Origin of the sequence: Agromyces sp. NDB4Y10, assembly GCF_001620055.1 — a bacterium.
Lineage (GTDB): Bacteria > Actinomycetota > Actinomycetes > Actinomycetales > Microbacteriaceae > Agromyces > Agromyces indicus.
Genome location: NZ_LQGY01000001.1, coordinates 1 through 54,236, shown reverse-complemented (window position 1 = coordinate 54,236; position 54,236 = coordinate 1). Strand labels below are relative to the sequence as shown.

The following is a 54,236-nucleotide window of genomic DNA, read 5'->3' as shown; positions in this document are numbered from 1 at the left end:
CGACCCGCCGCAGGCGGCCCTCGTCGTCGCCGTCGCACGCGTGCGGCCCGACGCGGTCGTCGTCAACGTCGGCGCCGCCGACGGCGCGCCCGACATCGCGGCCGGCACCGACGCGCCCGCCCTGCCCGTCGTCCACGCGCGCGCCGCGAGCCGGCTCGCCGCCATCGCCGTCCGCGAGCGACTCGAAGCCGGCACGACGCCGGCGAAGCCTGCGGCCGGCGTCCCGCTCGCGTCCGGAGCGGGCCGATGAGGATCCTCGCGCTCCAGTCCGGCACGTCGGCCGACGGCATCGACGTCGCCCTGGTCGACGTCGAGCACCGCGCCGACGCGGATGCCGGCGTGCACCTCGGCCTCGCGCCCGTCCGCACCCGGACCGTGGCCTGGCCCGACGGGCTGCGCGACCGGGTGCTCGACGTGGTGCACGGTGCCGCCCTCACGGGCGCGGAGTGGTGCCGCCTCGACACCGAGCTCGGTCGCGCGTTCGCCGACGCCGCGGCATCCGTCGCCCCGGCCGGCGAGGCCGACCTCGTCGTCTCGCACGGGCAGACCGTGCACCACTGGGTCGACGGCGGTCGCGCGCAGGGCACGCTGCAGCTCGGCTCGCCCGCGTGGATCGCCGAGCGCATGGACGCGCCCGTGGTCGCCGACCTGCGGACGGCCGACATCGCCGCGGGCGGCGAGGGCGCACCCCTCATGGCCGTGTTCGACCGGGCCTGGCTCGGCGCCGAGGCACGCGAGTCGGGCCGGCCCATCGCCACCGCGAACCTCGGCGGCATCGCGAACGTGCAGGTCGTGCACCCCGACGGCGAGGTCGAGGCGTTCGACACCGGCCCGGCCAACGGGCTGCTCGACGCGGCCGTCGTCCGCGCCACCGACGGCGCGAGCGGCTACGACCGCGACGGTGCGCTCGCCGCGGGCGGCACGGTGCACGACGCGCTCCTGCGCGAGCTCCTCGCGCACCCGTACTTCGCAGCGCCGGCGCCCAAGACCACCGGGCGCGAGACGTTCACGCTCGACGTCGTCGACGCCGCGGCGAGGCGAGCGGATGCCGCGGACCTGCCGCTCGCCGACCTGCTCGCCACGCTCGCCGAGCTCACCGCGCGCACCGTCGTCGCGGCCGTGCCGGACGGCACCGCCGACCTCGTCCTCTCGGGCGGCGGCGTGCACAACGCCGACCTCGTGCGCCGGATCGGCGCGCACGCAGGGGCCCGCGGCATCCGCCCCGCCTCGAGCGCCGAACGCGGCGTCGACCCCGACGCCAAGGAGGTGCTGCTGTTCGGCCTGCTCGGCTGGATGCGCTGCCACGGCATCGCCGCCGAACTGACCCGGCACGGACGCGGCACGCCGCGCGTGCTCGGCACCCTCACCGCCGCCCGCGGCCCCGGCGCACCGCCCGGCCGCCACCGCACCGACGCACCACCGCACCGGCTCGCCGCCCTCACCGTGCAGCCGAGTCCCGCCCCGAACATGGAAGACCAGGCATGACCTCCCTCACCAGCTCCACGCCGCCCGCCGACCTGCGCGACCTGCTCGAGCAGCTCGCCACCGAGGCGGTCCGCGGCGACTCCGGCGAGCTCGACCTGCTCGACACGGCCGCGCAGCTCGCCGTGCTCGACGCGGCGAACGCCGAGGCGGTCGCCGTTGTCCGCGCGGCCGCGCCGCAGATCGCCGCCGCCGTCGACGCCATCGTGCCGAGGCTCCGCGACGGCGGCCGCCTCGTCTACGTCGGCGCCGGGACCGCCGGCCGCATGGGCGTGCTCGACGCGAGCGAGATCCCGCCGACGTTCGGCACCGACCCCGCGCTCGTCGTCGGGCTCATCGCGGGCGGCGACCGCGCGCTCCGGCACTCCGTGGAGGACGCCGAGGACGACCCCGGCGCCGGTGCCGCCGACCTCGCCGCGATCGGCCTCTCCTCGCGCGACGCGGTGGTCGGCATCTCCGCCTCCGGCCGCACGCCCTACGTCGTCGGCGCGCTCCGGCACGCCCGCGAGGCCGGCGCGCTCACGATCGGCTTCGCGTGCAACGCCGACTCGGAGATCGCCCGCGTCGCGGAGCTCGCGATCGAGACGGTGGTCGGCCCCGAAGTCGTCACCGGGTCGACCCGGCTCAAGGGCGGCACCGCCCAGAAGCTCGTGCTGAACGCCGTCTCGACCCTCGCGATGGTGCGCCTCGGCAAGGTGCACGGCAACCTCATGGTCGACGTCCGCGCGACCAACGCGAAGCTCCGCGCGCGCGCCGAGCGCATCGTCCGGTTGGCGACCGGGGTCGAGGCGGATGCCGCGGCCGCCGCGCTCGCCGCGTGCGACGGTCGCGTGAAGCCCGCCATCCTGGTGACCCTGACGGGGGTGTCGCCGGAGGTCGCGACCGAGCGACTCGCCCGCGAGGATGGAGTGCTGCGCGCAGCGTTGCGCGGCATCATCGACGAGACCCGGTGAGGAGTCCGATGACCAACGTGCTGACCGAGGTGCGGCAGGCGCTGCCGCGGCTGAGCTCCGCCGAGGCGAAGGTGGCCGAGGCGGTCGTCGACGACCCGACGCTCGTGGTCGACCTCACCATCACCGAACTCGCCGACGTGTGCGGCACGTCGCTGTCGACCGTGGCGCGCTTCTGCCAGACGCTGGGGTTCTCGGGCTACCGCGAGTTCCGCATGGAGGTCGCGAGCGCCCTCAGCCGCGAGCAGGCCGAACGCGATCGCTTCGGGCTCGCCGACTCCGACATCAGCCCCGACGACCCGGTCGGCGACGTCATCTCGAAGATCGCGTTCCAGGAGGTGCTCGCGATCGAGCAGACCGCGCACGCGCTCGACACGACGGTGCTCGACGCGGTCGTCGACGCGCTCGCCGGCGCGCGGCACGTCGACGTGTACGGCTTCGGCGCCTCCGGCCTCACCGCGCAGGACCTGCAGCAGAAGCTCGCCCGCATCGGCATCTCCGCGGCGTGCTCGGTCGACGTGCACGTGGCGCTCGTCTCCGCGGCGCTGCGGCGGCCCGGCGATGTCGCGATCGCCGTGTCGCACACGGGCCTCACCGCCGAGACCCTCCAGGCCCTCGAGGTCGCGGGCGCGGCGGGGGCGACGACGGTCGCGATCACGAACTCGCCGCACTCGCCCGTGGGCCGCGCCGCGCAGTACGTGCTCGCCACGCAGGCCCGCGAGAGCGCGTACCGCATGGGCGCGATGTCGAGCCGCATCGCGCAGCTCGCGATGGTCGACTTCGTGTTCGTCCGCCTCGCGCAGCGACTGCACGACGAGGTCGCCGCGCCGCTGCGTCGCACCTGGGAGGTGACCGCGACCCACCGCCGGTCCGCCCGGGGGAGCGCCGCGCACGACGTCGGAACCGCCCCCGAGCACTGAGCCCCGCCCGCGCCCTGCGCGCATCCGCTTCGCGCTTTGCCTACCCTTGAGGGGATGACGTCCCCCGTGAGCGCCCCCGCGCGACCCGCCAGCACGACCCGACGCACCGTCGGGTTCGGCGTGGGCGTCGCCGCCGTGCTGCTGCTGCTCTCGGTGCGCCTGTTCGCCCCCGCCGAGACCGGCGAGGCGCTCTCCGACGGCGTGCGCGACGGCATCACGCTCGCGATCAGCGTCGTCATCGAGTCGCTGCCGTTCGTCTTCCTCGGCACCGTGCTCTCGATCGCGGTGCAGCTGTTCCTGCCGGCCGACTTCCTGATGCGGCGACTGCCGCGCACGCCGTGGCTGCGGCGCGCGGTCGTCTCGCTGTTCGGCGTGCTGCTTCCCGTGTGCGAGTGCGGCAACGTGCCGCTCGCGCGCGGCCTGATGCTCCGCGGCCTGTCGGTCGGCGAGTCGATGACCTTCCTGCTCGCCGCGCCCATCCTGAACCCGGTGACGATCGTGGTGACGTACCAGGCGTTCGGCTGGGAGGACGGCATCCTCGCGTGGCGCATCATCGGCGGGTTCCTCGTCGCGAACCTGATCGGCTGGATCTTCAGCCGGCACCCCGATCCGATGCGCCTGCTCACGCCCGGCTTCCAGGCCACGTGCGCGCACGCCGCCGACGAGCAGGCCGCCCACGGCGGTGCGCACGGGCGCGCTGCGGCGCCGGCGAAGGCGCGGCAGGCGGTCCGCATGTTCGCCGACGAGACCTCGGCGATGCTGCCGGCGCTCATGGTCGGCTCGGCGATCGCGGGCGCCATCCAGATCGCGGTGTCGCGCGACGTGCTCGTCGCGGTCGGGCAGGACGCGGTGTGGTCGGTCGTCGCCCTCATGCTGCTGGCGTTCGTCATCTCGATCTGCTCGAACGTCGACGCGTTCTTCGCGCTCGCGTTCGGCTCGACGTTCCTGCCGGGCGCGATCATCGCGTTCCTCGTGTTCGGTCCGATGATCGACATCAAGATGCTCGCGCTCATGCGCACGACGTTCACGGCCCGCACGCTCGTGCAGGTCACGGCGGTGGTGGCGCTCGCGTCGGCCGCGATCGGGTTGGGGGTGAACGCGTTTGCGTGAGTTCCTGCGCCGCTGGCAGGGCGTGCTGCTCGCCGCGATCGGCGTCGTCGCGACGCTGTGGCTCGCCGCGACGAACCGCCTGGGCTTCTACATCCACCCGCGCTACTTCCTCTTCACGGTGATCATGGCCGTGATCGCGGTGGTCTTCGTGGTGGCCGCGTTCGCCGTGATCCCGGTGCTGCGACGGCGGGCGACGGATGCCGCGGGCGACGGCTCCGACGGCCACGACCACGGCGACCACGACCACGACCACGACGACCATCACGGCCACGACCACGACCACCACGGCCACGACGCCGCCGCGGCCGGCCCCGCGGCATCCGCTCGCCGTCGCCTCGGCACGGTCGCCGGCATCGCGATCGTGGCCGGCACGGCCGTGGCCCTGCTCGTGCTGCCGCCCGCGACGCTCACCACGGCGACCGCCGAGAACCGCGAGCTGAACGCCGCGGCCGTCGGCCCAGATTCGGCCGCGCCCGACCTCGTCGGCGGCGACACCTCGTCGTTCACGGTCAAGGACTGGGCCCTCATCCTGCGGCAGAACCCCGACCCGGCCGACTTCGCCGACCCGATCTCCGTCACCGGGTTCGTGCTGCCGTCGCCCGACGACGAGGACGTCTTCTACGTCGCCCGGTTCACGGTCACCTGCTGCGCGGTGGACGCGCAGCCCGTCGGCGTGCCCGTGCACCTGCCCGGCTGGCAGGACCGCTTCGCGGCCGACGACTGGGTCACCGCGGAGGGCCGGCTCGACGTCGACCCCGCCGGCGGGCCGTCGCCCGTGCTGGTCCCCGAGACGGTCGAACCGACCGGGCAGCCGGAGCAGCCGTATGTCTTCTGAGTCGCCCGTCGCCGGCGCTGCCGAGTCGCCGCCCGCGTCGGCGCGCTTCACGCGGCTCGTGCTCGCCATCGTCGCGGTGCTCGCGGTGCTCGTCGTCGGCCTGGGCGCGGCGAACGCCCTCCGCGGGCCGCGCGTGCTCGACACGGTCGCCGGCCTCGGCGACGCGACGCGCCTCGCGGGGACGACGATCGAGTTCCGCCTGAACCAGCCGGTCGCCGACCTCGACGCGAGCGCGGTGCGGGTCGACCCGGCGACGGATGCCACGGTCTCGGTCGACGATCGGACGGTGCGCGTCGCGTTCGCCGCGCCGCTGCGCCCCTCGCAGGACTACGTCGTCGAGGTGGCCGGGGTGCGCGCCGTCGGCGGCGGACCGGAGTCGGCGCTGCGGCACGAGTTCCGCACCGCGGACGAGGTGCTCCACGTGCTGCAGCGCCGCGCCGACGGCGACGACACGGTGGTCCGCGTCGCGACCGGCGGCGGTGAGCCCGAGGTCGTGCTCGCCGCACCGCGGATCGAGTCCTTCGCCCACGCCGGCGACGTCATCGCGGCGATCGAGCTCCTCGACGACGGCGCGAACGCGCTCCGGATCGCCGCCGCCGGCCAGGAGGGCCCGCCGGCGAGCCTGGCGCTTCCGCAGTCCGGCGACGTGCGCAACCTGCAGGCCTCGACCACCCGCCCGCTGCTCGGGTTCGTCCAGGACGGCGCCGGCGGATTCGCGACGCTGCACGTGCTCGACGTCGCCGACGGGGTGACGGCGACGCCGCAACCCGTGCTCGGACTCGACGGGTCGCCCATGTCGGTGGACGACTACGCGTTCGTTCCCGGGACCTCGTCGCTCGTCGTGCGCGACCGCGACGGCGCGATGTTCCTGGTCGACGCGGCCGGCGTGCGCCCGTCGACACCGCTCGGCTCGCACACCGAGTTGCGCGGCATCCTCCCGGGCACCAGCACGGTGGTCGTCGCGGATCCCGATCGCGGCGCCACGATCGACCTCGCGACCGGGGAGACCTCGACCCTCGAGCTGCCCCCGGCGGACCTGCCCGACGGGGCGTACCCGGGCCGGGTGACGTCGCTCGACCTCGCGGGTGCGCACCTGCTCAACGTGCTCATCTTCGACGGCTCCGACGGGGGCCAGGCCTCCCTCGTCGCCCGGGCGGACGCCGACGGCACCTCGGTCGTGTTCGCGCCGGCGGAGGGCTCCGCCGTGCTCGACCACTGCCTCGCCCCCGGTGGCACCCTCGTCGCCGTCGAGACGGGCGCGGTGGGCGCGCCGAACGACGGCTACGAGGACGAGCCGTGGGTGGCCGACACGATCACGACCCTCGTGGAGGTCGACACCGGCCGCATCGTGCTGAGCCTCGCGGGCGGTCGCAGCGACTGGTGCGGCTGACGCCGCCGAGCCGGTCAGCCGATCAGGGCGATCGCGAGGGCGGCGCAGGCGATGACGAGCGCCGCCGCCGCGGTGACGGTGCCCGCCGGACTCGCGACGCGCACCGTGCCGCGACCGTCGTCGACCGGGCGCGCGGCGGGCGGCGTCGGGATCGTGGTGTGGTCGGCCACGGCCTCCGCGAGGCGGATCGTGCGGTGCAGCGCCGGCTCCGGCCGGCTCGGGGCAGCGGATGCCGCGGCGACGTCGCCGGGGACAGCGACCCGCACGGCGCCCGCGCGCGCGGTGTGCGGCGTCCACCCGGAGCCGTCCCAGTAGCGCAGGAGCGCGGCATCCGTCTCATCGGGGTGCCAGCCGGCGGCCCGGTCGCCCGGAGTCACGAGCGTTCCGAACGCCCCGCACGGATGGCGCGGACGGCGAGCTGCACGGATGCCGCGACGAGCAGCGCGGCGAACAGCCACGCCGCGACCGTCGGCGGCAGGAGGAACGCGAGGGCGACCCCGGGGATCGCGGCGAGCGTCGCGGCGGCGCCGACGATGAGGCCGTCGCGCGCGACGAGCATCCGGCCGCGGATGTTGGCGATGCTGCCCGAGATCGACGTGGGGATCATGGCCGCGAGCGAGGTGCCCTTCGCCAGGAGGTCGCCCATGCCGAACAGCGTGATGAACGCGGGCACCATGATGAGCCCGCCGCCGATGCCGAACAGGCCGGCCGCGATGCCCATCACGAACCCGAGCCCCACGTAGGCGATGCCGATGCCGAGGTCGAGTTCGGCCGGGTCCGCGGTCCGGTCCGGCGGCACGATCACGAGGCGCACCGCCACGACGAGCAGCAGGACGATGAAGCCCCATCGCAGCCACCCGATCGGCAGCCGCCGGAGCAGGTGGGCGCCGATCCAGGATCCGCCGATGCCGCCCACGGCCACGAGGCCCGCCGCGGCGAGATCGACCTCGCCGTTGGCGAAGTAGGCGATCGAGCCGACGATCGCGGTCGGCACGATGGCCGCGAGCGAGGTCGCGGCGGCCCGGCGCTGGTCGAATCCCGCGAGGACGATGAGCAGGGGGACCATGATGATCCCGCCGCCCACGCCGAACGCGCCGGAGAGCAGGCCGCCCACCACCCCGACCGCGATGAGCCGCAGCGGCGACGCCGGTCGCGGCGCGGATACGACGGGATCGGCTGGCTGGTCGGGCATCCGTCCACTGTATCCACGCGCCCGCGCGCGGCCATGGGGAGCGGTCCCCGCGAGACGTTACGCAAACGTATTGCGGACGCACAGGAAGGATGGGATAGCCTGAAGGTTCCTCCAACTTGCGGGCGCCCGCCCGTGTCACGACTGATTGCCCGGAGGCGGCACGATCCGCAGGCATGACCCGAGACCGAGGGATCGCCGCCGTAACGGCGCAGCACCCTCGGACATCGTCCACCGACATCCGTCGGGGGACTGCGGACGGCCGTCTGGCCGAACGTGACGGGCCGAACCGTTCGGCCCGGTTCGAAGCAAGGGAATACACAGCATGGCAACCGGAACCGTCAAGTGGTTCAACGCCGAGAAGGGCTTCGGCTTCATCGCCCCCTCCGACGGCAGCGCCGACGTCTTCGCGCACTTCAGCGCCATCACGGGCAGCGGCTACCGCTCGCTCGACGAGGGCCAGAACGTGGAGTTCGAGGTCGTCCAGGGTCAGAAGGGCCCGCAGGCCGAGAACATCCGCGCGATCTGAGCGCACGACGCGCATCGCGCGTCGCACCCGAACGCCGGGCCGGACTCATCGTCCGCCCGGCGTTCGCCGTTTCCGGGATCCGTGGCCGTAGCATGCGGCACGCGCCCGGGCAACGGGATGGGGCGCCGGGGGTGCGGGTCGTAGCCTCGCCCGCATGACCCCCGCCGAGGAGCGCCCGGACGCCGGAGCCGAGGACGATCGTCCCGGCGCCGAGGCGTGGGTGCCCGCCGCGGCCGATCTCGACGCGCTCCGGTCGGCCGCTCCCGGATGCCGCGGCTGCGAGCTCTACCGCGACGCCACGCAGGTGGTGTTCTCGTCCGGTGGGGCGGGTGCCCGCCTGATGCTCGTGGGGGAGCAGCCCGGCGACCGGGAGGACCTCGAGGGCGAGCCCTTCGTCGGGCCCGCGGGTCGCCTGCTCGACCGGGCGCTCGACGCGGCGGGCATCCCGCGCGGCGACGCGTACCTCACCAACGCCGTCAAGCACTTCCGATTCGAGCTGCGCGGCAAGCGGCGCATCCACGCCAAGCCGGCGGTCGCGCACGTCGTCGCATGCCGTCCCTGGCTCGAGGCGGAGTTCGACGTGGTACGGCCCCGCGTCGTCGTCTGCCTCGGGGCGACGGCGGCGCGCGCGGTCGTCGGCTCGGCGGTGCGCATCGGCGAGGTGCGGGGTCGGGTGCTGGAGGAGGATCGTTCGGGGCGGCCGCTCCCGGCGCCCACGGTGGTCACGGAACATCCGTCGGCCGTCCTCCGGCTGCGGGAGCGCCCGGCGCGCGAGGCGGCGTTCGCCCGGCTCGTCGACGACCTCGCCGCCGCGGCGGAGGTCGCGGAGGGGAGCTCCGCACGGTGAACGCGGCCCGTGTCGGAGCCGACCGGTCCCGCCGATCTCGCAGCTTGCCCCGATAGGCTCGCGGCCCCACCCGTGATGAAGGAGTCAGCATGCAGTGCCCCACCGACGGCGCCGTCCTCGTGATGAGCGAGCGCAGCGGGATCGAGATCGACTACTGCCCGACGTGCCGTGGCGTGTGGCTCGACCGCGGCGAGCTCGACAAGATCATCGAGCGCGCCGGGCAGGAGTTCGCCCGTGGCGCGAGCGCTCCGGTGCCCCCGCCGCCCGCGCCGCAGATGGCGCCGCAGCAGCCCGCTCCGCCGCAGCAGGGCTCTCCGGCGAACCCGATGGACCTGCTGCGGCAGGCGACCGGTGGGTACGGCGACCGCCGGTACGACGACCGCCGCTACGACGACCGTCGCTACGACCAGGGCGCGCCGCGGAAGAAGCGCAAGGACAACTGGCTGTCGGAGCTGTTCGACTGAGCGTCCGATCCGAGGGCGCGCACGTGAACGGGCCCCCGACCGCCGAGGCGGTGCGGGGGCCCGTTCCGCGCGCGGAGCGCGGTCGGCCTCAGCCGACGAGGGCGAGCGGCGGTTCGCTCGCCTCGGTCTCGATGCTCATGCCGGCGGCGGAGTTGGCTGCAGCGACGAGGCGCTCCAGCCAGGCGCGGTCGAGCGGTCCCGACTCCTCGGCGTCGAAGACGAACCGGAGCGGGATGGCCGGCTCGATCCAGAGCGTCTCGGCCGCGGCGCCCGCGGTGGCGTCGCCGCGCAGGGTGAGCGCGAACGGCTCACGGCGGCGGAGCTTGGCGAAGACGGCGGCGCGCAGGTGGCGCAGGGTGCGGTCGTCGATGACGTAGTGGTGGCCGTCGAACCCGTATGCGAGCTGTCCCATCGTGTCCCCTCGGTCGTCATCGGGCCGGTTGTTCGGCCCGTCGTGCTGTTCGGTGATCCGAGCGTAGCGTTTTACTAGACGGTCTAGCGAAAGATGAGGAGAACCGTTCCGATAACGGATAACCGGGCCGAGCGACGCGGATCCGGGCCTATTCGTCCGCGGTCTCCCGGTCCGCCGTTGCGGTGGTCGCGGGCACCGACGCCCGGCCGATCGCGACCATCCACTGCACGCCGTACCGGTCGACGACGAGGCCGAAGGCGTCGCCCCACGGGGTCGGCTCGAGGTCGACGGTGACCTGGCCGTCGTCGGTCAGGCGTTCCCAGTACTCCCGCAGCCGTCCCTCGTCCTCGTGCCCGCCGCTCAGCGACACCGCGAAGTTGGTCCCCGCCTCGAAGGGCATCTCGTTCGGGGTGTCCGCGCCCATCAGGTTGAGGTCGCCGGAGACGAGGTGGGCGTGCATGATCTTGTCGGCCTCGACGGGATTCTCGGCGGCGTCGAAGTCGCCGAAGGTGCTGAGCGTGAGCTCGCCGCCGAAGATCGAATGGTAGAACTCCATCGCCTCGCGCGCCTCGTCGCGGAAGCTCAGGTACGGGGTGAGCAGGACGGACAATGGGGCCTCCTGGGTGGGCTGCGGCGGGCCGCGCGGCGTGCGCGGCGTGGTGCGATTCTGCCGTGCCGGCGGGCGCCGGCGCGAGGGGTGGCGGATGCCGCGGCATCCGTGGTCGCCTGCTTGACGTCGCGCACCGACCGGCGTAGCTTATCAACCAGTGAGTTGATCAATCGATTGGTTGAATATGAATGCCGCCGACGCCGATGACCGGCTCGACCGTGCCTTCCTGGCGCTGGCCGACCCGGTTCGCCGACGGATGGTCGCGCGGCTCAGCCGCGGACCGGCCACGGTCAACGAACTCGCCGAACCGTTCGACATCACCGTGCAGGCGGTGTCGAAGCACATCCGGGTCCTCGAGTCCGCCGGACTCGTCACCCGCAGCCGCGACGCCCAGCGTCGCCCCGTGCACCTCGATGCGGCCGCGCTCGAGAAGCTCACCGAGTGGATCGACCGGTATCGCCTCATCCACGAGCAGCAGTACCGCAAGCTCGACGCGCTGCTCGCCCGCAGCGACACGAAGGAGTCGTCGTCATGACCACCGAGACCCGCAACCCCGTCACCATCACCGCCCCCGAGGGGCTGCCGTACATCGATATCGAGCGCGTGTTCGACGCGCCCGTGTCGGCGGTCTTCGCCGCCCACCGGGACCCCGAACTCGTGCGGCAGTGGCTCGGACCCGACGGGTACGAGATGCGCATCGAACGCTGGGACTACCGGACGCAGGGCGGGTACCGCTACGTGCACACCGACCCCGAGGGCAACGACTGGGCCTTCAACGGCACGTTCCACACGGTCCGCGAGAACGAGTTCGCGGTGCAGACCTTCGAGTTCGAGGGCGTGCCCGACGTGGTCGCCGTCGAATCCATGACGTTCGAGGACCTCGGCGACGGGCGCACGCGCCTGCGCGGGCACTCGGTGTACCCGAGCCTCGAGGCTCGCGACGGCATGGTGCAGTCCGGCATGGAACGCGGCGTGAGCGAGGGCTTCGCCCGGCTCGACGCCCTGCTCGCGGCGGAGGTGTGACATGGACTGGACGCTCGAGGTCGTCATCGTCCCCGTGAGCGATCTCGACCGCGCGATCGAGTTCTACCGCGACCGCGTCGGCTTCGAGCTCGACCACGACACGCACGCCGGGCCGCACCGGTTCGTGCAGCTCACCCCGCCGGGGTCCGGGTGCTCCATCGTCATGGGCACGCTCCCGGCGCAGTCCGAGATGGCGCCCGGCTCGCTCAAGGGGGTGCAGCTCGTCGTCGCCGACGCCGAGGCGGCGCGCGAGCAACTCGTCGCGCGCGGCGTCGACGCCGGCCCGATCCAGGTGATCGACCCGCGCGACGGCGGCACGTTCTTCGGGTTCGCCGACCCCGACGGCAACTCGTGGGCCGTGCAGCAGATCCGGGCGCGCGGCGAGCGGCCGCTCATCCCGCATGAGGCGCGGCAGCGCTTCGGCGCCGAGCAGGACGCGACGGCCTGACAGGGGCGCTCCCGGCGCGGGCGGGCAGGATGAGGGGGTGACCTCCCTCGTCCTGCTCGCCGACACGCACCTGCCCAAGCGCGCACACGACCTGCCGCCCGAGGCCTGGGCCGCGGTGGATGCCGCGGACCTGGTCGTCCACGCCGGGGACTGGGTCGACGTCGCCACCCTCGACGCGCTCGAGGCCCGGGCGGCGCGACTCGTCGGCGTCCACGGCAACAACGACGGCGCGGCGCTGCGCGCCCGCCTGCCCGAGGTGGCCCGGATCGAGGTCGACGGCGTCCGGATCGCGGTCGTCCACGAGACCGGAGCCGCCGTCGGCCGCGAGCGGCGGATGCAGGCCGCATTCCCCGACGTCGACGTCCTCGTCTTCGGGCACAGCCACATCCCGTGGGACACGACCGCGCCGAACGGCCTGCGCCTGCTCAACCCGGGTTCGCCGACCGACCGGCGCCGCCAACCCGTGGCGACGTTCATGACGGCGACCGCTCGCGACGGGCGGCTCGACGACGTCCGGCTCGTCGCGATCGACCCGGCCTGGCGCGGCGCAGGCCACTGATCGCCGACTGGACCGCGACGGGCGCCGCGCCGCGAGCGACGATGGACCGGTGACCCCCGCACCGCAGATCCTCCGCTACGCCGCCTTCACGTCCGACCCCGAGGGCGGCAACCCCGCCGGCATCGTGCTCGATGCGGCCGGGCTCGACGACGCCGACCTGCTGCGCATCGCCGCCGAGGTCGGGTACGCCGAGACCGCCTTCGTCACGGGCAGCGCCGACGGCGCCCGCGTCATCCGCTACTTCTCACCGGTCGCCGAGGTGCCGTTCTGCGGTCACGCGACGGTCGCGACCGCCGTCGCGATCGCCGAGCGCGAGGGGCCCGGGCGGGTGCGATTCGCGACGCCCGTCGGCGAGGTCCGCATCGAGACGGCGGAGGTCGACGGGGCGCTCCGCGCGGCGTTCACGAGCGTCGAGCCGCGGGTCGAGCCCATGCCGGAGCCGGTGCTCGCCGAGCTGCTCGACCTGCTCGGGCTCCGGGCGTCGCAGCTCGACGAGCGGCATCCGCCCCGCATCTCGTTCGCCGGCAACCGCCACCCGGTGCTCGTGGTCGCCGACGCGGCCGCGTTCGACGCCTTCACCTTCGATCCCGACGCCGCACGGGCGCTCATGGACGCCCGCGACTGGCCCGCGACGATCACGGTGCTGCACCGGCTCCCGGACGCCGCCGACGGCGCACTCCGGTTCGAGGCGCGCAACGTCTTCCCGGTCGGCACGATCACCGAGGATCCCGCGACCGGCGCCGCTGCAGCGGCCGTCGGGGGCAACCTGCGCGCGCTCGCCGCGGTCGAGCCGCCGGCGCGCGTGCGCATCGCCCAGGGCCGGCACGTCGGCCGCCCGAGCGAGCTCGTCGTCGACATCCCCGAAGCGGGTGGCATCGTCGTGAGCGGCGGGGCCGTCGAGATCGCAGGGTGACCCGGTCGACCGGTGCGAGGGCGGACTCAGTGCAACGGATCGCGCCCGTCGTCGTCCGTGGTCCGGTCCGGCACGTCGGTCACGTCGCCGGGCGCCCGGGGGTCGTGTTCGACGAGGTCGTCCACCTCGTCGGTGGGCACGCCGCTCGACTCGGCGTAGAGCGACTCCATCGTTCGCCGTGAGGGATGCCGCGGCGGCAGCCCGTCGTCGACGTGCGTGAGCACCGGCCGTAGCGGTGCGGCCGGCGCCGGCTCCGGAGCGGGCCGGGGCGCCCCAGGCGGCCGCACGGCGCGTCCGAGCCGGCGCAGCCACCCCGGCCCCCGTCCGACGACGCCCCGCTCGAGCGGCGCCTCGACCTCGAGGCCGTAGTACTCGCCGATCTGATCCATCAGCTGCGCACGCCGGGCCAGTTCGTACGCCCGCCGCTCCCGGCTGAAGGCGATGATCGTCGACCAGCAGATGAGCAGCATCACGACGCTGAACGGCAGGGCGATGATGATCGCCGCGGTCTGCAGGGCTCGCAGGCCGCCCGCGAGCAGCAGCGAGATCGCGAGCAGGGCCGTGACGAGCGTGAAGAACGTGCGGACCCACTTGCGGGGGTTGATCTGGCCGCCGGTGGCGATCATGCCCATCACGAGTGCCCCGGAATCGGACGAGGTGACGAAGAAGATCGTGATGAGGATGATCACGCCCGTCGTGAGCACCCCGGTCGCGGGCAGGAACTCGAGGAGCGCGAACAGGGTGCCCTCGACGTCGACGCTGCCGTCGGCGCCCACGAGGCTCCCCGGCTCGGTCAGTTCCAGGTGGAGCGCCGACCCGCCGAGCACGCTGAACCACAGGATGCCGATGAGCGTGGGCACGAGGATGACGCCCGCGACGAACTGCCGGACGGTCCGGCCACGCGAGATGCGGGCGATGAAGATGCCGACGAAGGGCGCCCACGAGATCCACCATCCCCAGTAGAACGAGGTCCACGTCGCCTGCCACGCCTCGCCGGTCGCACCTTGGAAGGCGCTCACGTTGAAGGAGAGCCCGACGAAGTTCTGGATGTACGTGCCGATGGACTGGACGAACTCGCGCAGCAGGAACTCGGTCCGCCCGAACGCCAGCAGGTACAGCACGAGGAGCCCGGCGAGCACGAGGTTCGTCGAGGACAACCACTTCATTCCGCGCGTCACGCCCGAGAGCACCGAGACGAGGACGAAGACCGTGATGACGAGGATGATGACGACCTGCGTGGTCGGCGACGGCTCGACGAGGCCGATCGCGTCGAGCCCGGCACTGATCTGGAGCACGCCGAGCCCCAGGGAGGTGGCAACGCCGAACAGCGTGCCGGCGAGCGCGACCACATCGATCACGTTGCCCCACGCCCCGCGCACCCGGCGACCGAGGAGCGGTTCGAGGGTCCAGCGGATCGAGATCGGGCGCTTGCGGCGGTGGATCGCGTAGGCGAGCGCCAACCCGACGACGACGTAGATGGACCAGGCGTGCACGCCCCAGTGCAGGTACGTCTGGCTGAGTGCGGCCTGCGCGAGCTGCTCGGGCGTGCCCGAGACGCCGGGGCGCGGAGAGGCGAAGTGGCTGAGCGGCTCGCTCGCGCCGTAGAAGACGAGCCCGATGCCCATGCCGGCGGCGAAGAGCAGCGAGAACCAGGCGCCGAGCGAGAACTCCGGCCGGTCCTCGTCGGCACCCAGCCGGATGTCGCCGTATCGGCTGAACCCGACGAACAGGCTGAAGGCGACGAAGAACGCCGCGATCAGGACGTAGTACCAGTTGAACGCGTTGACGATCGAGGTCTGCACGGCACCGAACGCCGCCTCGGCCGCCCGCGGCGCGAGCAGGGCGAACCCGCTCATCGCGAGGACGACGACGGCCGCCGGCCAGAACACCCAGCGTTCGATGCTGGTCCTCGGCAGTCGGAACCGTCTGGGTTCGGCGCCGCGAGCGGGGGCGTCCGTCCCGTCACCGTCCATGCCGTTCACGATACGCGGGCGACTAGGCTCGCACGAGGAATCCGTTCGGAGGAGCACGCATGCAGACCCGCACCCTCGGCCGCACCGGCCGCACCGTCTCGGCCATCGGGCTCGGCACCTGGCAGCTCGGCGCCGACTGGGGCGAGGTCGACGAGGCCGACGCGCTCGCCGTGCTCGACGCGTCGCACGAGGCGGGCGTCACGGTCTTCGACACCGCCGACGTCTACGGCGACGGGCGTTCCGAGTCGCTCATCGGCCGATGGCTCGCGGCGAACCCCGACGCGGGCGTCACGGTCGCGACGAAGATGGGCCGACGGATGCCACAGGAGCACGACAACTACGTGCTCGAGAACTTCCGCGCCTGGACCGACCGGTCGCGTCGCAACCTCGGCGTCGACACGCTCGACCTCGTGCAGCTGCACTGCCCGCCCACGTCGGTCTTCGTGGACGACGCGGTGTACGACGCGCTCGACACCCTCGTGGCCGACGGCGCGATCGCCGCGTACGGCGTGAGCGTCGAGAAGGTCGACGAGGCGCTCGCGGCGATCGCGCGGCCGAACGTCGCGACGGTGCAGATCATCCTCAACGCCTTCCGCCTGAAGCCGGTCGACGAGGTGCTGCCCGTCGCGGAGCAGTACGGCGTCGGCGTCATCGCGCGCGTCCCGCTCGCGAGCGGCCTGCTGTCGGGCCGGTACACGCTCGACACCGAGTTCGCCGAGAACGACCACCGCAGCTACAACCGCCACGGCGAGGCGTTCGACGTCGGCGAGACGTTCTCGGGGGTCGACTACGCCACGGGCGTGCGCGCCGCGTCCGAGTTCGCCCGGCTCGCCCGCGAGGCGGCACCGGATGCCACGCCCGCGCAGGTCGCCCTCGCGTGGGTCGCCCGGCAGTCCGGCGTCTCGACGGTCATCCCCGGCGCCCGCAACCCCGAGCAGGCCCGCGCGAACGCCGCGGCGGGCTCGCTCGAGCTGCCGGACTCGTTCGACGCGGCCGTGCGCGACCTGTACGACCGGGAGATCCGCGCGTCGGTGCACCACCGCTGGTGACCCCGGCTCGCCATCCGTGATCGAGATCCTCACGGGCTTCGCCGTCATCGGCCTCGCGGTCTTCGTCGGATGGCTGGCCGCGCGGACGGGGGTGCTCGGGCCGAGCGCCCGCCCCGTCCTCGCGCGCCTGAACTTCAGCGTCCTCGCGCCGTTCCTGCTGTTCTCGGTGCTCGCCACGGCCGACGTGCGACGCCTGTTCTCGTCGCTGCTCCCGGTCTCGGCGATCGCGGCGGTGACCATGATGCTCGTCTTCGCGCTGGTCTCCGCGGTCCTGTTCCGCCGCGGCCTCGCGCGGACCACGATCGGCGCGCTGAGCGCCGGGTACGTCAACAGCAACAACATCGGCATCCCCATCGCCCTGTACCTGCTGGGCGATGCCGCGTACTCGGCGCCCGTCGTGCTGCTGCAGCTGCTCGTGTTCGCGCCGATCGTCCTGGTGCTGCTCGGCATCGCCGCGGAGGGTCGTCCCTCGGCCCGCGGCATCCTGCGCTCGACGTTGCTCAACCCGATCATCGTCGGGTCCCTGCTCGGCGTGCTCGTCTCCGTCACCGGGCTCGAGCTGCCGCCGATCATCATGGATCCGGTGCAGCTCATCGGGCAGGCCGCGGTGCCGCTCATGCTCATCGCCTACGGGCTCTCGCTGCACGGCCAGCGGATGTTCGAGCCCGGCACGGGGCGACGCGACGTGCTGCTCGCCTCGGCGCTCAAGCTGTTCGCGATGCCCCTGGTCGCCTGGGCGGTCGGCGCGTTCGTGTTCGGCCTCGATGCGCGCGAGCTCTACGCCGTCACGGTCCTCGCGGCCCTGCCGACGGCCCAGAACGTGTTCGTGTTCGCGCAGCGCTACGAGACCGCCGAGGTCACGGCACGCGACACGGTGTTCCTCACCACCGTGGGGTCGGTGCCGGTACTGTTCGCGGTGTCGCTGCTGCTCGGCTGACGCCGGGGCACGGCAGGATGGGCCGAGACCCGAAGGAGGCCGCATGCCCTTCCTGCGCGACGACGGCGCCCCGCTCGACGAACTGCGCTTGGCGCAGCGACCGGCCGACGGCCACCGCTTCGAGCTCCGCGATGCCGTCGTCTACGTCGACCCCGTGTCCGGCCGCCGGTACCGCGCGCCGGCGGCGGGGGAGGGGCCGCCGCCGTCGGGCGTCACCGACCTCGCCTCGGTGCCGAGCCCTCTCTGGGGGTTCATCGCGAGCTACGGGCGGCAGTCGGCGCCCGCCGTGCTGCACGACGCGCAATCGCTCGCGGCCGAGGCCCTCGGCGATCCGAGGCGAGCGCTCCTGCAGCGGCGCGAGGACGACCTCGTGTTCCGGCGGGCGCTGCTCGAGCAGGGCGTCCCCCGGATGCGCGCCTGGCTGATGTGGGCGTGGGTGTCGGCCGACCGGGAGCGCGCCTACGCCGGTGCGGCCGGATGGCTGCTGCTCGGGCAGGTCGCGCTCGGGGTGCTCGTGGTCGTGGCATCCGTCGTGCTCGCGGTGCTGGGGGGTCCGTGGTGGCTCGCGCTCGCCGCGGCACCGGCGCTCGCCGCACTGCCGTGGCGGTCCCGCGCGTCGCTCCTCATCACCCTCACCTATCCGCTGGCGCTGTTCGGCCCGCTGCTGCTCGTCCACTTCCTTGCGCTCGTGCCCTTCCGCCTGATCGAGGCGATCGTCGAGGTGTTCACCGGGGGCGACCCGGCGGGGGTGGTCCGGCCGACGGTGGCCCGGCCCGACGCGGAACGGCCCTGATTCAGGGTTGACCCTGAGGCAACCGCGGCGCGGCATCCGTACCGTTGACCTCGGTCGCACACCACGGACCGCAGGGGGAACTGTCACCGTGGGTCCGACCGGAGAGCCGGCCCGCGCAGGTCCGTCCCGAACCGGCGGCGCCGGCCGGCTCCCCGATCAACCGGCCGCGAGCGGCGGGCGCCTTGGGGGAGGCGCTCGCCGCCCGGCTTCCGGTTCCCCCGTTCGCCGCTCCCGGCCGCATGGGGCAGACTCGGACGGATGACCTCCAGCCTGCTCGACGCCGTCCCGAGCCCGTACGACGCCGACGCCATGTACGACGCGTTCGTGACGTGGGCCGAGGGTCGCGGCTTCGCGCTGTACCCCGCGCAGGACGAAGCGGTCATCGAACTCGTCTCCGGCGCGAACGTGATCCTCTCGACCCCCACCGGCACGGGCAAGTCGCTCGTCGCGGTCGCGGCGCACGCGGCATCCGTCGCCCGCACCGCCGCCGACCGCGCCGCCGGCCGCCCGTGGGGTCGCACCTACTACACGGCGCCCATCAAGGCGCTCGTGAGCGAGAAGTTCTTCCAGCTCGTCGAGATCTTCGGCGCGCAGAACGTGGGCATGGTCACGGGCGACAGCTCGGTGAACCACGACGCGCCGATCATCTGCTGCACGGCCGAGATCCTCGCGAACCTCGCCCTCCGCCAGGGGGCCGATGCGCCCGTCGACCAGGTGGTCATGGACGAGTTCCACTACTACGGCGACGGCGATCGCGGCTGGGCGTGGCAGGTGCCGCTCATCACCCTGCCGCACGCGCAGTTCGTGCTCATGTCGGCGACGCTCGGCGACGTCACCGCGATCGCGGACGACCTCAGCCGTCGCACCGGCCGCGACACCGCGCGCGTCACGGGCGTGGAGCGGCCGGTCCCGCTGCACTTCTCGTACGCCCGCACGCCCGTGCAGGAGACCGTGGAGGACCTCATCGGCACGCGCCAGGCGCCGGTGTACATCGTGCACTTCTCGCAGGCCGCCGCGATGGAGCGCGCCCAGGCGCTGTCGTCCATCCGGGTCGTGACGCGCGAGCAGCGCGACGAGATCGCCGAGGCGATCGGCGGGTTCCGGTTCACGACCGGGTTCGGCAAGACGCTGTCGCGGCTCGTCCGCGCCGGCATCGGCGTGCATCACGCCGGCATGCTGCCGCGCTACCGTCGGCTCGTCGAGACGCTCGCGCAGCGCGGCCTCCTCCGCGTCATCTGCGGCACCGACACGCTCGGCGTCGGCATCAACGTGCCCATCCGCTCGGTGCTCATCACCGCGCTCTCCAAGTACGACGGGCAGCGGATGCGGCAGCTGAGCGCCCGTGAGTTCCACCAGATCGCCGGCCGCGCCGGGCGCGCCGGGTACGACACGGCGGGCACCGTCGTCGTCCTCGCGCCGGACCACGAGATCGAGAACGAAGCCGCGATCCGCAAGGCCGGCGACGACCCGAAGAAGCTGAAGAAGGTCGTGCGCAAGAAGCCGCCGGCGGGGTTCGTGACGTGGGGCGAGGGATCCTTCGAGCGACTCGTCGCCGCCGAACCCGAGCCGCTGCAGCCGCAGCTGAAGCTCAGCGCGGCCATGCTGATCAACGTCATCGGGCGCGGCGGCGATGTCGCCCGCGGCATCCGCTCGCTCGTCTTCGACAACCACGAGACCCGGGCGCGGCGGTACGAGCTCGCTCGGCGCGCGCTCGAGATCCTCCGCACGCTGCGCGACGCGGACGTGGTCGAGCTCGTGCCGACGGATGCCGCCGACCGGCCCCTCGGCGTCGACCTGCGCCTCACGGTCGACCTGCAGCCGAACTTCGCGCTCAACCAGCCGCTGTCGCCGTTCGCGCTCGCCGCGATCGAGTTGCTCGACCCCGAGACGAGCGAGCAGGGCACCGGCCACTACTCGCTCGACGTCGTGTCGATCATCGAGTCGACGCTCGACGACCCGCGCCCGATCCTGTCGCAACAGCAGTACAAGGCCCGCGGCGAGGCGGTCGCCGCGATGAAGCGCGACGGCATCGAGTACGACGAGCGGATGGCGCTGCTCGAGGAGGTCACCTGGCCGAAGCCGCTCGACGAGCTGCTCGCCCACGCGTTCGAGACGTTCGCGGCGAGCCAGCCGTGGGTGCGCGATTTCGAGCTCAGCCCGAAGTCGGTCGTGCGCGACATGTTCGAGCGGTCGATGTCGTTCGGCGAGTACGTGTCGTACTACCAGCTGCAGCGCAGCGAGGGGCTGGTGCTGCGGTACCTGTCCGACGCGTTCCGCGCTATCCGCCAGACGGTGCCCGATGAGGCGAAGGACGAGGACCTGCTCGACCTCATCGAGTGGCTCGGCGAACTGGTGCGCCAGGTCGACTCGAGCCTCGTCGACGAGTGGTCCGAGCTCGTCGACCCGCGCTCTCACCTGCCCGAGGACGAGGCGCCCGTCGTGCCGCCCGCACCGCCGTCCGTCGTCACCAACCGGCGCGCGTTCACGGTGCTCGTGCGCAACGAGCTGTTCCGGCGCGTGCAGCTCGCCGCGCTCGACCACGACGACGAGCTCGTCGGGCTCGACCCCGGTCCCATGTGGCCCGAGGCGCTCGACGCGTACTACGCCGAGCACGACTCGATCGGCACCGGCGGGCCGGCGCGCTCGCCGAGGCTCGTCGCGATCGACGAGACGGATGCCGCGGACGGCCTGTGGCGCGTCGAGCAGACCATCGACGACCCGGCCGGGCACCACGACTGGCGCATCCGCGGCGAGGTCGACCTGGTCGCGTCGGCCGAGGAGGGCACCGCGGTCGTCCGGATCACCGAGGTCGTGCGGCTGTAGCCCGGCCGCGCGGGTCGCCCGAGCCTCAGGCGAGCGCGAGCATGCCGGCCGCGGCGAGCGCGAGCACGAGACCCACCCACTGCACGGGCGCGATGCGCTCGCGCAGCACCGCGGCGGCGAGCAGGATCGTGCCCGCCGGGTACATCGCCGCGAGGACGGCGGCCACGGCGAGGTCGCCCGCGCGGATGCCGAGCAGGATGAGCACGTTGGCGAGTGCGTCCAGGAGGCCGCAGCCGATCGCGATGGCGAACCCGACCGCGAGGCCCTCCCGAGCCGGGGTGCGCGCGTCGGACCGTGCGTCCGAAGCGGATCCTGGGGCGGCGTTCGCGACCGGGCCGGCGGGGGATGCGGCGGCCAGGGCCGCGGCATCCGTTCTCGGGGTGGTCTCACGGACCGCCTTGAGCGCGGGCGCGGGTGACGCGCGCCGGGCGACGAGCACGAGCAGGCCGAACACGCCGAACATCAGCACGGTGTTGACGATGCGGCTGAAGATGAGCGGCACGACCCCCGAGTCGTCGGGCGTCTGGGAGATCAGGATGTAGAAGGCGCCGATGGCGAGGCCGGATCCGGTCGCGAACGCGAGGCCGCGCGCGCTCGGGCGGACGGCGCCGCGCTCGGGAACGAACCCGACGAGCACCACGGCGAGGAGCGCGAGCCCGAGCGCCCACGCCGCCATCGGGCCGAAGCGCTCGCCGCCGACGACGGTGCCCCAGATCATGGGCGTGATCGCCGAGACCAGGGCGGTGAGCGGCGACAGGATGCTCATCGGCCCGATCGCGAGGCTCGCGTAGAGCAGCGAGATGGCGACGGCCCCCACGAGGCCCGAGAGCGCGCCCCAGGTCGCCGCCTCGGCCGACCACGCCCCGCCCGTCACGGGGAGGGCGATCGCGAGCAGGACGAGGCCCGACGCCGCCGAGACGGCCGTCGCGAGGACCGCGCCGAGTCGGCGCGCGGCGAGTCCGCCGAGGAAGTCGGCGGCACCGTAGACGAGGGCGCCGGTGAGCGAGAGGACGGCCGTGAGCACCGGCTCAGCCTAGGCCGATGGAGCGCCCATGGCCTGCGCATGTGAGCAGAAGTCGCTGCTCAGATGAGCAAAATCGGCCGAAATCCCGAACCTGAGGTGACGACTTGGCCAAGACTCTTCCCACGTCGCGGAGCGCGACCTAGGCTGCGGATCAGCGTCGCCTGAATCCGTCGGGAGGCGCGTGCGACGCCGGGGGTCGACCATGCTCCCGGCATCCCCTTGCAGAGGAGACCACGCAATGCAGCAACGTTCCCCCGGCGCGGGCACGAACCGCGCCACGACCAGGTCCCGCGGCCGCCTCGCGGCAGGCGTCGTCGCGAGTGCGACCGCCGCAGCGCTCGCGCTCGGCGGCGTCGCATCGGCTCAGGCAGCCCCGGCCCCGAAGGGGAAGGAGGCGCGGTCGGTCGACATCAACCTGGTCACCGTGAACGACTTCCACGGTCGCATCGAGCAGGCCGGCACGGCGGCCGGCATTGCACGGCTGTCCACCGCGGTCCAGCAGATCCGCGACGAGAATCCGAACACGATCTTCGCCGCTGCCGGCGACATGATCGGCGCCTCGACCTTCACGTCGTTCATCCAGAACGACGAGCCGACCATCGAGGCGCTCAATGCGGCCGGTCTCGATGTCAGCGCGGTCGGCAATCACGAGTTCGACAAGGGCTTCGCCGACCTCACCGACCGGGTCATGCCGCTCGCGCTCTGGGAGTACCTCGGGGCGAATGTCTACGATGCGGAGACCGGCGAGCCGGCGTTGCCGGAGTACTGGATCGAGAAGTTCCAGGGCGTGAGCGTCGGCTTCGTCGGCGCCGTCACCGACGAGCTTCCGTCACTCGTGAGCCCGACGGGAATCGAGGACATCACCGTCGGCGACCCCGTCGAAGCCGCCAACCGCGTGGCCGATCAACTCTCGGACGGCAAGAAGAACAACGGCGAAGCCGACATCGTGGTCTTCCTCGTGCATGAGGGCGCGGCCACCACGTCGATCGAGTCCGCCACGGACCCGAACACCCGGTTCGGTGAGATCGTCCTGAACGCGAACGACAACATCGACGCGATCGTCTCGGGCCACACGCACCTGCCGTACAACCACGTCATCGACGGTCGTCCGGTCATCTCGAGCGGCCAGTACGGTGAGCGCTTCAGCAACATGGAGATCACGTACGACCGCGGGACGAAGTCGATCACGAAGATGGAGAACACCATCTACACGATGGCGACGGCCTTCGACGCGCGCGGCAACGTGACCGCCTGGTTCACCGAGCCCGACCCGCAGATCGTCCCGATCGTGACGGCGGCGACCGAGGTCGCGAACGAGCTCGGCAACGTGGTCATCGGCCAGGCGGAGTCGGCGTTCAACCGCGCCAGGCAGCCCGGCACCGTGAACGGCCAGCCCGCACTCGTCGAGAACCGCGGCGGCGAATCCACGCTCGGCAACTTCGTGGCCGATGTGCAGCTCTGGGCGCTGAACGCCGATGGCACCCGGAGCGTGGACATCACGTTCATGAACCCCGGCGGTCTGCGCGCCGACATCAACGCGGGCGACACGACCTACCGCGAAGCCGCCGACGTCCAGTCGTTCGCGAACACGCTCGTCACGGTCCAGATGACCGGCGCCCAGGTCAAGGCCGTGCTCGAGGAGCAGTGGCAGCCGGACGGCGCGAGCCGGCCGTTCCTGAAGCTCGGCGTCAACGAGGCGTTGTCGTACACGTACGACCCGACGGCGGCGCGCGGCTCGCACATCACCGAGATCTTCCTCGGGACCGAGCCGCTCGACCTCGCGGCGACGTACACGGTCGGCGCGAACTCCTTCCTCGGCGGCGGCGGCGACAACTTCACGACGTTCGCGCTCCCCGAGGTGGCGGCGACGAAGGCCGACAGCGGCAAGATCGACCTCGAGGCGATGGTCGACTACTTCGAGCAGTTCGGGGCCGCAACGCCCGACTACACCCAGCGGGCCGTGGGCGTCGATGTGGTGAGCGTGTCGGACGGCGTGGCGACGGTGGCGCTCTCGTCACTGGACTTCAGCACGACCGAGCCCAAGGCGGGCACCGTGACGGTCTCGCTCGACGGCGAAACGCTCGCCACTGAGGTCGTCGATCCGGCGTTCCCCGTTCCGTCGACGTTCGACGAGATCGGCCGCGCCACGGTGACCTTCCCGGTCCCGGCGGGCGCGACGTCGCAGACGCGGTTCACGATCACGACGCCGACCGGCACGACGAGCTCCTTCGTCCTGCCGATCAGCTGACACCCTGACGACGGAGGGCCGGGCACGTGGGTGCCCGGCCCTTCGCGCTGCTGCCCGCGGCGGTCCGGCCGTCCCGACGCGGCGGTTAGGCTGATGGGGTGAGTCCTCGGGGTGCGCGCGCGATCCGCGGAGCGGCGGTCGCCGCGTTCGCGACACTCATCGCGTCCCTGGCGCACACGATCGGCGGCGGCACGCCACCGGGCGTCCTCGCGCTGTCGCTGGCGATGGCCTTCTCGGCACCGCTGGCCATGGTGATCGCGGGCGAGCGGATGTCGCTGCCGCGCGCCGCGGCTGCGGCCCTCGTGGCCCAGGCCGCCCTGCACCTGCTGTACTCGATCGGCACCCCGGCCCGCGGTGCGGCATCCGTCGTCGCCCACGCGCACGGGTCGGGCGTCCCGCTCCGCATCGACGCGGGCGGTCTCGCGGTCGTCGTCGACCACGGACACGCGCTCGGCATGCCGCTCGCTCACGTCGCCGCCGCAGGGGCGACCGTCGTCGCGCTCGCCCTGCTCGGCCGCGCGGCCCGCGCAGTCTCCGTCGCGTTCGGCACCGCCGTGCGCGGCATCCGCCTGCTCGTCTCGGTGCTCGCCGGCGTGCCCGTCGCGACCAGCGTGCGCCACGTGGTCCCCGCGGCGCGCACGCATGGGCTGCCCGCGCTCGCGCTCGTCCTCCTCTCGTCGTTGCGGCACCGCGGTCCGCCGGCGTCGTGGCTCGCCGCCTGAGCGGCGCACGACCCCGACACCCCGGAGTACCGCGGGCGCACGTGACATCCAGCCGTCCACCGGCCGCGCGCTCGCACCCACACGAGAGAAGACCCATGCGACCCATCACCCGTTCCGCCACCCTCGCTGCGAGCGCCCTCGGCGCCGGCGCCTTGCTCGCGCTCGCCGCGCCCGTCGCCGCGCACGCGCACGTCGTCGTCACGCCCGGCGAGGCGGCCGCCGCCTCGTACACCGTGCTCGAGTTCGCCTCGGGCCACGGCTGCGACGAATCGCCCACCACGTCCTTCACCGTCGACATCCCCGAGCAGATCCTCTCGGTCACGCCCAACCTCAAGGAGGGCTGGACCATCGAGAAGGTCATGGAGCAGCTCGACGAGCCCGCCGAGGGTGCGCACGGCACCCAGGTGACCGAGCGCGTCGCCCAGGTCGTCTACACCGCTTCGACGCCGATCCCCGACGGCTACCGCGACTCGTTCAAGGTGCAGGTGTTCCTGCCCGAGGAGGTCGCGGGCGAGCGGCTCGAGTTCCCGGTCCTCCAGTCGTGCGTCGAGGGCGAGACGAACTGGAACGAGTCGCCCGGTGCCGACGGCGCGGAACCGGATCACCCCGCCCCGGCGATCGTGGTCGGCGAGGCCGCGGCGGACGGCCACGGCCACGGCGACGACGACGGTCACGACGACTCGGCCGAGACCGCGTCGGCGACGTCCGCCGCCGCCGCGGATGCCTCGGTCGACGTGCTCGCCCGGGTGGTCGGCATCGCGGGCCTCGCGGTCGGCGTCGTCGGCGTCGTGATCGCGCTCGCCGCCCGACGCGCCCGGAAGGCCTGACGTGGCCCCCGCCACCGTCCGACGCGCGGCCGCCGGAGCAGCGTCCGCCCTCGCGCTGGCCCTCCTGGCGGTGGCGGGCCCCGCCGCGCCCGCGTTCGCGCACAACACGGTGATCGACGAGGGGCCGGCGGCGGAGTCCACCGTCGCCGACCAGCCCGGCGAGGTCTGGATCGAGACGAACGACGTGCTGCTCGACCTCGACGGCGCGACGGCCATGGACGTCGTGGGCCCCGACGGGCGCCACTACGCCACCGCCTGCCCGGTCGTCGATGGGCCGATCGCGAGCGTCGCCGCCGAGCTCGGGCCGGCGGGCGAGTACACGGTCGCGTACCGGGTCGTCTCCGCCGACGGTCACCCGATCACGGGCGATCACACGTTCACGTGGCAGCCGGCCGACGGCGCCGCCGTCGCCGAGGGCGCGGCCGAGCCGGTCTGCGGTGCGGCGGCCGCCGAGGAACCCGGCGCCGACGCCGATGCGGGCGACGAGTCGACGGATGCCGCGGCATCCGTCGGCGGCGACGTCGTGTGGATCGCGGCGGCCGTCGTCGCCGTCCTCGGGGCGGGCGTCGCGGCGTTCCTGCTGACGCGTCGGCGCCCCGCGCCGGCGCATCCCGCGGACGCGCCCGCCACCGACGCCGACGCGGGACCGCGCGCGGGCGACGCGTCGGACGACCGCTGATCCGTCGCCGGGCGCGTTCGGCGGGATCAGGTCCCGGTGAACGCGCTCGGTGGCAGCGCGGTCTCGCCCTCGGCGATGGCGCGCACCAGCCGGTCGGCGACGGCCGCGGGGTCGTGGCCCGCGGGGAACTTGGGCGCGGTGCCGAACAGCGGCCGGCCGGCGAGCCCGGTCTCGGTGTGGCCGGGCCGGGCATCGAGCAGGCGGATGCCGCTGCGGCGCAGTTCGCGGCCCGCCGCGGTGAGGTAGGCCGCGAGTGCCGCCTTCGACGCCGAGTAGCTCCCCAGGCCGGCGGTCGGCAGTTCGGCGACGATGCCGGTGAGGGCGAGCACGACCGGCTCGCGTCCGGCCTCGGCGGACTCGCGGAGGGCGGGGAGCGCCGCGGAGACGATGCGCATGGGCGCGAGCGCGTTGACCGTGAAGAGCGTCTCGAGGTCCTGCTCCGCCGTCTCGGCGACGGTGTCGAACCCGACGACGCCGGCCGCGAGCACGATCACGTCGAGCCCGCCGAGCGCCTCGGTGGCTCGGCCCACGATGGTCTCCGGCGCGGTCTCGTCGGTGAGGTCGACCGCGATGGCGGCGCCTCGCGTGGCTCGTTCGCCGAGCCGGGCGGCGTCCCGTCCGCTGAGCGCGAGCGAGGCACCGCCCTCCGAGAGCCGTTCCGCGATCAGCGTGCCGAGCACGCCGGTCGCGCCGATGACGAGTGCGCGGCTGCCGTCGATCCGGGTCATGCAGCGAGCGTAGGTCGAGCGGATGCCGCACCGCGGGCGTTCCCAGCACTCTCGCACCGGCTCCCCACCGTTCCTCCACATCCGGCCCGTCGTACGGCCCGGCCCGGCCCCGCGGATGCTCGCACGGCCGTCCGAGGCGACGGGTAGGGTCGACGGGTGACCTGGAACGACGAGCCCGCTGCGGCGTTCGCCCCCTCGTGGGAGGACCCGCCGTGGGATCCCGACGAGCTGGTCCCGCCCGACGACGAGTGGGCTCCGCCGCCCCCGGCCGAGCCCGGTCCGCCGGGCGCGGGCGCGGCCGCCGCGACTGCGCCGGCCGCGGCGCCCGCTCGGTTCGACTCGGCGCACGAGGCGCTGCGCACCGTCTACGGCTACGACGGGTTCCGCGGCGAGCAGGCGGCGATCATCGAGCACGTCGCGGCCGGCGGCGATGCGGTCGTGCTCATGCCCACGGGCGGCGGCAAGAGCCTCTGCTACCAGGTCCCCGCGCTGCTGCGCGAGGGCACGGGCGTGGTCGTCTCGCCGCTCATCGCGCTCATGCACGACCAGGTCGACGCGCTCGTGCGCAACGGGGTCCGTGCCGGCTACCTCAACTCGTCGCAGTCGCCCGCCGAGCGCGCGCAGGTCGAGCGGGCGTACCTCGCCGGCGAGCTCGACCTGCTCTACGTCGCACCCGAGCGGCTCGGGTCCGAGCAGACCAAGCGGTTCCTCGAACGGGGCACCATCGCGCTCTTCGCGATCGACGAGGCGCACTGCGTCGCGCAGTGGGGCCACGACTTCCGGCCCGACTACCTCGCGCTCGCCGAGCTCGCCGAGCGCTGGCCCGACGTGCCGCGCATCGCGCTGACCGCCACGGCGACCGAGGCCACGCATCGCGAGATCACCGACCGGCTCTCGCTGGGCCGGGCGCGTCACTTCGTCTCGAGCTTCGACCGGCCGAACATCCAGTACCGCATCGCGCCGAAGATCGACGTGCGGCGCCAGCTGCTCGACTTCGTGCGCACCGAGGGACGCGACGCCGACGGCCGGCCCGTCCCTGGCATCGTCTACGCGCTCTCCCGCGCGAGCACCGAGAAGTTCGCGTCCTTCCTCGCGGCGAACGGCATCGACGCGATGCCGTACCACGCTGGCCTCGACGCGGGGCTGCGCCGGCGCACGCAGGAGCGCTTCCTCCGCGAGGACGGCGTGGTCGTCGTGGCCACGATCGCCTTCGGGATGGGCATCGACAAGCCCGACGTGCGGTTCGTCGCGCACGTCGACCTGCCGAAGTCGGTCGAGGGCTACTACCAAGAGACGGGTCGCGCGGGACGCGACGGCCTCCCCGCCACCGCGTGGCTGGCGTACGGCCTGCAGGACGTGGTGCAGCAGCGCCGCATGATCGACGAGAGCCCCGGCGATCTCGCCCACCGGCGCCGGCTCGCCGCGCACCTCGACGCGATGCTCGCGCTCTGCGAGACCGTGCAGTGCCGGCGACAGAACCTGCTGGCCTACTTCGGCGAGTCCAGCGGCCGGTGCGGCAACTGCGATACGTGCCTCGAACCGCCGGAATCGTGGGACGGCACCGTGGCGTCCCAGAAGCTCATGTCGACGATCGTGCGGCTCCAGCGCGAGCGCGGCCAGCGCTTCGGTGCCGGGCACCTGGTCGATATCCTCCGCGGCAAGCGCACGCCGCGCGTCGAGCAGTACGGGCACGACCGGCTCGCGACGTGGGGCATCGGCGACGACCTCTCCGAGCAGCGGTGGCGGGGCGTCATCCGTCAACTGCTCGCCCAGGGGCTGCTGCAGTCGGTGGGCGAGTACGGCGTGCTGACGCTGACGGATGCCTCGGCGGCGGTGCTCGCGGGCGACCGCTCGGTCGCGTTCCGCACCGAACCCGAGCGCCCGGTCCGCGCCTCGCGGTCCGCGCGCGCGGCGACCCCGGCGGCGGCCGACCTCGAACCGGCGGCGGCCGAGCTGTTCGAGGCGCTCCGCGCGTGGCGCGCCGGCGAGGCCCGCGAGCAGGGCGTTCCCGCGTACATCGTGTTCGGTGACGCGACCCTGCGCGCCGTCGCGGTCTCGCGCCCGGGAGCCCTCGCCGACCTCGACGGCATCCCGGGGATCGGGGCGAAGAAGCGCGAGGCCTACGGCGAGGCGCTCGTGCGCGTCGTCGCCGAGCACGTGCGCTGACGGGACCTTCGGCCCGTCGCCGCACGGGGGAGTTGCTAGCGTCCCCCCAGACGGACGCACCGTCGGGCGAAGGGGGACGCCATGTCGACGATCCAGGGCAATCGACCGGTCACGATCACCATCATCGGCGTCCTCGCCTTCATCGCCGGACTCATCGACCTCGTCTCCGGGGTCATCCTGTTCTTCCTCCTGCCCAACGAGGAGGTCGTCGCGGGTTTCGGCGGGTCCGGCGGCCTCATCGCGGCGGCGATCGGGTCCATCATCGTCGGCCTGATCACCGCGGGGCTCGCGGGCGGGCTCCTGCGCGGCAGCAGCGTCGCGCGGATGATCGTCACCGTGCTGCAGGTGCTCTCGCTCATCGGGTCGTTGTTCATGGCCGTCGCCTACCTCGGCATCCCGGTCGGGGAGTGGCTCGGACTGGCGGTCTCCGCGCTGGTCCTGATCCTGCTCTGGACGCCGAAGGCCAGCGCGTTCTTCCGTGACTGACGCCCAACGGCGTTGTGGATGTCCCAAGGCGCGAACCCGCTCTGATTGTATGGTTCCACAGGGGTGATCCGAGGGCGGCCCGCGCGGTTTGTAGGGCCCTGACGCACTTTTTCGGCGCCCGGATCGCGCGCCATACCGTGGGAGGGAAGCCCCGTATCCGCGACGAAGGACGTACCGACGATGGTCGACACGGCATCACGATCCGACACCACCCCCGCGCCCAAGGTCGAGCGCCCGACCAACCCGGAGCGCGCGGCCGAGGCCGCTCCCGCGCACACCCCGATCGACGGCCAGGCGGCGCCGGTCGTCGACGTCGCCGCGCTCGGCCGGCAGCTGCTCGGCACCTGGGCCGACATCCGGCTTGAGGCCCGCGCGCGCGCCGCCCGGCCCGAGTACCAGCGCATCGAGGGCCAGCCGATGGCCGAGCACCGCGAGCGCGTCCTCGGCCAGCTGAAGCTCCTCGTCGACTCCGGCGCCATCGCGAAGGCGTTCCCGAAGGAGCTCGGCGGCGAGGACGACCACGGCGGCAACATCGCCGCCTTCGAGGAGCTCGTGCTCGCCGACCCGAGCCTGCAGATCAAGTCGGGCGTGCAGTGGGGCCTGTTCGGGGCCGCCGTGCTGCACCTCGGCACGACGCCGCACCACGAGAAGTACCTCCCCGGCATCATGTCGCTCGACGTGCCGGGCGCCTTCGCCATGACCGAGACCGGTCACGGCTCCGACGTGGCCTCCATCGGCACCACCGCCACCTACGACCCCGACACGCAGGAGTTCGTCCTCCACACGCCCTTCCGCGGCGCGTGGAAGGACTACCTCGGCAACGCGGCGCTGCACGGCATCGCCGCCGTCGTCTTCGCGCAGCTCATCACCAAGGGCGTGAACCACGGGGTCCACGCGTTCTACGTGCCGCTGCGCGACGAGCAGGGCGAGTTCCTGCCCGGCATCGGCGGCGAGGACGACGGGCTGAAGGGCGGCCTCAACGGCATCGACAACGGCCGCCTCCACTTCACGAACGTCCGCGTCCCGCGCGAGAACCTGCTGAACCGCTACGGCGACGTCGCCCCCGACGGCACCTACTCGAGCCCGATCGCGAGCCCGGGCCGCCGGTTCTTCACGATGCTCGGCACGCTCGTGCAGGGTCGGGTCTCGCTCGACGGCGCCGCCACCGCGGCATCCGCCATGGCCCTCGACATCGCGATCACCTACGGCACCCAGCGACGCCAGTTCAACGCCGGCAGCGACACCGACGAGGAGGTGCTGCTCGACTACCAGCGCCACCAGCGCCGGCTCCTGCCCAAGCTCGCCACGACGTACGCGCAGTTCTTCGCGCACGACGAGTTCCTCGTGAAGTTCGACGCGGTGTTCTCGGGCGCGGCCGACACCGACGACGACCGACAGGACCTCGAGACGATGGCCGCGGCGCTGAAGCCGCTGTCGACCTGGCACGCGCTCGAGACGCTGCAGGAGGCCCGCGAGGCCTGCGGCGGCGCCGGCTTCCTCGCCGAGAACCGCCTCGTCGGGCTCCGGCAGGACCTCGACATCTACGTCACGTTCGAGGGCGACAACAACGTGCTGCTGCAGCTCGTCGCCAAGCGCCTGCTGACCGACTACTCGGCGCAGTTCCGCAAGGCGGGCGTCGGCGTCATGGCCCGGTACGTCGCCGCCCAGGCGGCCGACCGCGCCATGCACGGCGTGGGCCTGCGGCGCCTGGCCCAGACGGTCGCCGACTTCGGCTCGACCGCCCGGTCGGTCGTCGACCTGCGCGACGAGGAGACGCAGCGCGAACTCCTCACCGACCGCGTCGAGGCGATGATCGCCGAGATCGCCGGTCGCCTCCGCGACGCCCGCAAGCTCTCGAAGGCCGAGGCCGCCGCGGTCTTCAACCGCAACCAGAACGAGCTCATCGAGGCCGCCCGCGCCCACGCCGAGCTGCTGCAGTGGGAGGCGTTCACGCGCGGCCTGCACCGCACCGAGGACGAGGGCACCCGCCAGGTCATCACGTGGCTGCGCGACCTGTTCGGCCTCGGGCTCGTCGAGAAGCACCTCGCGTGGTACCTGATCCACGGCCGGCTGTCGTCGCAGCGCGCGCAGGCCGTCACCGCGTACATCGACCGCCTCATCGAGCGCCTGCGCCCCTACGCGCTCGACCTCGTCGACGCGTTCGGCTACGAGCAGGCGCACCTCCGCGCCGCGATCGCGTCGGGCGCCGAGCAGGAGCGCCAGGACGAGGCGCGCGCGTACTACGCCGCCCAGCGCGAGGCGGGCACGCTGCCCATGCCCGAGAAGGCGGTCAAGAAGTAGCGAGCGGATGCCGCAGGCGGGCCGGACGCGGACACGTCCGGCCCGTCGTCCTTCCCGGGGTCATCGGCGCGGCGGCGCGTCGTCCTCGCCGGGCGGCTTCATGATCGCGCCCGCCGCGAGGCCGACGGCGATCCCGGTCGCGAGCCAGAGCCAGAACCCGGTCCACAGGCTGATGCCGAGCCCGACGAGCAGGCCGACGACGAGGCCGACGACGAGCTGCCGTCGACGGGCTGGGGACATCGGTTCGCGTGCGGCCATGCGACCAGCGTAGGCGGCGGGCGGCGCCATCCGTTCGCCGTCGGATCAGATCAGCCCGAGCGAGCGGACCGCCTCGCGTTCGTCGACGAGTTCCGCGACCGACGCGTCGATGCGCTCGCGCGCGAACGCGTCGACGGCGAGTCCCTCGACCACGCTCCACGTCCCGTCCTGCGACGTCACCGGGAACGAGGAGATCACTCCCTCGGCCACGCCGTACTCGCCGTGCGACCACAGCGCGGCGCTCGTCCAGCCGCGGTCGCCTGTGCCGAGCACCCAGTCGCGCACGTGGTCGATCGTCGCCGACGCTGCCGACGCCACCGACGACGAGCCGCGGACCTCGATGATCTCGGCACCGCGGCGCGCCACGCGCGGGATGAACTGGTCCACGAGCCAGGCGTGCGCGGCCTCCGTGCCGCCCATGCGAGCCGCCAGGAGCGCAGGCACGGGGTCGCCGCCGGCCGTCGCGTGCGCGACATCCGGGAACTGGGTCGCCGAGTGGTTGCCCCAGATCGTCACCCCGCGGATGCCGCCGACCGGGGTGCCGAGCGCCGCCGACAACTGGCCGAGCGCGCGGTTGTGGTCGAGGCGGGTGAGGGCGGTGAAGCGCTCCCTCGGCACGTCCGGGGCGTTCGACGCCGCGATGAGCGCGTTCGTGTTCGCCGGGTTGCCGACCACGGCCACGCGCACGTCGTCGGCGGCGTGGTCGTTGATCGCGCGCCCCTGCGGCCCGAAGATGCCGCCGTTGGCCTGCAGGAGATCGCCGCGTTCCATGCCGGCCGTGCGGGGCCGGGCGCCCACGAGCAGCGCGACGTTCGCACCGTCGAACGCGACGGCGGGATCGTCGGTCACGTCGACGTGGGCGAGGAGCGGGAACGCCGAGTCCTGCAGTTCGAGGGCCGCGCCCTCGGCCGCGCGGAGCCCCTGCGGGATCTCGAGCAGGCGGAGGCGCACCGGGGTGTCGTCGCCGAGCATCCCGCCCGATGCGATGCGGAACAGCAGCGCATAGCCGATCTGCCCGCCGGCGCCCGTGATCGTGACCGTGACCGGTGTGCGACTCATGCGCCGAGCCTACGCCGGGCGCCGGGGCGCGGCATCCGCTCGCCCCTCACCAGCCCATGCTGCCGGGCACGCCCTTGAACGGACCGGCGAGGTTCGACGTCACCCAGCCCCCGTAGAACGAACCGGGCTGCGGCGTGACGCGCTCGCCGTCGACCGTGCACGCGTCCATCGGGCCGGCGTACACCGCGACCCGGTCGCGGAGCGCCTCGAACCCCGGCGAGGGCGACGGGTACGTCCAGGCGGCCCGCTCGGCCGTGCGGCCCCCGCCGTGGACGCTGAAGTACCGGGCCGCGCCCTTGAACTCGCAGAACGAGGAGCCCGACGCGGGCCGCAGCGCGCCCTCGGCGAACGCCGCGACGGGCAGGTAGTACACCGGCGGGTGGCTCGTCTCGAGGACGCGGACGACATCGCGCGTGTCGACGATGCGCTCGCCGCCGAGGTCGATCGCGACGCGCACGTCGACGGGCTCCACGCGGGGCGGACGCGGATAGTCCCAGACGGACTCCTGTCCGGGGCCGGGGGGCTCGGGAACCGGTCTCATGCGCCACACGGTAGGCGGCGATACTGAAAGGGTGCCAAGTCGGGCCGGTGCGACGCGGGGCGCGGCGCGCCGCCCGGATGCGGCATCCGCCGATCGGTAGCGTGACCGGCAGGGGGGAAGCATGAGGGACCTGTATCCGGAGATCGAGCCGCTCGAGACGGGCATGCTCGACGTTGGCGACGGCCAGCACATCTACTGGGAGGTGTCGGGCAATCGCGAGGGCAAGCCGGTCGTCTTCCTCCACGGCGGACCGGGCGGCGGCACGACGCCCACGCACCGGCGCCTGTTCGACCCGGCGAAGTACCGCATCGTGCTGTTCGACCAGCGCGGCTGCGGGTTCTCGATCCCGCACGCCTCCGAGCCCGGCGCCGACCTGTCGGCGAACACCACCTGGCACCTCATCGCCGACATGGAGCGGCTGCGCGCCCACCTCGGCATCGACCGCTGGCAGGTGTTCGGCGGATCCTGGGGCAGCGCCCTCGCCCTCGCGTACGCCGAGACCCACCCCGAGCGCGTGACCGAACTCGTGCTGCGCGGCATCTTCACGCTGCGACGCCAGGAGCTCGACTGGTTCTACGAGGGCGGCGCCTCGGCGGTGTTCCCGGACCTCTGGGAGGACTTCCTCGCTCCCGTGCCGCTCGGCGAGCGCGCGCACCTCATCGAGGCGTACGGGCGGCTGCTGGCGCATCCGGACCCGGCGGTGCACCAGCCCGCGGCGATCGCGTGGTCTCGCTGGGAGTCGTCGACCATCACGCTGCTGCCCCAGGCCGAGACCATCGCGCGCTTCACGTCGCCCGAGTACGCGACCGCGTTCGCCCGCATCGAGAACCACTACTTCCGTCACGGCGGGTGGTGGGAGGACGGCCAGCTCATCCGCGACGTCGGGCGCATCCGGCACATCCCCGCCGTGATCGTCCAGGGCCGCTACGACATGTGCACGCCCATGATGACGGCGTGGGACCTCCACCGAGCCTGGCCCGAGGCGGAACTGCACATCATCGACGACGCCGGCCACGCCTTCGACGAGCCGGGCATCCTCGCCGCGCTGATCGGCGCGACCGATCGGTTCGCCGAGACGGGTGGGGCGTTCGGCGCGGTCGACGACGACGCCGACCTCGGGACGACCGACGACGATGACGACGACGACCTCGAGGACGAGGAGCGGACCGACCTCGACGAGGTGGACCGCGATGATGACGTCGACGTCGACGACGATGACGACGACGACGACGAGGACGACGACGAGGACGACGAGGTCGACGAGGTCGAGGACGACGACGAGGTCGACGACGAGGTCAACGACGAGGTCGACGAGGTCGATGACGACGAGGACGACGACGAGGACTCGTCCGCGGACGACGGCGCCGTCATAGCGGATGCCGAGGACCGACGGAAGGCGGATGCCGCCCGCAGCGGCGCGGAGTAACGTCATCGCATGACGTTCAATCCGAACTCCGACATCAGCGGGGGCAGGGCCTCCCGGCGCGGACGGAACACGGGCATCGCCGTCGGCGGCGGACTCGGCGTCCTCGCACTGTTCCTCGTGGGGCAGTTCCTCGGGGTCGACCTGTCGGGGCTCGTCGGTGGCGGGCAGGGACCGGCGCCGTCCGATGCCGCACTCGAGCAGTGCGAGACCGGCGCTGACGCGAACGAGCGGATCGACTGCCGCATGAAGGGCGCGTCGGCCTCGCTCGAGGAGTACTGGCAGGATGCCGCTCCGACGATCGGGCTGGAGTACACGCCCCCGCAGGACTTCATCCTGTTCGAGCAGGCCGTGTCGACCGGGTGCGGGAACGCGTCCTCGGCCACCGGGCCCTTCTACTGCCCGCCCGACCAGACCATCTACATCGACACGAGCTTCTACGACCAGCTCGAGTCGCGGTTCGGGGCCGAGGGCGGTCCGCTCGCCGAGATGTACGTCGTGGCCCACGAGTGGGGACACCACATCCAGAACATCGCCGGCGTGCTCGACTCCACGCGCGACGGGCAGACGGGGCCGGCCTCCAACGCGGTGCGCGTCGAGCTGCAGGCGGACTGCTTCGCCGGCGCGTGGGCTGCGGCCGCGTCGAGCACGGAGGACCCGGAGGGCCAGCCGTTCCTGCAGCCGATCTCGCCGGAGGAGTACGAGCAGGCCATCGGCGCCGCGGCCGCGGTCGGCGACGACCGCATCCAGGAGGCCACGCAGGGCCAGGTCGACCCGCACACGTTCTCGCACGGCACGAGCGAGCAGCGCGTGCGCTGGTTCGCCACCGGGTTCGAGCAGGGCGTGGGCGCCTGCAACACGTTCGAGGTGAGCGGAGACCAGCTCTGATGCGCCGCGTCGGTGCCGTGCTCCTCGCGGTCGCCGGTGTCGTGGTCCTCGTCGTGGTCGGCTTCCTCGTGTACGCCAGCCTGGTCTTCGAGGGCGACCGAGAGGCCTCCCTCGACGCGTGGCGCTCGAACGGCGTCGAGATCACGGGCACCGACCGGTCGATCGTGATCGAGCCCACGACCGGCGCGATCGACGCGGGCCTGGTGTTCATCCCCGGCGCGAAGGTGCAGCCCTCCGCCTACCTCTACAAGATGGCCGGGATCGTCGAGGCGACGGGCATGACGGTGGTCATCACGGAACCCACGCTGAACCTCGCGTTCTTCGACACGCGGCCGCTCTCGGAGTTCACGGCCGACGCACCGGAGGTCGAGCGGTGGTTCGTCGGCGGCCACTCGCTGGGTGGGGTGCGAGCCTGCCAGCTCGCGGCCGACGGCACGCGCGACGACGCCGACCCGGCGGTCGAGGGCCTCATCCTGTTCGGCAGCTACTGCGTCGACGACCTGTCCGGATCGGACCTCGAGGTGCTCTCGATCGTGGCCGAGAACGACGGACTGAGCACCCCGGAAGAGGTGGCGTCCCGAGCGGGCAACCTGCCGGATGACACGGTGAGCGTCACGATCGAAGGGGCGAACCACGCCGCGTTCGGCGATTACGGCGCCCAGCCCGGTGACGGCACGGCCACGATCGACCGCCAGACGGCGCGGGCCGAGATCTCCGACGCCGTGGCCGCATTCATCGGAGAGCTCGAGCCGGCGCGCTGACCGCCCGCCCTCGAGCGGTCAAGACGCGAGCGCGTCGGCGAGCACCCGCCCCAGCTCGGCGGGGCGCGTGAACTGCGGCCAGTGGCCCGTGGGCAGATCGACGTAGTCGACGTCGCGGTGGGCGGCCAGCTCGCGGACGAACGGCACGCCGGCGGCGATCCACTCGTGCACCTGGGAGCTCGGGAACTCGCAGCACACCACCGTCGTGGGGACGTCGTGACGACGCTCGTCGTGCAGCCGGAGCGGATCGCTCGCGGCGGCGGCCGGATGCGGCAGAGCGCGCGAGCGGAACCGGTCGCGCAGCGCGTCGTCGAGATCGACGAGGTCGGCCGCCTCGAACACCGACCAGTCGGGCAGCGGGATCTCGTCGCCCACGACGGGCAGCTCGTCGTTGACGCAGTCGCCGTCGGCGATGGGCGCGGCATCGACGAACACGAGGCGGGCGACCCGATCGGGTCGACGGTCGACGACGCCCTGGGCGACCGCGCCGCCACCGGAGTGGCCGACGATCGCGACGGGACCGTCGATGTCGTCCAGCAGCCCGACCACCGCCGCCATGTGGTCCTCCAGCCCGATCCCCGCTCGCGGTGCGTCGGCGGACTCGAGGCCGGGGAGGGTCACGGCATGCACGCGGTGGCCGGCGGCCTCGAGCTCGGGTGTCACCTCGTTCCACGAACTCGCGTCGAGCCAGAATCCGGGGATGAGGATGACGTCCATCCTCCGAGGCTAGGCGCGACCTCCGACATCGACGGGCTGCCGCTGCGGCATCCGTCGACCGCTCGCGACCGCGAGCAGCACGATGCCCGACGCGAGCACGAGGAGGCCCGTGATCGCAGTGCCGGACAGCTGCTCCTGGAGCAGCAGCACGCCGAGCAGCGTCGCGGTCAGCGGTTCGGCGAGGGTGAGCGTCGACACCGTCGCGGGCGTGAGGCGGCGCAGCCCCGCGCCGAACAGCAGGTACGCCGCGGTCGTCGTCACGAGCCCCAGCCAGAGGGCCATCGCGAAGCCTTCGGGTGTGGTGATCCACGCGGCATCCGTGGCGAGCAGGACGGGCAGGCTGACCGCGGCGGCGACGCCGAACATCGCGCCCATGCTCGCCGAGGCGGTCCAGCCCCGGTCGAGCAGGTGCTTGCCCGCGAGCGTGTACACGGCGTACGAGGCGCCGGCGCCGACGGATGCCGCGACGCCGAGCGGGTCCACGGCCGAGGGGCCGGTGCCGGTCGCCGCGGCGAGGATCGCGACGCCGGCGGTCGCGAGCGCGGTCGCGACGATCCACGCGCGCCCCGGGAAGCGCCGGCGCAGCACCCAGTCGAGCACGCCCGTGAGGACGGGGGCCGAGCCGAGTGCGACGACCGTGCCCACGGCGACGCCGTTCGCGGCCGTGCCGGCGAAGAACGCCGGCTGGTAGGCGAGCACCCCGAGCGCGCCCAGCACGACGGCGAGCCAGGGGCCGAACCGGGGGACGGAGGGGCCGAGGCCGCCGGCTCCGCTGCCGCCGGACGTCGGGGCGACGGATGTCCCGGTCGCGTCGTCCCGGCGTCCGGCGACGTGCACGGCGAGGGCGATCGCGGCGAGCGCGCCTCCGCCGATGAAGATGCGCGCCGCTCCGAGCGAGAGCGGGTCGGCGTCGGGGCCGAGCGCCTGCGCGGTGCCCGTCGTGCCGAAGCAGACGGCGGCGGCGAGCACCAGGAGGACGGAGCGCATGGGGGCATTGTTCCACAATGCGTCGACGTGTTGCCGCGCGTGACGGCGATAGGATTCCGGAGGTCGCCTCGCCGCGGCATCCGTCACGTCATCGCCGAGGGGGCGCGCGACCCGGCGCACGGTGCCCGAGGGCGGCGGCCGGCCCACCACCCCGAGGAGGACCTGTGCGCGCCGTCATGTACCGCGGCTTCGGCGAGGAGCCCGAGCTCGTCGACGTCGATCCGCCCGCGTGCCCGCCCCGCGGCGCCGTCGTCCGCGTCCGCGCGACCGGCCTGTGCCGCAGCGACTGGCACGGCTGGATGGGCCACGACGACACCATCGCGCTGCCCCACGTGCCCGGCCACGAGTTCGCCGGCGAGATCGCCGAACTGGGCGCCGAGATCGACGAGGCGAGCGGATGGCACGTCGGCGACCGCGTCACGGCGCCGTTCATCTGCGCGTGCGGCCGCTGCGACGAGTGCCGTTCGGGCAACGAGCAGGTCTGCGACGACCAGCGCCAGCCCGGGTTCACGCACTGGGGTTCGTTCGCCGAGTACGTCGTGGTCGACGAGGCCGAGCTCAACCTCATCCGCCTGCCCGACTCCCTCGGCTTCGTCGAGGCCGCGTCGCTCGGCTGCCGGTTCGCCACCGCCTACCGCGCCATCATCGCGCGCGGCCGGCTGCACCCCGGCGAGCAGGTCGCGGTGCACGGATGCGGCGGCGTCGGCCTCTCCGCGATCATGATCGCGGTCGCCGCCGGCGTGCGCGTCTACGGCGTCGACGTCTCCGACGCGGCGCTCGACGCCGCCGCGGCGCTCGGCGCCATCCCGGTCCGGGGCGGCGAGGGTGCCGCCGAGCGCGTCCGCGAGGCCAGCGGCGGCGGCGTGGACCTCTCGGTCGACGCGTTCGGCAGCCCGCAGACGTCCTTCGCCTCGGTGCGCAGCCTGCGCAAGCGCGGGCGGCACGTGCAGATCGGCCTCCTGCTCGCCGACGACGCCGCCGCGGCGATGCCGATGGACGCCGTCATCGCCGGCGAGCTCGAGATCCTCGGCAGCCACGGGATGGCCGCGCACGAGTACCCCGACATGCTCGGCGCCGTCGCATCGGAGGCGTTCCGCCCGATCGAGCTCGTCGGGCGCACGATCGCACTCGACGAGGTGCCCGACGCGCTCGCGGCGATGGGACGCGCGGGCGGCTCGGGTTCCGGCATGACCGTCGTCGAGCTCTAGCGGGCTACGCCGACGCGCGCGGCACCAGCTCGACCTCCTGGCGGGGTCGCACGGGCTGGGGCCGGCCGTCGAGGGCCGCGGTCACGCACTCCGCGAGGTACGCCGCCTGCAGGTCGAGCGACTGCCACACCGTGGTGAGCGGCGGCGACGCGAGGGCGGCGACCGGGATGTCGTCCACGCCGACCACGGCGAGGCCGTCGGGCACCGCGACCCCCTCGGCGCGCGTGCCCGCGAGCACCGCGAGCGCGACCTCGTCGTTGTAGGCGGCGACGCCGTCGACGCCGGCGGACCGCCATGCCCGCACCGCCTCCGCGCCCGATCGCTCCGACAGGTCGACCTCGACGACGAGCGGCGGCTCCAGCCCGAGTGCGGCGCACGCCTCCCGGACGCCCGCGAGCCGCCCGCCGGCGAACGCCGCGACCCGGGGGTCGGGCGTCGTGGCGTAGCCGATGCGGCGGCAACCGCGCCCCGCGAGCCGCTCGGCCTGCGCGAGGCCGATGCGCCGTTGCGGGTCGTCGGCTGCGGCATCCGTCGTCGCCGCGGGGCCGGATGCGACGTCGTCGAAGGTGCCCACGACGCCGATGCCCGCCTGGCGCATGGCGCGGACGTCGTCAGGATCGAATGGGGCGAGCCCGACGACCGTGTGGGGCGTCACCGCGCGCAGCAGGTCGGTGAGCGGACGCTCGCCGCGCACGTGGTGCACGAGCACCGACATGCCGCGGCCGGCGAGCTCGTCGGCCAGCCGGTCGATCATCGCCTCGACCGCGGGACCGACCGGCCAGTCCGGCAGCACGCACAGCACCAGGTCGCTGCGGCCGCGTCGGAGCGTGCGCGCCGCCGCCGACGGCGCGTACCCGAGACGCGAGGCCGCGTCGAGGACCCGTCGCCGCGTGGCATCCGACACCGAGACGCCCTGGGTGGCGTTCAGCACGTAGCTCACCGTCGTGCGCGAGACTCCGCTCGCGCGCGCGACGTCGGCGCTGGTCACCTTCGCCACCGGGCCTCCATTCCCTCGTCTGCACCCTAATCGCAGGCGGAAGGCGGAGTGTGCGGCGGGCCGGCGCCGGTGTTCCCCCGAGCCCGGCGCGGACCCGGCCGCAAGCATCACTGTACGCCCGGTCCGGCCCGTTGGCACGTGAACTGGGGGATCCGTACCGATGGCGGATATTCAGCGTCCGGGTCGTATGCTGTCCAGACCCGGCGCCGGACGATGCGCCGGTGATAGGAACCGCCTTGCCCGGACTCGACCGGTCCTCGTTCGCGACCGCCGACCCCGAGGCGGCGCGCGAGGCCTTCGCCCCCCTCGTGCCCCGCTTGCACTTCGGGCGCGTCGACCCGGACGCCTTCCGCGTACGCCTGCGGTCCCACTCGACGCCCGGGATCCAGGTCGTCGACTACGCCTTCGAGGCGGCGGCCGCGGTCGAAGCCGGTGCCGACCAGATCCTCGTCGTGTCTCCCACGGGGCAGGGCATCGAACTCCGCCACGGGGCGAAGGCGGTCGACGTGTCCCGCCCATACATCAATGCCAGCGAGGGGGTCACCGCGCACTGGGAGAGCTTCGCCGCGCGGGCCGTCGTCCTGGACCGGGCGCGGGTCGAGGCGGTCGCCCGGGCGGCGGCCGACGACCATGGCGTCCGGCTGGAGCCGCACGAACTCGCCGCGCGCTCACCGGCGCTCGGCCGGTACTGGGACCGCGAGGTGGCACGAATCACGCGCGCCATGTCGCTCGCCCCGGAGGCGTTCGACGAGCCACTCGTGACCGAGGCCGTCTTCCATCGACTCGCGGTCACCTACCTCAACGCGTTCCCGCTGGCGTGGGTCGACCCCATCGGCCGTCGCCGATCCGTCGGCCCCCGGTCCGCGATCGTGCGTGCCGCGCTCGAGTACCTGCACGCGCACGCGGGCGAGCCGATCACGGTGCAGCACGTGGCCGAGGCCGTGCACATCTCGCCGCGGGGGCTGCACGCGGCCTTCGTGCACGAGACGGGCCGTTCGCCGTCCGAGCACCTGCGCGCGATGCGACTCGAGGGCGTCCGCGACGAACTCCGGTTCGCGCCGCCGGTCGACACCATCGCCGTCATCGCCCGTCGCTGGGGCTTCGTGCACCTGCCCCGGTTCGCCGAGGCGTACGAGCGGGCGTTCGGCGAGCTGCCCTCGGAGACCCGCGGCCGTCGCCGTCGCGTCGCCTGAGGGCGGGCCGTCACACCGGTTCCGCGATCCTCGCGAGGTGCACGGCGGCGGACGGGATCACCGCGTCCACCGCGGCACCCGGCAGGAGCGGGAGCCGCCGCGCATCGTGCCGGGTGAGCAGGCAGTCGAGGTCGAATCCCGCGTCGAGCCGGACGCGCAGGAGCTCGGCGGACTCCTCCACCGCCCGCACTCGCGCCGGCACGACGTTCGTCGCATCGTCCGGACGCCGCGACCCCGGAGCGGCGATGCCGAGGTCGGCCGCGCGCAGGCAGACCGCGACCTCACGGGGCAGGTCCGAGGCGTCGACCTCCGCGACGAGCCGGACCCCGCCCACGTCCACGGTGCCGGCGGGCCCGCCGCCGAGCCGGGCCGGCGCGATCGTGTCCATGCCGACAGCGGCGGCGACGCGCGTGTCGGCCGGTCGGTCGAACACGACGGCGGGGGAGTCGACCTGGCGGACCCGGCCGTCGATGAGCACCACCAGCCGGTCGCCGAGCGCGATGGCCTCGTCGCGGTCGTGGGTGACCACGACGGCCGGAACGCCGGTCGTCCGGACGAGCGCGCGCAGTTCCGTGCGGAGTCGCACGCGGGTCGGCTGGTCGAGGCCGGTGAACGGCTCGTCGAGCAGCAGCAGACGGGGATTCGGGGCGAGGGCGCGGGCGAGCGCGACGCGCTGCGCCTCGCCGCCGGAGAGCTCGCGCACCGACCGTCGCCCGTAGCCCGGCACCGCGCAGGCGGCGAGCACCTCGGCGACGCGACGGTCGCGCTCGGCGCGCGGCATCCGCTGCAGCCCGTAGGCGACGTTGGCCGCCACGTCGAGGTGCGGGAAGAGCGCGCGGTCCTGGAAGAGCACGCCCACGCGCCGCAGCCGGGCGGGCACGACCCGGCGGCCGCCGTCGTCCCACACGACGTCGTCGGCGCGGATCTCGCCGTCGTCGATCCGGTCCAGCCCCGCGATCGCCCGGATGACCGTCGTTTTTCCGGCGCCCGAGGGGCCGAAGAGCACCGTCACGCCCGGCTCGCCGAGCCCGACTTCGAACGCGGCGCGCACGTCGCGCAGGCGCAGGTCGACGTGCAGGGCGCTGCCGCCCCGTGGCATCCGCTCGCCGGCCGTCATCGCCGCACCAGCAGCCCGGCGCCGTGGCGCTGGATCGCGTACGTGGCCGTGAGCACGACGAGCGAGAACGCCAGGAGCACCAGGCTCGTGCGCCCCGCGGTCTCGTAGTCGAACGCCTGCACCGCGTCGTACACCGCGACCGAGACGGTGCGGGTCTCGCCCGGGATGTTGCCGCCCACCATGAGCACGACGCCGAACTCGCCCACGGTGTGCGCGAACGTGAGCACCGCTGCGCTCGCAAGGCCCGCGCGCGACAGCGGCAGGACGACGCGGAACAGGGCGTGCAGTCGTCGCCTGCCGAGCACCGCCGACGCCTCGAGCAGACGGCGGTCGACGCCCGCGAACGCGGCGAGCAACGGCTGCACGGCGAAGGGCATGCTGTAGAGCACGGATGCCACGAGGAGCCCCGTGAACGAGAACGCCAGCGTGGTCCCCGTCGTCTCCTGCCACCACCGCCCGAACGGCGATCCCGTGCCGAGCGCGACGAGCACGTAGTAGCCGAGCACGGTCGGCGGCAGGACGAGCGGGAGCGCCACGATCGCCTCGACGACGACCGCCCAGCGGCGCCGCGTGAAGGCCAGCCACGCGGCGATCGGCACGGCGATGACGAGCAGGATCGCGGTGGTCGCGAGGGCGAGCCGGATGCTGACGCCGATGGCCTCCCAGTCCATGCGAGCCCCTCAGCCCTCGTCCGTCGCGTCGGGCAGCGAGAACCCGTGCCGGGCGAGGATGTCCGCACCGTCGGGGCTCAGGATCGCGTCGCGGACGAGCGCGGCGGCCTCGGGGTCGCGGGCCGATCCGAGGACGACCCCGCCCTGGTCGAGTCTCGGATACGCATCGAGGGGGACCTCCGCCCAGGCGCCGACCCCGCGGAGCGGATCGGATCGGACGAGCGAGAGCGCGACGATGCCGGCATCGGCGTTCCCGGACTGCACGAACTCCGCCGCCTGCGCGACGTTCTCGCCGTAGACGAGCTTGCCCTCGACCTCGTCGAGAACGCCGGCGCTCCGGAGCGCCTCGACGGCGGCGACCCCGTACGGTGCGTGGGCCGGGTTCGCGATCGCCACGCGTCGCACCTCGTCGGAGGCGAGGGCGGGCAGGCCGTCGGCCGGATCGAGGCCGCCCTCGTCGCCGGCCCAGAGCACGAGGCGCCCGACCGCGTACGGGAAGAGGTCCTCCTCGTCGGCGAGTCCCTCCTCGACGAGCTGCCGCGGGTAGGCGAGGTCGGCCGAGAGGAAGACGTCGAACGGCGCCCCGTTGGAGATCTGCGACAGGAACGTGCCTGAGGAACCGTAGGTCGTCGTGATCCGCAGCTCGGGATGCCGCTCCTGGAGCAGCGCCACCACCTCCTCGAGCGCGAACTTGAGGTCGGCGGCTGCGGCGATGCGGACCTCGGCCGTCGTCGCACCGGCGCCGGCGCCGGCGGGGCCGCCGGCGCACCCCGCCAGCGCCAGACCGACGGCGAAGGCGGCCGCCATCGCGCGAGCCCGTGCACCACGCACGGTCACTCCGCCTCGCCGACCGGCGAGCGTTCGACGACCACGTTCGTCGCCTTCACGACCGCCGTCGCCGGGACTCCCGGCTCGAGGCCCAGCTCATCGGCGGCCTCGCGCGTCATCATCGACACCACCCTGAAGGGGCCCGCCTGGATCTCCACCACGGCCACGAGGCCCTCGCGCTGCACCTCGGTGACGATGCCGTCGAGGCGATTCCGCGCCGAGCTCACCGCGGGACCCTCGTCCGGGGTCCGACGACGAGCGACCACGAACCGGGCCACGTCGGCGCCGTCGACGACGAGGCGACCGCCGGGGCCGCGGTCGGCGGGCAGGCGGCCCTGGTCGACCCAGCGCCGCACGGTGTCGTCGCTCACCCCGATCAGGCGGGCGACGTCGGGGATCCGAAGTCGCTGCATGACAGCGCAGTCTACGCCGCATCTGCGGCGGATGCGCCGGTATCGGACCGCAGATGCGACCCGACGCTCAGTCGGCCGACGGTTCCATGACGGGGCGGGCCGTGGTCGGGATCGTCAGCACGCCGGCCGCCGGGGCGGTGGGCGCGGGCTGGTCGTGCTTCGGCACGAACCGCTGCCACACCGTGCGCGGCAGTCGCTCGTGCTGCCCGTCGACGTCGAGCAGCCAGTCGACGTCATCCGGACCCAGGTACCGGCCCGCCCGGACCTCGCTCACCCACCCCGTATCGGAGGGAACCCAGCGGATCAGGTGGATCCGCTTGCCGGGCAGGGGGTGGTTCACGTCGGACTCCATACCTCGTTCGTACCGGGGCGGCGGAGATGTGGCGACCCCCTTGCGCTTCGGGCGACGACGGGTTCCGATCACCCGTCCCGATCCGCGCTCAGACGATCAAGGGCGGCCTCGAGCGCAGCGTCCAACGTGGCGAAGGTGGACCGGACGCCCGGTCCGGGGCGCATCCACAGCATCTCGTACCCGTCGCCCACATCGGCGAGGTAGCCGACGATCTGTCGGCGATCGCCATCCGCATACTCCGGGTCCACCACCCGCCAGTTGCGCTCGTCGAGCGGCACCAGCCCCACCGGGGCGGGAGTCGTTCGCACCCGTTCCTGCTGCGACATCGTGCTTCCCTTCGCCTGACCGATGGCACCACGCTGGCGCGCCGGTTCACCGGGCGGCAGACCCTTGACTTCGACCCCCCGACCTGCACCCCGAAGCCGTCGTGGTGCCTGCGAGCAGGGAGCGCGTTTCATGCGGAATGTCAAGGGTCTGATCCCGGCGAAGCGGGGCGGTCACGCTCGATGGAACACGGCGCTCCGGACGGCACGTCGTCCGACGAGGAGTGCATGATGCGATACCACCGGCAGCGCCCGCTCACCGCAGCGGGACTCGAGGTCGTCCCTGTCCCCGCGCCCGATGTGGTCGCGGCCGCGTCCCTGCATGCGCACCCCGAGGTGGCGTGATGACCCGCCTCGAATCCGCCCCGACGACCACGACCTCGGCCGGCCGGCCGATCCGGCAGCGCCGGCGCGGCCTGCTCGCGAGCTTCCTCACGTCGACCGACCACAAGGTCATCGGGTACCTCTACCTCACGACGTCCTTCCTCTACTTCTGCCTCGGCGGCGTGCTGGCGTTGATCATCCGCGCGCAGCTCTTCGAGCCAGGCCTGGAAATCCTGCAGACGAGGGACCAGTACAACCAGCTGTTCACCATGCACGGCACGATCATGATGCTGCTGTTCGCGACCCCGCTGTTCGCCGGGTTCGCCAACGTGATCATGCCGCTGCAGATCGGTGCTCCGGATGTCGCGTTCCCTCGACTGAACGCGCTGTCGTTCTGGCTCTTCTTCTTCGGCTCGCTCATCGCGGTGGGCGGCTACCTGACACCGCAGGGGGCGGCCTCGTTCGGATGGACGGCGTACACGCCCCTGTCGACGGCCACGTTCTCACCCGAACTCGGGGGAGATCTCTGGGTGCTCGGCCTGGCGCTCACCGGGTTCGGCACGATCCTCGGCGCGGTGAACTTCATCACGACGATCATCACCATGCGTGCGCCCGGCATGACGATGTTCCGCGTCCCGGTGTTCAGCTGGAACATCCTGATCACGTCGATCCTCGTCCTGATCGCCTTCCCGATCCTCGCCGCCGCGCTCTTCGCCCTCGCCGCCGACCGCATCTTCGGGGCGCACGTCTTCGATCCGGAGACCGGCGGGGCCATCCTCTGGCAGCACCTGTTCTGGTTCTTCGGGCACCCCGAGGTCTATGTCATCGCGCTGCCGTTCTTCGGCATCATCTCCGAGGTCGTCCCCGTATTCAGTCGCAAGCCGCTGTTCGGCTACAAGACGATCATCTACGCGACCATCGCGATCGCGGCGTTGTCGGTATCCGTGTGGGCGCACCACATGTTCACGACGGGAAGCGTCCTGCTGCCGTGGTTCTCGCTCATGACCGTGCTCATCGCGGTCCCGACGGGCGTCAAGATCTTCAACTGGATCGGCACCATGTGGCGCGGGTCGATCACGTTCGAGACGCCCATGCTGTGGGTGATCGGGTTCCTCGTCACGTTCGTCTTCGGCGGGCTGACCGGGGTGATCCTCGCGTCGCCGCCGCTCGACTTCCACGTGCACGACACCTACTTCGTCGTGGCGCACTTCCACTACGTGGTGTTCGGAACCGTGGTGTTCGCCATGTTCTCCGGGTTCTACTTCTGGTGGCCGAAGTGGACCGGCACGATGCTCGACGAGACCCTCGGCAAGTGGCACTTCTGGACCCTGTTCATCGGATTCCACATGACCTTCCTGATCCACCACTGGCTGGGCGTGGTGCGGATGCCGCGTCGGTACGCCTCGTACCTGCCGGAGGACGGCGTGACGTGGATGCACCAGCTCTCCACGGTGGGCGCGTTCCTGCTCGCGGTGTCGATGCTCCCCTTCTTCGCCAACGTGTACCTGACTGCTCGGCGCGCGCCGAAGGTCGCGGTCGACGACCCCTGGGGCTACGGGCGCTCCCTCGAGTGGGCGACCAGCTGCCCGCCGCCGCGGCACAACTTCACCTCGATCCCACGAATCCGCTCGGAGTCGCCGGCGTTCGACGTGCACCACCCCGAGGCCGGGATCCCCGTCGGCATCGGCGGCCCGCACCTGCGGGACGCGCCCGACGCCCCGACGCTCGAGGCGACGGACGACACCGTCCGGAGTCGCGCTGGCGAGGAGCGCGGGACGGAGGCGCCATGAGCCAGGCCGGCGGGGTGAACGACTCCCGGGTGATGCGGACGTTCGGCATCGAGGAGGAGTTCCAATTCCTGCATCCCAGCACGTTGCTGCCCGCGGACGCGGGTGCCGCGGTGCTGCGTCGGCTGGCCAGGACGCCGTGGGCCGCGGTGGCGCACCGCGAGTTCCTCGCCTCGCAGATCGAGCACGCCTCCGTCGTGCTGAGCACGCTCGACGAAGGCCGGTCGGCTCTCGTGGGCTTCCGGCGCGCCGTCGCCCGGTCGGCGAGCCGTCTCGGACTGGTCGCGGCCGGCGTCGGGACGGCCCCGGACTGCGTGACGGATCCTCGTCTCACCGACGACGTGGTCCGATACGGGCGCATCGCCGAGGACATGCTCGGGATCATCGCCGATCACCAGGTGAGCGGCCTCCACATCCACGTCGCCGTACCGGATCGCGCTGCGGGCGTCCGGGCACTGAACGCCGCCCGGCCGTGGATGCCGTTGCTGACCGCGTTCGCGGCCAACTCGCCGCTCTGGCGCGGCCGGGACAGCGGCTACGACAGCTGGCGGACGGTGCTGCTGCGGCGCTGGACCACAGCGGGCTGCCCGCCGGTCTTCGCCGACGCCGACGACTACGACCGCCGGGTCGACGCGCTCATCGGCGTCGGCGGCACCTTCGACCGCGCACTCATCATGTGGAACCTGCGCCTGTCGGATCACCTGCCGACGATCGAGTTCCGGATGGCCGATGCGCAGCTCGACGCGGAGTCGTCCCTGCTCGTAGCAGCGCTGTGCCGCGCGCTGGTGACGCGGTCCCTCGAGTCATCGGCGACGGCGATGGCGCAGGAGGCGCCTCCCGGCGAGCTGCTCAGTGCGGCGATCCTCCACTCCGCGCGGCACGGGCTCCGCGAGAGCGTGTACGACCCGTCGGCCGGCGCGCTCGTGCCTGCCGAGCAGGCGGTGCGCGGGCTGGTGTTCGCCCTTTCCGACGTCCTCGCCGCGGCCGGCGACCTCGACGCCGTCGTCGACGGGACGGAACGCGTCCTCGCGGACGGCACCGGGGCGGAACGGCAGCGCCGGGCGTTCCTCCGGGGAGGAGCCCCGGGACTGCGGAGGCTGCTCGAGCGGGAGCTCGTCGCGGAGGAGCCGCAGCCGCGCGGGGCCGGCGATGGCATGGGCACGCTGTCGGGTCCGATCGGCATCGTCGATCCGATCGCCGAGGTGCCCGCCATCCTGCCGGCGAACCCGTCGGGAGGTGTGCGTGTGCGGGATCACGGGTGAACCGGCCCTCGGCGCCGGCGCGCCGATCCGCACCGCGCGTCAGGAACGCGCGTCGTGCTCGTCCGACTCCCGCGTCGTCGTCGGCGGCGGCGGCGGTGGCCGCACGGCGCCGAGGCCGTCCACGACGGCTCGGGTCGCCGCCGGGACCACCCGCGTGTGCCGGTGAAGGTCGGCGGCCTCGATCGAGATACCCGACACCGAGTTCGCCGCGATCATCAGGCGGTCGAGCCAGAGCCGGTCGAGGTCGGGCGGGCGAGGCAGGTCGTACGACGCGAGCACGCCGGCGGACGGATGGACCCACACCTGCTGGGCGTGCTCCCCGGTTCCGGTCCACTCGAGCAGGACCGGCTCGTTGCGACGCAACTTCGCCACGAGCACCGCGTGCAGGTGCGCGGTCAGGTCGTCGTCGAGCTCGATGGTGGCGAGCCCCGCGATCGTCAGGCAACCCATGTCAGTACTCACCGCCCCCCAGCTGGCCTACGGCCATTGTGCGTTCGCGGTTTTCACCCGACAAGGGCTTGACGAACGGGCTCAGGTGCGAGTCGGCAACCGCCTTGCGCCGACGGCGCGACGACGTCAAGCCCGTGTGCAATCGCCGCCGCAGGAGTAAGCAGGAACCATGGACCGGCTCTACTACTCAGGGGACTCCGTGCTGACGGGGTCGGCGATCGCCAGGGCGCTGCTCGACTACGCCGGTGCACTCGCCGACGTCCGGGCGTCGGCCACCGTGCGGATCCCCACGCGCCGGCCGGACGGGTCGCTCGGGCACTCCACGGTCCTCATCGGACCGGCGAGCGAACTCATCTCGGATGAGGAGCCCGGCGAGCACGACGAACTGGTCGACGAGGAGCTGGTCGCGTACATGGCCGCGGAGACCCGGAAGCTCCGCAACATCGCGGTCGTCGGCGACGTCGACGAGGAGGAGTACGACGACTACTGAGCTCGCCCGCGCTCAGCTCGCGTTCTGGGGTTGTGCCGATTCGTCGGCCTCCTCGATGCCGAGGGGAACGTCTTCGGCCTGGATGATGAGGCCGCCACCCTTGGAGGCGAGGTCGGCGAGGCGCTCGGCCCAGGCCAGGTTGAGCTCCACCGGCACTGCGGCGTCGTACTGGCAGTGGATGGGCACGCCGTTGTCGACCCAGACCGCGTGCCGGCCCAATCCGCTGGACTCGTCCGCGCGCCAGCTCATGAAGAAGTTCTCACCGCGGCGGAGCTTCGCCCCGATGATGAGCTGGAGATGCGCCAGCAGGCGGTCCTCCATCTCGAACGACGAGTCGCCGTAGTGCAGTCTGCCCATGTGGTCCTCCCGCGTGCCTGACCTCACGGTAACGCCACCCGTCCGCCTCCGGTAAGACCCGTGGCGGGCTTGATCGACGCCGTTCCGGTCTGCTAGTCGATCCGGCGTCAGGTGATGTCGAACGGGTCGAACCAGGAGGGCTCGACCGGGTCCGCCCCGAGATCCGAACCCCGGAGGGCGTCCTCCGACGCGCGCACCTCGATGGCCAGGCTCATCCCCGGCGACACGAGGACGCTCAGCGTGCGGCCCGGCGCGTCGACGAGTTCGACGAAGCCGCCGCCGGCGCGAACCTGATCGGTGATCCGCGTCATGATCCCCGCGACGTCCTGGTCGGCCGGCAGGACGTACTCCCGCCCGTCGACGATGATCCTGATCACACGCATGGCGTCCCTTCGACTCCGTCGGACGCCAGTCTCCGACGCCGCAGCGGCATCCAAGAACACCCTTGACGTTGCCCCCGTCTGACTGCAAGCCTGCGCACCACCCGCGCGGTGCACCCGGCGCCGGATACGCGAAAACCCCCGGCGAACCGGGGGTTTCCTGACGATGTGGCTCCGACCGGCATCGATCCGGTGACCTTTCGATTTTCAGTCGAACGCTCTACCAACTGAGCTACAGAGCCTCGCGGCATCCGCCCGACGAATCGGAACCGGTGCCTCGATAAGGAGAAAGCCCCTTCTCTCGAAAGGGAAAGGGCTTGTCGCCTGAGCGACCCTGACGGGACTTGAACCCGCGACCTCCGCCGTGACAGGGCGGCACGCTAACCAACTGCGCCACAGGGCCTCGTAAAGAAGCTGTTCAATTGTAAACCCATCGCAGGGTGACCCCAACGGGATTCGAACCCGTGCTGCCGCCGTGAAAGGGCGGTGTCCTAGGCCGCTAAACGATGGGGCCGGAGTGTCATACCGGGGCATGACCGCCGAGAAGACAGCATACGCATTCGGCGGCCAGATTCCAAAACGAGCCGCCGAACCGCGCCACGCGGGGCCGAAATCCCCGGAAGCGACCCCCGCCGCGCCTACGGTGACATGGCCACTGCCCGCACGGACGACACGAGCGCGGGTCCTGAACGGGCCGCGCGGATGAGGGGATCATGTCGCGAGACGCAGAGCGCCGAGCACCCGGCCGCGCCGGGTCGAGGCTGCGCGCCGTCGCGGCGGCCATCGTGCTCATGTTCGCCGCGACCGGGGGTGTCGTGGCCGACCCCGCGCCCGCCTCCGCCGCGGACTACCCGACGTGGCAGGAGCTGCAGAAGGCGAAGGCCGACACGCGCGCCGCCGCCAAGGCCGTGGACCAGATCATCGCCCTCATCGCGCAGCTCGAGGAGAACGTGGCCGTCGCCCGCGCCGAGGCCGAGCGGCGGACCGAGGAACTCCTCGTCGCCCAGCAGGAATACGACGACGCCGCCCGCCGCGCCGAGGAGATCCAGTCGCAGGCCGACGCCGCCGCCGCCGAAGCGGAGGCAGCGGAGCGCAGCGCGGGGCAGGTCGCCGCGCAGCTCTACCGCACGGGCAGCACCGACCTCGGCGTCAACATGCTCATCGACGCCGGCGACGCCCGGCGCACCGACGAGCTGCTCGCCCGACTCGGCTCGATGGAGAAGCTGGTCGAGCGCACCGGCGACATCTACGCGCAGGCCAAGGAGGCCGGCAACACGGCGCAGTCCCTCGCCGACCAGGCGGAGGTGGCCCGCGCCGAACGCGAGAAGCTCCGCATCGCGGCCGAGAAGGCCCTTGTCGCGGCCCAGGCCGCCCAGGCCGCGGCCGAGACGGCGCTCGCCGAGTCCGAGTCGAAGAAGATCGAGCTCGACCAGCAGCTGAAGTTCCTCCGCGACACCGAGGCGAAGACGACCGCCGCGTACGAGGAGGGCGAGCGCAAACGCAAGGAAGAGGAGGAGCGCCGCCGCAAGGCCGAGGAGGAGCGCCGCAAGCGCGAGGCGGCGGCGGCCGCCGCTGCCGGTGGTGGTGGCGGCGGTGGCGGCGGCGGAGGCGGCGGCTCCGGCTGGTCGAAGCCCGCCTACGGCTACATCTCCGGTGTGTACGGCCCGCGTCAGGTGATCTGCAGCGGCGGGTACTGCACGAACCCGTTCCACTACGCGACCGACATCGCCACGGGCTGCTCGGCGCCCATCTACGCCGCGACGAGCGGCCGCGTGGTCTTCTCGGGCTACTCGGGCAGCTACGGCAACTTCATCAAGATCGACCACGGCGGCGGGATCTCCACCGGGTACGCGCACATCCGGCCGGGCGGCCTCTTCGTCGGCTACGGCCAGTGGGTGTCCTCGGGCCAGGTGATCGCGTCGAGCGGCACCACCGGCGCATCGACCGGATGCCACCTGCACTTCGAGGTCTACAGCGGCTGGAGTCGCATCGACCCGCAGCCCTTCATGGCCGCGCGCGGCGTCTACCTCGGCTGAGGCACGGCACCCCGAGGCGACCCGGGGACGAGACGAGGGGGCGAGCCGAATCGGCTCGCCCCCTCGTGCGTGCAGCGGATGCCGCGGCATCCGCTCGTGCTCAGTGGCCCGGGTACGCCTCGATCGCCTTGGCGATGAGCGACTCGGCCTCGGCCGCGTCGGCCCAGCCCTCGGTCTTGACCCACTTGCCGGGCTCGAGGTCCTTGTAGTGCTCGAAGAAGTGCTCGATCTCCTTCTTCGTGTACTCGGGGATCGAGTCGACGTCCTGGATGTGGTTCCAGCGCGGGTCGCCCGCGGGCACCGCGATGACCTTCGCGTCGCCGCCGCCGTCGTCGGTCATGTGGAACACGCCCACGGGACGGACCTTCACGCCCACGCCCGGGAACAGCGGGTACTGGGTGAGCACGAGCACGTCCAGCGGGTCGCCGTCGTCGCCCAGGGTGTTCTCGAAGAAGCCGTAGTCGGTCGGGTAGACGAAGTTCGTGTAGAGCACGCGGTCGAGGAAGACCCGGCCGGTCTCGTGGTCGACCTCGTACTTGTTGCGGCTCCCCTTGGGGATCTCGATGACGGCGGCGTACTCGCCCATGCTGTTCTCCTCGTGTGGCGGATGGCGCGGCCCGCGCCCGGATGGCCGGAATAAGGTTACGTGATGGCCTCCGAGCGACGACCACGGCTGACGCCGCCGATCGCCGACGTGCGACGCGCGGTGCGCGAGGTGCTGGAGCCGCGGGAGGACGCGCCGCTCCTGCTCGTCGCCCTCTCGGGCGGGGCCGACTCCCTCGCGCTCGCCGCGGCCGCCGCGTTCGAGGCGCCGCGGGCCGGATGGCGCGCCGGGGCCGTCGTCGTCGACCACGGCCTGCAGGCGGGTTCGTCCGAGCAGGCGGATGCCGCGGCATCCGTCGCCCGCGACCTCGGGCTCGACCCGGTGCTCGTGCGACGCGTCGACGCGACCGCCGCCCCCGGCGGCGACGGCCCGG

58 protein-coding genes, 3 tRNA genes and 1 pseudogene are annotated in these 54,236 nt (G+C 73.0%); 36 read left to right on the top strand and 26 right to left on the bottom strand.

Annotation, left to right across the window (positions count from 1 at the left end):
• From AVP42_RS16520 to AVP42_RS00280, 7 genes are all read left to right on the top strand, one after another.
• Window positions 1-250, top strand: a 250-nt coding sequence (locus tag AVP42_RS16520; RefSeq protein WP_197466909.1) for a hypothetical protein, incomplete at its 5' end; no start/stop codon positions are given.
• Entirely contained in the window at window positions 247-1,485 is a 1,239-nt protein-coding gene (locus tag AVP42_RS00305; RefSeq protein ID WP_067944981.1) for an anhydro-N-acetylmuramic acid kinase, read from the top strand. The genes AVP42_RS16520 and AVP42_RS00305, both read left to right, overlap by 4 nt.
• Entirely contained in the window at window positions 1,482-2,435 is a 954-nt protein-coding gene (murQ, locus tag AVP42_RS00300; protein ID WP_067944979.1) for an N-acetylmuramic acid 6-phosphate etherase, read from the top strand. Before AVP42_RS00305 ends, murQ begins: the two co-directional genes overlap by 4 nt.
• A gap of 8 nt (window positions 2,436-2,443) precedes the next feature.
• Window positions 2,444-3,352: a MurR/RpiR family transcriptional regulator gene (locus tag AVP42_RS00295; protein ID WP_067944977.1), complete on the top strand. Its 909-nt coding sequence runs from the start codon at window positions 2,444-2,446 to the stop codon at window positions 3,350-3,352.
• Window positions 3,353-3,406: 54 nt separating this feature from the next.
• Window positions 3,407-4,462, top strand: coding sequence for a permease (locus AVP42_RS00290; RefSeq protein WP_067944975.1), 1,056 nt, complete (start codon window positions 3,407-3,409; stop codon window positions 4,460-4,462).
• A complete protein-coding gene (locus AVP42_RS00285; protein WP_067944973.1) occupies window positions 4,455-5,297 on the top strand; it encodes a TIGR03943 family protein in 843 nt (280 codons plus the stop codon). The genes AVP42_RS00290 and AVP42_RS00285 overlap by 8 nt, the downstream gene beginning before the upstream one ends.
• Window positions 5,287-6,687, top strand: a complete 1,401-nt coding sequence (locus AVP42_RS00280) for a hypothetical protein (RefSeq protein WP_067944971.1) — start codon at window positions 5,287-5,289, stop codon at window positions 6,685-6,687. The genes AVP42_RS00285 and AVP42_RS00280 overlap by 11 nt, the downstream gene beginning before the upstream one ends.
• 14 nt (window positions 6,688-6,701) lie before the next feature.
• On the opposite strand, the gene AVP42_RS00275 is transcribed toward AVP42_RS00280, so the two are convergent.
• Entirely contained in the window at window positions 6,702-7,064 is a 363-nt protein-coding gene (locus tag AVP42_RS00275) for a DUF2510 domain-containing protein (RefSeq protein WP_067944968.1), read from the bottom strand.
• Window positions 7,061-7,879 (bottom strand): sulfite exporter TauE/SafE family protein, encoded by an 819-nt coding sequence (locus tag AVP42_RS00270; protein ID WP_082846860.1) that lies wholly within the window; start codon window positions 7,877-7,879, stop codon window positions 7,061-7,063. Before AVP42_RS00270 ends, AVP42_RS00275 begins: the two co-directional genes overlap by 4 nt.
• 322 nt (window positions 7,880-8,201) lie before the next feature.
• Here AVP42_RS00270 and AVP42_RS00265 point away from each other — a divergent pair, with 322 nt between their 5' ends.
• The 3 genes from AVP42_RS00265 to AVP42_RS00255 all read left to right on the top strand — a co-directional run bounded on the left by AVP42_RS00265 (window position 8,202) and on the right by AVP42_RS00255 (window position 9,716).
• The gene (locus AVP42_RS00265) at window positions 8,202-8,405 is read left to right on the top strand and encodes a cold-shock protein (protein WP_067944966.1); all 204 of its coding nucleotides are present in this window, start codon (window positions 8,202-8,204) and stop codon (window positions 8,403-8,405) included.
• 154 nt (window positions 8,406-8,559) lie between these two features.
• Window positions 8,560-9,252: a UdgX family uracil-DNA binding protein gene (locus AVP42_RS00260; protein ID WP_067944964.1), complete on the top strand. Its 693-nt coding sequence runs from the start codon at window positions 8,560-8,562 to the stop codon at window positions 9,250-9,252.
• 89 nt (window positions 9,253-9,341) lie between these two features.
• On the top strand, window positions 9,342-9,716 hold the full coding sequence (locus AVP42_RS00255; RefSeq protein WP_067944962.1) for a zf-TFIIB domain-containing protein: 375 nt from the start codon (window positions 9,342-9,344) through the stop codon (window positions 9,714-9,716).
• 88 nt (window positions 9,717-9,804) lie between these two features.
• Here the strand turns inward: AVP42_RS00255 and AVP42_RS00250 are convergent, their stop codons facing one another.
• Entirely contained in the window at window positions 9,805-10,128 is a 324-nt protein-coding gene (locus AVP42_RS00250) for a hypothetical protein (RefSeq protein ID WP_067944959.1), read from the bottom strand.
• A 148-nt stretch (window positions 10,129-10,276) separates the two neighbouring features.
• Window positions 10,277-10,738, bottom strand: coding sequence for a VOC family protein (locus tag AVP42_RS00245; protein WP_067944957.1), 462 nt, complete (start codon window positions 10,736-10,738; stop codon window positions 10,277-10,279).
• A gap of 184 nt (window positions 10,739-10,922) precedes the next feature.
• Between AVP42_RS00245 and AVP42_RS00240 the strand changes: the two genes are divergently transcribed.
• The 5 genes from AVP42_RS00240 to AVP42_RS00220 are packed head-to-tail and all read left to right on the top strand — an operon-like array spanning window position 10,923 to window position 13,681.
• A complete protein-coding gene (locus AVP42_RS00240) occupies window positions 10,923-11,273 on the top strand; it encodes a helix-turn-helix transcriptional regulator (protein WP_067944955.1) in 351 nt (116 codons plus the stop codon).
• Window positions 11,270-11,761: an SRPBCC family protein gene (locus tag AVP42_RS00235; protein ID WP_067944953.1), complete on the top strand. Its 492-nt coding sequence runs from the start codon at window positions 11,270-11,272 to the stop codon at window positions 11,759-11,761. Before AVP42_RS00240 ends, AVP42_RS00235 begins: the two co-directional genes overlap by 4 nt.
• Window position 11,762: 1 nt before the next feature.
• A complete protein-coding gene (locus AVP42_RS00230) occupies window positions 11,763-12,209 on the top strand; it encodes a VOC family protein (RefSeq protein ID WP_067944951.1) in 447 nt (148 codons plus the stop codon).
• A gap of 37 nt (window positions 12,210-12,246) precedes the next feature.
• Window positions 12,247-12,768 carry a metallophosphoesterase gene (locus AVP42_RS00225; RefSeq protein ID WP_067944949.1) on the top strand — a complete coding sequence of 174 codons (522 nt, stop codon included), beginning with the start codon at window positions 12,247-12,249 and terminating at the stop codon, window positions 12,766-12,768.
• Between the two features lie 49 nt (window positions 12,769-12,817).
• The gene (locus AVP42_RS00220) at window positions 12,818-13,681 is read left to right on the top strand and encodes a PhzF family phenazine biosynthesis protein (protein WP_067944947.1); all 864 of its coding nucleotides are present in this window, start codon (window positions 12,818-12,820) and stop codon (window positions 13,679-13,681) included.
• A gap of 26 nt (window positions 13,682-13,707) precedes the next feature.
• Here AVP42_RS00220 and AVP42_RS00215 read toward each other — a convergent pair whose 3' ends face one another.
• The gene (locus AVP42_RS00215; RefSeq protein ID WP_082846862.1) at window positions 13,708-15,654 is read right to left on the bottom strand and encodes a BCCT family transporter; all 1,947 of its coding nucleotides are present in this window, start codon (window positions 15,652-15,654) and stop codon (window positions 13,708-13,710) included.
• A 59-nt stretch (window positions 15,655-15,713) separates the two neighbouring features.
• On the opposite strand from AVP42_RS00215, the gene AVP42_RS00210 reads away from it, so the two are divergent.
• The 4 genes from AVP42_RS00210 (at window position 15,714) to AVP42_RS00195 (ending at window position 21,256) form a co-directional block, all read left to right on the top strand.
• Entirely contained in the window at window positions 15,714-16,703 is a 990-nt protein-coding gene (locus AVP42_RS00210; protein ID WP_067944943.1) for an aldo/keto reductase, read from the top strand.
• Window positions 16,704-16,719: 16 nt separating this feature from the next.
• Window positions 16,720-17,640, top strand: a complete 921-nt coding sequence (locus AVP42_RS00205; protein ID WP_067944940.1) for an AEC family transporter — start codon at window positions 16,720-16,722, stop codon at window positions 17,638-17,640.
• Between the two features lie 43 nt (window positions 17,641-17,683).
• Window positions 17,684-18,433, top strand: a complete 750-nt coding sequence (locus AVP42_RS00200) for a DUF1353 domain-containing protein (protein ID WP_067944936.1) — start codon at window positions 17,684-17,686, stop codon at window positions 18,431-18,433.
• 258 nt (window positions 18,434-18,691) lie between these two features.
• Entirely contained in the window at window positions 18,692-21,256 is a 2,565-nt protein-coding gene (locus AVP42_RS00195; protein ID WP_067944935.1) for an RNA helicase, read from the top strand.
• Between the two features lie 25 nt (window positions 21,257-21,281).
• On the opposite strand, the gene AVP42_RS00190 is transcribed toward AVP42_RS00195, so the two are convergent.
• On the bottom strand, window positions 21,282-22,280 hold the full coding sequence (locus tag AVP42_RS00190; protein ID WP_067944933.1) for an EamA family transporter: 999 nt from the start codon (window positions 22,278-22,280) through the stop codon (window positions 21,282-21,284).
• A gap of 238 nt (window positions 22,281-22,518) precedes the next feature.
• On the opposite strand from AVP42_RS00190, the gene AVP42_RS00185 reads away from it, so the two are divergent.
• The 4 genes from AVP42_RS00185 (at window position 22,519) to AVP42_RS00170 (ending at window position 26,756) form a co-directional block, all read left to right on the top strand.
• Complete coding sequence (locus tag AVP42_RS00185) at window positions 22,519-24,528, top strand: bifunctional UDP-sugar hydrolase/5'-nucleotidase (RefSeq protein WP_067944931.1); 2,010 nt, start codon at window positions 22,519-22,521, stop codon at window positions 24,526-24,528.
• Between the two features lie 98 nt (window positions 24,529-24,626).
• Entirely contained in the window at window positions 24,627-25,250 is a 624-nt protein-coding gene (locus AVP42_RS00180; protein ID WP_067944929.1) for a hypothetical protein, read from the top strand.
• 95 nt (window positions 25,251-25,345) lie between these two features.
• Window positions 25,346-26,077: a YcnI family protein gene (locus AVP42_RS00175; RefSeq protein ID WP_067944927.1), complete on the top strand. Its 732-nt coding sequence runs from the start codon at window positions 25,346-25,348 to the stop codon at window positions 26,075-26,077.
• Between the two features lies 1 nt (window position 26,078).
• The gene (locus AVP42_RS00170) at window positions 26,079-26,756 is read left to right on the top strand and encodes a copper resistance CopC family protein (protein WP_067944925.1); all 678 of its coding nucleotides are present in this window, start codon (window positions 26,079-26,081) and stop codon (window positions 26,754-26,756) included.
• Between the two features lie 26 nt (window positions 26,757-26,782).
• On the opposite strand, the gene AVP42_RS00165 is transcribed toward AVP42_RS00170, so the two are convergent.
• Window positions 26,783-27,484 (bottom strand): SDR family oxidoreductase, encoded by a 702-nt coding sequence (locus AVP42_RS00165; RefSeq protein WP_067944924.1) that lies wholly within the window; start codon window positions 27,482-27,484, stop codon window positions 26,783-26,785.
• 156 nt (window positions 27,485-27,640) lie between these two features.
• Here AVP42_RS00165 and recQ point away from each other — a divergent pair, with 156 nt between their 5' ends.
• The 3 genes from recQ to AVP42_RS00150 all read left to right on the top strand — a co-directional run bounded on the left by recQ (window position 27,641) and on the right by AVP42_RS00150 (window position 32,437).
• Window positions 27,641-29,650 carry a DNA helicase RecQ gene (recQ, locus tag AVP42_RS00160; protein WP_067944923.1) on the top strand — a complete coding sequence of 670 codons (2,010 nt, stop codon included), beginning with the start codon at window positions 27,641-27,643 and terminating at the stop codon, window positions 29,648-29,650.
• An 81-nt stretch (window positions 29,651-29,731) separates the two neighbouring features.
• Window positions 29,732-30,136, top strand: coding sequence for a hypothetical protein (locus AVP42_RS00155; protein ID WP_067944922.1), 405 nt, complete (start codon window positions 29,732-29,734; stop codon window positions 30,134-30,136).
• Window positions 30,137-30,316: 180 nt separating this feature from the next.
• Window positions 30,317-32,437, top strand: coding sequence for an acyl-CoA dehydrogenase (locus tag AVP42_RS00150; protein ID WP_067944921.1), 2,121 nt, complete (start codon window positions 30,317-30,319; stop codon window positions 32,435-32,437).
• 60 nt (window positions 32,438-32,497) lie between these two features.
• On the opposite strand, the gene AVP42_RS00145 is transcribed toward AVP42_RS00150, so the two are convergent.
• Genes AVP42_RS00145 through AVP42_RS00135 form a run of 3 tightly spaced genes read right to left on the bottom strand, consistent with a single transcriptional unit; the run spans window position 32,498 to window position 34,295 of the window.
• A complete protein-coding gene (locus AVP42_RS00145; protein WP_231878482.1) occupies window positions 32,498-32,695 on the bottom strand; it encodes an HPP family protein in 198 nt (65 codons plus the stop codon).
• Between the two features lie 45 nt (window positions 32,696-32,740).
• Window positions 32,741-33,754 carry a malate dehydrogenase gene (locus tag AVP42_RS00140; RefSeq protein WP_067944917.1) on the bottom strand — a complete coding sequence of 338 codons (1,014 nt, stop codon included), beginning with the start codon at window positions 33,752-33,754 and terminating at the stop codon, window positions 32,741-32,743.
• A 46-nt stretch (window positions 33,755-33,800) separates the two neighbouring features.
• Window positions 33,801-34,295 carry a DUF427 domain-containing protein gene (locus tag AVP42_RS00135; protein ID WP_067944915.1) on the bottom strand — a complete coding sequence of 165 codons (495 nt, stop codon included), beginning with the start codon at window positions 34,293-34,295 and terminating at the stop codon, window positions 33,801-33,803.
• A 121-nt stretch (window positions 34,296-34,416) separates the two neighbouring features.
• On the opposite strand from AVP42_RS00135, the pseudogene pip reads away from it, so the two are divergent.
• The 3 genes and pseudogenes from pip to AVP42_RS00120 form a co-directional block, all read left to right on the top strand.
• Window positions 34,417-35,370, top strand: a pseudogene (pip, locus tag AVP42_RS00130) (prolyl aminopeptidase); the annotation flags it as partial.
• A 360-nt stretch (window positions 35,371-35,730) separates the two neighbouring features.
• Window positions 35,731-36,606, top strand: coding sequence for a neutral zinc metallopeptidase (locus AVP42_RS00125; RefSeq protein ID WP_067944913.1), 876 nt, complete (start codon window positions 35,731-35,733; stop codon window positions 36,604-36,606).
• Window positions 36,606-37,367 (top strand): alpha/beta hydrolase, encoded by a 762-nt coding sequence (locus AVP42_RS00120; protein WP_067944911.1) that lies wholly within the window; start codon window positions 36,606-36,608, stop codon window positions 37,365-37,367. Before AVP42_RS00125 ends, AVP42_RS00120 begins: the two co-directional genes overlap by 1 nt.
• Window positions 37,368-37,385: 18 nt before the next feature.
• On the opposite strand, the gene AVP42_RS00115 is transcribed toward AVP42_RS00120, so the two are convergent.
• Together AVP42_RS00115 and AVP42_RS00110 are read right to left on the bottom strand one after the other, a co-directional pair.
• The gene (locus AVP42_RS00115) at window positions 37,386-38,084 is read right to left on the bottom strand and encodes an alpha/beta fold hydrolase (RefSeq protein ID WP_067944909.1); all 699 of its coding nucleotides are present in this window, start codon (window positions 38,082-38,084) and stop codon (window positions 37,386-37,388) included.
• A 9-nt stretch (window positions 38,085-38,093) separates the two neighbouring features.
• Window positions 38,094-39,071, bottom strand: coding sequence for a DMT family transporter (locus tag AVP42_RS00110; RefSeq protein ID WP_067944907.1), 978 nt, complete (start codon window positions 39,069-39,071; stop codon window positions 38,094-38,096).
• Window positions 39,072-39,235: 164 nt separating this feature from the next.
• On the opposite strand from AVP42_RS00110, the gene AVP42_RS00105 reads away from it, so the two are divergent.
• Window positions 39,236-40,279 (top strand): alcohol dehydrogenase catalytic domain-containing protein, encoded by a 1,044-nt coding sequence (locus tag AVP42_RS00105; protein WP_067944905.1) that lies wholly within the window; start codon window positions 39,236-39,238, stop codon window positions 40,277-40,279.
• 4 nt (window positions 40,280-40,283) lie between these two features.
• Here AVP42_RS00105 and AVP42_RS00100 read toward each other — a convergent pair whose 3' ends face one another.
• Window positions 40,284-41,276: a LacI family DNA-binding transcriptional regulator gene (locus AVP42_RS00100; RefSeq protein WP_067944904.1), complete on the bottom strand. Its 993-nt coding sequence runs from the start codon at window positions 41,274-41,276 to the stop codon at window positions 40,284-40,286.
• 236 nt (window positions 41,277-41,512) lie between these two features.
• Here AVP42_RS00100 and AVP42_RS16325 point away from each other — a divergent pair, with 236 nt between their 5' ends.
• Window positions 41,513-42,469: a helix-turn-helix transcriptional regulator gene (locus AVP42_RS16325; RefSeq protein WP_067944903.1), complete on the top strand. Its 957-nt coding sequence runs from the start codon at window positions 41,513-41,515 to the stop codon at window positions 42,467-42,469.
• Between the two features lie 10 nt (window positions 42,470-42,479).
• On the opposite strand, the gene AVP42_RS00090 is transcribed toward AVP42_RS16325, so the two are convergent.
• The 6 genes from AVP42_RS00090 to AVP42_RS00065 form a co-directional block, all read right to left on the bottom strand.
• A complete protein-coding gene (locus tag AVP42_RS00090) occupies window positions 42,480-43,586 on the bottom strand; it encodes an ABC transporter ATP-binding protein (protein ID WP_067944902.1) in 1,107 nt (368 codons plus the stop codon).
• Entirely contained in the window at window positions 43,583-44,257 is a 675-nt protein-coding gene (modB, locus tag AVP42_RS00085) for a molybdate ABC transporter permease subunit (protein ID WP_067944900.1), read from the bottom strand. Before modB ends, AVP42_RS00090 begins: the two co-directional genes overlap by 4 nt.
• A gap of 9 nt (window positions 44,258-44,266) precedes the next feature.
• Window positions 44,267-45,064 (bottom strand): molybdate ABC transporter substrate-binding protein, encoded by a 798-nt coding sequence (gene modA / locus AVP42_RS00080; protein WP_067944898.1) that lies wholly within the window; start codon window positions 45,062-45,064, stop codon window positions 44,267-44,269.
• A gap of 26 nt (window positions 45,065-45,090) precedes the next feature.
• Window positions 45,091-45,498 (bottom strand): molybdopterin-binding protein, encoded by a 408-nt coding sequence (locus tag AVP42_RS00075; protein WP_067944896.1) that lies wholly within the window; start codon window positions 45,496-45,498, stop codon window positions 45,091-45,093.
• Window positions 45,499-45,565: 67 nt separating this feature from the next.
• A complete protein-coding gene (locus tag AVP42_RS00070; protein WP_067944894.1) occupies window positions 45,566-45,850 on the bottom strand; it encodes a hypothetical protein in 285 nt (94 codons plus the stop codon).
• Window positions 45,851-45,918: 68 nt separating this feature from the next.
• Window positions 45,919-46,176 carry a hypothetical protein gene (locus tag AVP42_RS00065; RefSeq protein WP_067944892.1) on the bottom strand — a complete coding sequence of 86 codons (258 nt, stop codon included), beginning with the start codon at window positions 46,174-46,176 and terminating at the stop codon, window positions 45,919-45,921.
• A 341-nt stretch (window positions 46,177-46,517) separates the two neighbouring features.
• On the opposite strand from AVP42_RS00065, the gene ctaD reads away from it, so the two are divergent.
• Both ctaD and AVP42_RS00055 read left to right on the top strand, forming a co-directional pair.
• Entirely contained in the window at window positions 46,518-48,287 is a 1,770-nt protein-coding gene (gene ctaD, locus AVP42_RS00060) for a cytochrome c oxidase subunit I (protein WP_067944890.1), read from the top strand.
• Window positions 48,284-49,546, top strand: a complete 1,263-nt coding sequence (locus AVP42_RS00055; RefSeq protein WP_067944888.1) for a YbdK family carboxylate-amine ligase — start codon at window positions 48,284-48,286, stop codon at window positions 49,544-49,546. The genes ctaD and AVP42_RS00055 overlap by 4 nt, the downstream gene beginning before the upstream one ends.
• A 39-nt stretch (window positions 49,547-49,585) precedes the next feature.
• On the opposite strand, the gene AVP42_RS00050 is transcribed toward AVP42_RS00055, so the two are convergent.
• The gene (locus AVP42_RS00050) at window positions 49,586-49,996 is read right to left on the bottom strand and encodes a hypothetical protein (protein ID WP_067944886.1); all 411 of its coding nucleotides are present in this window, start codon (window positions 49,994-49,996) and stop codon (window positions 49,586-49,588) included.
• 169 nt (window positions 49,997-50,165) lie between these two features.
• Here AVP42_RS00050 and AVP42_RS00045 point away from each other — a divergent pair, with 169 nt between their 5' ends.
• Entirely contained in the window at window positions 50,166-50,486 is a 321-nt protein-coding gene (locus tag AVP42_RS00045; protein ID WP_067944885.1) for a hypothetical protein, read from the top strand.
• A gap of 12 nt (window positions 50,487-50,498) precedes the next feature.
• Here the strand turns inward: AVP42_RS00045 and AVP42_RS00040 are convergent, their stop codons facing one another.
• The 5 genes from AVP42_RS00040 to AVP42_RS00020 all read right to left on the bottom strand — a co-directional run bounded on the left by AVP42_RS00040 (window position 50,499) and on the right by AVP42_RS00020 (window position 51,737).
• The gene (locus AVP42_RS00040) at window positions 50,499-50,843 is read right to left on the bottom strand and encodes a hypothetical protein (protein ID WP_067944884.1); all 345 of its coding nucleotides are present in this window, start codon (window positions 50,841-50,843) and stop codon (window positions 50,499-50,501) included.
• Window positions 50,844-50,950: 107 nt separating this feature from the next.
• The gene (locus tag AVP42_RS00035) at window positions 50,951-51,226 is read right to left on the bottom strand and encodes a hypothetical protein (protein WP_067944883.1); all 276 of its coding nucleotides are present in this window, start codon (window positions 51,224-51,226) and stop codon (window positions 50,951-50,953) included.
• Window positions 51,227-51,392: 166 nt separating this feature from the next.
• Window positions 51,393-51,465 (bottom strand) — tRNA-Phe (locus AVP42_RS00030).
• A gap of 87 nt (window positions 51,466-51,552) precedes the next feature.
• Window positions 51,553-51,626, bottom strand: a tRNA-Asp gene (locus AVP42_RS00025).
• A gap of 38 nt (window positions 51,627-51,664) precedes the next feature.
• Window positions 51,665-51,737, bottom strand: a tRNA-Glu gene (locus AVP42_RS00020).
• A 199-nt stretch (window positions 51,738-51,936) separates the two neighbouring features.
• Here AVP42_RS00020 and AVP42_RS00015 point away from each other — a divergent pair.
• Complete coding sequence (locus tag AVP42_RS00015; RefSeq protein WP_067944881.1) at window positions 51,937-53,259, top strand: M23 family metallopeptidase; 1,323 nt, start codon at window positions 51,937-51,939, stop codon at window positions 53,257-53,259.
• Window positions 53,260-53,359: 100 nt separating this feature from the next.
• Here the strand turns inward: AVP42_RS00015 and ppa are convergent, their stop codons facing one another.
• Window positions 53,360-53,845 carry an inorganic diphosphatase gene (gene ppa, locus AVP42_RS00010; RefSeq protein ID WP_067944879.1) on the bottom strand — a complete coding sequence of 162 codons (486 nt, stop codon included), beginning with the start codon at window positions 53,843-53,845 and terminating at the stop codon, window positions 53,360-53,362.
• 63 nt (window positions 53,846-53,908) lie between these two features.
• Here ppa and AVP42_RS00005 point away from each other — a divergent pair.
• The coding region (locus AVP42_RS00005) for an ATP-binding protein (RefSeq protein ID WP_304439340.1) at window positions 53,909-54,236 on the top strand (328 nt) is incomplete at its 3' end.

Excerpts from the sequence above, each read along its gene's own strand:
- AVP42_RS00305 (WP_067944981.1), top strand. The coding sequence starts at position 247 with ATGAGGATCCTCGCGCTCCAGTCCGGCACGTCGGCCGACGGCATCGAC.
- murQ (WP_067944979.1), top strand. The coding sequence starts at position 1,482 with ATGACCTCCCTCACCAGCTCCACGCCGCCCGCCGACCTGCGCGACCTG.
- AVP42_RS00295 (WP_067944977.1), top strand. The coding sequence starts at position 2,444 with ATGACCAACGTGCTGACCGAGGTGCGGCAGGCGCTGCCGCGGCTGAGC.
- AVP42_RS00290 (WP_067944975.1), top strand. The coding sequence starts at position 3,407 with ATGACGTCCCCCGTGAGCGCCCCCGCGCGACCCGCCAGCACGACCCGA.
- AVP42_RS00280 (WP_067944971.1), top strand. The coding sequence starts at position 5,287 with ATGTCTTCTGAGTCGCCCGTCGCCGGCGCTGCCGAGTCGCCGCCCGCG.
- AVP42_RS00270 (WP_082846860.1), bottom strand. The coding sequence starts at position 7,879 with ATGCCCGACCAGCCAGCCGATCCCGTCGTATCCGCGCCGCGACCGGCG.
- AVP42_RS00265 (WP_067944966.1), top strand. The coding sequence starts at position 8,202 with ATGGCAACCGGAACCGTCAAGTGGTTCAACGCCGAGAAGGGCTTCGGC.
- AVP42_RS00260 (WP_067944964.1), top strand. The coding sequence starts at position 8,560 with ATGACCCCCGCCGAGGAGCGCCCGGACGCCGGAGCCGAGGACGATCGT.
- AVP42_RS00255 (WP_067944962.1), top strand. The coding sequence starts at position 9,342 with ATGCAGTGCCCCACCGACGGCGCCGTCCTCGTGATGAGCGAGCGCAGC.
- AVP42_RS00250 (WP_067944959.1), bottom strand. The coding sequence starts at position 10,128 with ATGGGACAGCTCGCATACGGGTTCGACGGCCACCACTACGTCATCGAC.
- AVP42_RS00240 (WP_067944955.1), top strand. The coding sequence starts at position 10,923 with ATGAATGCCGCCGACGCCGATGACCGGCTCGACCGTGCCTTCCTGGCG.
- AVP42_RS00235 (WP_067944953.1), top strand. The coding sequence starts at position 11,270 with ATGACCACCGAGACCCGCAACCCCGTCACCATCACCGCCCCCGAGGGG.
- AVP42_RS00230 (WP_067944951.1), top strand. The coding sequence starts at position 11,763 with ATGGACTGGACGCTCGAGGTCGTCATCGTCCCCGTGAGCGATCTCGAC.
- AVP42_RS00215 (WP_082846862.1), bottom strand. The coding sequence starts at position 15,654 with ATGGACGGTGACGGGACGGACGCCCCCGCTCGCGGCGCCGAACCCAGA.
- AVP42_RS00210 (WP_067944943.1), top strand. The coding sequence starts at position 15,714 with ATGCAGACCCGCACCCTCGGCCGCACCGGCCGCACCGTCTCGGCCATC.
- AVP42_RS00200 (WP_067944936.1), top strand. The coding sequence starts at position 17,684 with ATGCCCTTCCTGCGCGACGACGGCGCCCCGCTCGACGAACTGCGCTTG.
- AVP42_RS00195 (WP_067944935.1), top strand. The coding sequence starts at position 18,692 with ATGACCTCCAGCCTGCTCGACGCCGTCCCGAGCCCGTACGACGCCGAC.
- AVP42_RS00185 (WP_067944931.1), top strand. The coding sequence starts at position 22,519 with ATGCAGCAACGTTCCCCCGGCGCGGGCACGAACCGCGCCACGACCAGG.
- AVP42_RS00175 (WP_067944927.1), top strand. The coding sequence starts at position 25,346 with ATGCGACCCATCACCCGTTCCGCCACCCTCGCTGCGAGCGCCCTCGGC.
- AVP42_RS00165 (WP_067944924.1), bottom strand. The coding sequence starts at position 27,484 with ATGACCCGGATCGACGGCAGCCGCGCACTCGTCATCGGCGCGACCGGC.
- AVP42_RS00155 (WP_067944922.1), top strand. The coding sequence starts at position 29,732 with ATGTCGACGATCCAGGGCAATCGACCGGTCACGATCACCATCATCGGC.
- AVP42_RS00150 (WP_067944921.1), top strand. The coding sequence starts at position 30,317 with ATGGTCGACACGGCATCACGATCCGACACCACCCCCGCGCCCAAGGTC.
- AVP42_RS00145 (WP_231878482.1), bottom strand. The coding sequence starts at position 32,695 with ATGGCCGCACGCGAACCGATGTCCCCAGCCCGTCGACGGCAGCTCGTC.
- AVP42_RS00140 (WP_067944917.1), bottom strand. The coding sequence starts at position 33,754 with ATGAGTCGCACACCGGTCACGGTCACGATCACGGGCGCCGGCGGGCAG.
- AVP42_RS00135 (WP_067944915.1), bottom strand. The coding sequence starts at position 34,295 with ATGAGACCGGTTCCCGAGCCCCCCGGCCCCGGACAGGAGTCCGTCTGG.
- AVP42_RS00125 (WP_067944913.1), top strand. The coding sequence starts at position 35,731 with ATGACGTTCAATCCGAACTCCGACATCAGCGGGGGCAGGGCCTCCCGG.
- AVP42_RS00120 (WP_067944911.1), top strand. The coding sequence starts at position 36,606 with ATGCGCCGCGTCGGTGCCGTGCTCCTCGCGGTCGCCGGTGTCGTGGTC.
- AVP42_RS00115 (WP_067944909.1), bottom strand. The coding sequence starts at position 38,084 with ATGGACGTCATCCTCATCCCCGGATTCTGGCTCGACGCGAGTTCGTGG.
- AVP42_RS00110 (WP_067944907.1), bottom strand. The coding sequence starts at position 39,071 with ATGCGCTCCGTCCTCCTGGTGCTCGCCGCCGCCGTCTGCTTCGGCACG.
- AVP42_RS00090 (WP_067944902.1), bottom strand. The coding sequence starts at position 43,586 with ATGACGGCCGGCGAGCGGATGCCACGGGGCGGCAGCGCCCTGCACGTC.
- modB (WP_067944900.1), bottom strand. The coding sequence starts at position 44,257 with ATGGACTGGGAGGCCATCGGCGTCAGCATCCGGCTCGCCCTCGCGACC.
- modA (WP_067944898.1), bottom strand. The coding sequence starts at position 45,064 with ATGGCGGCCGCCTTCGCCGTCGGTCTGGCGCTGGCGGGGTGCGCCGGC.
- AVP42_RS00075 (WP_067944896.1), bottom strand. The coding sequence starts at position 45,498 with ATGCAGCGACTTCGGATCCCCGACGTCGCCCGCCTGATCGGGGTGAGC.
- AVP42_RS00070 (WP_067944894.1), bottom strand. The coding sequence starts at position 45,850 with ATGGAGTCCGACGTGAACCACCCCCTGCCCGGCAAGCGGATCCACCTG.
- AVP42_RS00065 (WP_067944892.1), bottom strand. The coding sequence starts at position 46,176 with ATGTCGCAGCAGGAACGGGTGCGAACGACTCCCGCCCCGGTGGGGCTG.
- ctaD (WP_067944890.1), top strand. The coding sequence starts at position 46,518 with ATGACCCGCCTCGAATCCGCCCCGACGACCACGACCTCGGCCGGCCGG.
- AVP42_RS00055 (WP_067944888.1), top strand. The coding sequence starts at position 48,284 with ATGAGCCAGGCCGGCGGGGTGAACGACTCCCGGGTGATGCGGACGTTC.
- AVP42_RS00050 (WP_067944886.1), bottom strand. The coding sequence starts at position 49,996 with ATGGGTTGCCTGACGATCGCGGGGCTCGCCACCATCGAGCTCGACGAC.
- AVP42_RS00045 (WP_067944885.1), top strand. The coding sequence starts at position 50,166 with ATGGACCGGCTCTACTACTCAGGGGACTCCGTGCTGACGGGGTCGGCG.
- AVP42_RS00040 (WP_067944884.1), bottom strand. The coding sequence starts at position 50,843 with ATGGGCAGACTGCACTACGGCGACTCGTCGTTCGAGATGGAGGACCGC.
- AVP42_RS00035 (WP_067944883.1), bottom strand. The coding sequence starts at position 51,226 with ATGCGTGTGATCAGGATCATCGTCGACGGGCGGGAGTACGTCCTGCCG.
- AVP42_RS00015 (WP_067944881.1), top strand. The coding sequence starts at position 51,937 with ATGTCGCGAGACGCAGAGCGCCGAGCACCCGGCCGCGCCGGGTCGAGG.
- ppa (WP_067944879.1), bottom strand. The coding sequence starts at position 53,845 with ATGGGCGAGTACGCCGCCGTCATCGAGATCCCCAAGGGGAGCCGCAAC.